The 57,671-nt window shown below is 70.9% G+C and carries 48 protein-coding genes and 5 tRNA genes (1 of these 53 running past the window's edge); 30 read left to right on the forward strand and 23 right to left on the reverse strand.

All coding sequences use genetic code 11. The features are described from left to right. Positions 1-258: 258 nt before the first annotated feature. Genes J3486_RS32020 through J3486_RS45040 form a run of 3 tightly spaced genes read left to right on the forward strand, consistent with a single transcriptional unit; the run spans position 259 to position 3,418 of the window. A complete protein-coding gene (locus J3486_RS32020) occupies positions 259-993 on the forward strand; it encodes an ABC transporter ATP-binding protein (protein ID WP_207826670.1) in 735 nt (244 codons plus the stop codon). Further along, positions 990-2,327 carry an ABC transporter permease gene (locus tag J3486_RS45035; protein WP_307805019.1) on the forward strand — a complete coding sequence of 446 codons (1,338 nt, stop codon included), beginning with the start codon at positions 990-992 and terminating at the stop codon, positions 2,325-2,327. Before J3486_RS32020 ends, J3486_RS45035 begins: the two co-directional genes overlap by 4 nt. An 8-nt stretch (positions 2,328-2,335) precedes the next feature. Next, positions 2,336-3,418 (forward strand): ABC transporter permease, encoded by a 1,083-nt coding sequence (locus J3486_RS45040; RefSeq protein WP_307805020.1) that lies wholly within the window; start codon positions 2,336-2,338, stop codon positions 3,416-3,418. 86 nt (positions 3,419-3,504) lie between these two features. On the opposite strand, the gene J3486_RS32030 is transcribed toward J3486_RS45040, so the two are convergent. Then, a complete protein-coding gene (locus J3486_RS32030; protein ID WP_207826672.1) occupies positions 3,505-4,119 on the reverse strand; it encodes a YceI family protein in 615 nt (204 codons plus the stop codon). Between the two features lie 175 nt (positions 4,120-4,294). Here J3486_RS32030 and J3486_RS32035 point away from each other — a divergent pair, with 175 nt between their 5' ends. Then, entirely contained in the window at positions 4,295-5,494 is a 1,200-nt protein-coding gene (locus tag J3486_RS32035; RefSeq protein WP_307805021.1) for a glycosyltransferase family 39 protein, read from the forward strand. Between the two features lie 15 nt (positions 5,495-5,509). On the opposite strand, the gene J3486_RS32040 is transcribed toward J3486_RS32035, so the two are convergent. After that, positions 5,510-5,932 (reverse strand): MarR family winged helix-turn-helix transcriptional regulator, encoded by a 423-nt coding sequence (locus J3486_RS32040; RefSeq protein ID WP_207826674.1) that lies wholly within the window; start codon positions 5,930-5,932, stop codon positions 5,510-5,512. Positions 5,933-6,163: 231 nt separating this feature from the next. Here J3486_RS32040 and eno point away from each other — a divergent pair, with 231 nt between their 5' ends. The 4 genes from eno to J3486_RS32060 all read left to right on the forward strand — a co-directional run bounded on the left by eno (position 6,164) and on the right by J3486_RS32060 (position 13,580). Next, positions 6,164-7,441, forward strand: coding sequence for a phosphopyruvate hydratase (gene eno, locus J3486_RS32045; protein WP_207826676.1), 1,278 nt, complete (start codon positions 6,164-6,166; stop codon positions 7,439-7,441). Between the two features lie 319 nt (positions 7,442-7,760). Beyond that, positions 7,761-11,582, forward strand: coding sequence for an endo-alpha-N-acetylgalactosaminidase family protein (locus J3486_RS32050; RefSeq protein ID WP_207826678.1), 3,822 nt, complete (start codon positions 7,761-7,763; stop codon positions 11,580-11,582). 180 nt (positions 11,583-11,762) lie between these two features. Next, positions 11,763-13,358, forward strand: a complete 1,596-nt coding sequence (locus J3486_RS32055; protein ID WP_207826680.1) for an acyl-CoA carboxylase subunit beta — start codon at positions 11,763-11,765, stop codon at positions 13,356-13,358. Between the two features lie 27 nt (positions 13,359-13,385). Beyond that, on the forward strand, positions 13,386-13,580 hold the full coding sequence (locus tag J3486_RS32060; protein WP_207826682.1) for an acyl-CoA carboxylase subunit epsilon: 195 nt from the start codon (positions 13,386-13,388) through the stop codon (positions 13,578-13,580). A gap of 97 nt (positions 13,581-13,677) precedes the next feature. Here J3486_RS32060 and J3486_RS32065 read toward each other — a convergent pair whose 3' ends face one another. The 3 genes from J3486_RS32065 to J3486_RS32075 are packed head-to-tail and all read right to left on the reverse strand — an operon-like array spanning position 13,678 to position 15,019. Then, a complete protein-coding gene (locus tag J3486_RS32065; RefSeq protein WP_207826685.1) occupies positions 13,678-13,911 on the reverse strand; it encodes a DUF397 domain-containing protein in 234 nt (77 codons plus the stop codon). A gap of 20 nt (positions 13,912-13,931) precedes the next feature. Further along, positions 13,932-14,162, reverse strand: a complete 231-nt coding sequence (locus J3486_RS32070; protein WP_207826687.1) for a DUF397 domain-containing protein — start codon at positions 14,160-14,162, stop codon at positions 13,932-13,934. Continuing rightward, positions 14,162-15,019: a helix-turn-helix transcriptional regulator gene (locus J3486_RS32075; protein ID WP_207826689.1), complete on the reverse strand. Its 858-nt coding sequence runs from the start codon at positions 15,017-15,019 to the stop codon at positions 14,162-14,164. The genes J3486_RS32070 and J3486_RS32075 overlap by 1 nt, the downstream gene beginning before the upstream one ends. 173 nt (positions 15,020-15,192) lie before the next feature. On the opposite strand from J3486_RS32075, the gene J3486_RS32080 reads away from it, so the two are divergent. Next, positions 15,193-15,639 (forward strand): ATP-binding protein, encoded by a 447-nt coding sequence (locus J3486_RS32080; RefSeq protein WP_207826692.1) that lies wholly within the window; start codon positions 15,193-15,195, stop codon positions 15,637-15,639. Between the two features lie 987 nt (positions 15,640-16,626). Here J3486_RS32080 and J3486_RS32085 read toward each other — a convergent pair. The 8 genes from J3486_RS32085 to J3486_RS32120 form a co-directional block, all read right to left on the reverse strand. Beyond that, on the reverse strand, positions 16,627-17,217 hold the full coding sequence (locus J3486_RS32085; RefSeq protein WP_207826694.1) for an ATP/GTP-binding protein: 591 nt from the start codon (positions 17,215-17,217) through the stop codon (positions 16,627-16,629). Then, a complete protein-coding gene (locus J3486_RS32090; protein ID WP_207826695.1) occupies positions 17,198-17,779 on the reverse strand; it encodes a DUF742 domain-containing protein in 582 nt (193 codons plus the stop codon). Before J3486_RS32090 ends, J3486_RS32085 begins: the two co-directional genes overlap by 20 nt. Positions 17,780-17,873: 94 nt before the next feature. Further along, entirely contained in the window at positions 17,874-18,287 is a 414-nt protein-coding gene (locus J3486_RS32095; RefSeq protein ID WP_026057603.1) for a roadblock/LC7 domain-containing protein, read from the reverse strand. Positions 18,288-18,297: 10 nt separating this feature from the next. Further along, positions 18,298-21,582, reverse strand: coding sequence for a nitrate- and nitrite sensing domain-containing protein (locus tag J3486_RS32100; RefSeq protein ID WP_207826697.1), 3,285 nt, complete (start codon positions 21,580-21,582; stop codon positions 18,298-18,300). A gap of 371 nt (positions 21,583-21,953) precedes the next feature. Continuing rightward, a complete protein-coding gene (locus J3486_RS32105) occupies positions 21,954-22,544 on the reverse strand; it encodes an ATP/GTP-binding protein (protein WP_207826698.1) in 591 nt (196 codons plus the stop codon). Beyond that, the gene (locus tag J3486_RS32110) at positions 22,525-22,935 is read right to left on the reverse strand and encodes a DUF742 domain-containing protein (protein WP_207826700.1); all 411 of its coding nucleotides are present in this window, start codon (positions 22,933-22,935) and stop codon (positions 22,525-22,527) included. Before J3486_RS32110 ends, J3486_RS32105 begins: the two co-directional genes overlap by 20 nt. A gap of 203 nt (positions 22,936-23,138) precedes the next feature. Further along, positions 23,139-23,552 carry a roadblock/LC7 domain-containing protein gene (locus J3486_RS32115; protein WP_207827120.1) on the reverse strand — a complete coding sequence of 138 codons (414 nt, stop codon included), beginning with the start codon at positions 23,550-23,552 and terminating at the stop codon, positions 23,139-23,141. A 9-nt stretch (positions 23,553-23,561) separates the two neighbouring features. After that, positions 23,562-27,518, reverse strand: a complete 3,957-nt coding sequence (locus J3486_RS32120) for a nitrate- and nitrite sensing domain-containing protein (RefSeq protein WP_207826703.1) — start codon at positions 27,516-27,518, stop codon at positions 23,562-23,564. A 560-nt stretch (positions 27,519-28,078) separates the two neighbouring features. Here J3486_RS32120 and J3486_RS32125 point away from each other — a divergent pair. The 10 genes from J3486_RS32125 to J3486_RS32170 all read left to right on the forward strand — a co-directional run bounded on the left by J3486_RS32125 (position 28,079) and on the right by J3486_RS32170 (position 32,917). Continuing rightward, entirely contained in the window at positions 28,079-28,267 is a 189-nt protein-coding gene (locus tag J3486_RS32125; protein ID WP_207826706.1) for a hypothetical protein, read from the forward strand. A gap of 138 nt (positions 28,268-28,405) precedes the next feature. Beyond that, a complete protein-coding gene (locus J3486_RS32130; protein WP_207826708.1) occupies positions 28,406-29,203 on the forward strand; it encodes a fumarylacetoacetate hydrolase family protein in 798 nt (265 codons plus the stop codon). Next, positions 29,196-30,680, forward strand: a complete 1,485-nt coding sequence (gltX, locus tag J3486_RS32135) for a glutamate--tRNA ligase (RefSeq protein WP_207826710.1) — start codon at positions 29,196-29,198, stop codon at positions 30,678-30,680. The genes J3486_RS32130 and gltX overlap by 8 nt, the downstream gene beginning before the upstream one ends. A 110-nt stretch (positions 30,681-30,790) precedes the next feature. Further along, positions 30,791-31,459, forward strand: coding sequence for a DUF4241 domain-containing protein (locus J3486_RS32140; protein ID WP_207826712.1), 669 nt, complete (start codon positions 30,791-30,793; stop codon positions 31,457-31,459). Positions 31,460-31,581: 122 nt separating this feature from the next. Next, positions 31,582-32,301 (forward strand): HAD family hydrolase, encoded by a 720-nt coding sequence (locus tag J3486_RS32145; protein ID WP_207826714.1) that lies wholly within the window; start codon positions 31,582-31,584, stop codon positions 32,299-32,301. A gap of 90 nt (positions 32,302-32,391) precedes the next feature. Next, a tRNA-Gln gene (locus J3486_RS32150) sits at positions 32,392-32,463 on the forward strand. A 42-nt stretch (positions 32,464-32,505) separates the two neighbouring features. Beyond that, positions 32,506-32,578, forward strand: a tRNA-Glu gene (locus J3486_RS32155). Positions 32,579-32,640: 62 nt separating this feature from the next. Then, positions 32,641-32,713 (forward strand) — tRNA-Glu (locus tag J3486_RS32160). Positions 32,714-32,750: 37 nt separating this feature from the next. Further along, positions 32,751-32,822: transfer RNA gene (locus J3486_RS32165), tRNA-Gln, on the forward strand. A gap of 22 nt (positions 32,823-32,844) precedes the next feature. Next, a tRNA-Glu gene (locus tag J3486_RS32170) sits at positions 32,845-32,917 on the forward strand. A gap of 155 nt (positions 32,918-33,072) precedes the next feature. Here J3486_RS32170 and ndgR read toward each other — a convergent pair. Next, a complete protein-coding gene (gene ndgR / locus J3486_RS32175) occupies positions 33,073-33,789 on the reverse strand; it encodes an IclR family transcriptional regulator NdgR (RefSeq protein ID WP_010984119.1) in 717 nt (238 codons plus the stop codon). A gap of 192 nt (positions 33,790-33,981) precedes the next feature. Here ndgR and leuC point away from each other — a divergent pair, with 192 nt between their 5' ends. The 4 genes from leuC (at position 33,982) to J3486_RS32195 (ending at position 37,442) form a co-directional block, all read left to right on the forward strand. Next, a complete protein-coding gene (leuC, locus tag J3486_RS32180; protein ID WP_207826716.1) occupies positions 33,982-35,418 on the forward strand; it encodes a 3-isopropylmalate dehydratase large subunit in 1,437 nt (478 codons plus the stop codon). Between the two features lie 6 nt (positions 35,419-35,424). Then, positions 35,425-36,018 carry a 3-isopropylmalate dehydratase small subunit gene (gene leuD, locus J3486_RS32185; protein ID WP_207826718.1) on the forward strand — a complete coding sequence of 198 codons (594 nt, stop codon included), beginning with the start codon at positions 35,425-35,427 and terminating at the stop codon, positions 36,016-36,018. Between the two features lie 365 nt (positions 36,019-36,383). Further along, positions 36,384-36,623 (forward strand): hypothetical protein, encoded by a 240-nt coding sequence (locus J3486_RS32190; protein WP_207826727.1) that lies wholly within the window; start codon positions 36,384-36,386, stop codon positions 36,621-36,623. Positions 36,624-36,755: 132 nt separating this feature from the next. Beyond that, positions 36,756-37,442, forward strand: a complete 687-nt coding sequence (locus J3486_RS32195; protein WP_207826729.1) for an HU family DNA-binding protein — start codon at positions 36,756-36,758, stop codon at positions 37,440-37,442. A gap of 183 nt (positions 37,443-37,625) precedes the next feature. Here the strand turns inward: J3486_RS32195 and J3486_RS32200 are convergent, their stop codons facing one another. After that, positions 37,626-37,829: a hypothetical protein gene (locus J3486_RS32200; RefSeq protein ID WP_207826731.1), complete on the reverse strand. Its 204-nt coding sequence runs from the start codon at positions 37,827-37,829 to the stop codon at positions 37,626-37,628. A 98-nt stretch (positions 37,830-37,927) separates the two neighbouring features. After that, entirely contained in the window at positions 37,928-38,575 is a 648-nt protein-coding gene (gene cofC / locus J3486_RS32205; RefSeq protein WP_207826733.1) for a 2-phospho-L-lactate guanylyltransferase, read from the reverse strand. 135 nt (positions 38,576-38,710) lie between these two features. Here cofC and J3486_RS32210 point away from each other — a divergent pair, with 135 nt between their 5' ends. The 3 genes from J3486_RS32210 (at position 38,711) to J3486_RS32220 (ending at position 41,858) form a co-directional block, all read left to right on the forward strand. Continuing rightward, positions 38,711-39,589, forward strand: coding sequence for a 1-acyl-sn-glycerol-3-phosphate acyltransferase (locus tag J3486_RS32210; protein WP_207826735.1), 879 nt, complete (start codon positions 38,711-38,713; stop codon positions 39,587-39,589). Continuing rightward, the gene (locus J3486_RS32215; protein ID WP_207826737.1) at positions 39,586-40,599 is read left to right on the forward strand and encodes an NAD(P)H-dependent glycerol-3-phosphate dehydrogenase; all 1,014 of its coding nucleotides are present in this window, start codon (positions 39,586-39,588) and stop codon (positions 40,597-40,599) included. Before J3486_RS32210 ends, J3486_RS32215 begins: the two co-directional genes overlap by 4 nt. Before the next feature lie 92 nt (positions 40,600-40,691). Then, positions 40,692-41,858: a D-alanine--D-alanine ligase family protein gene (locus J3486_RS32220; RefSeq protein ID WP_207826739.1), complete on the forward strand. Its 1,167-nt coding sequence runs from the start codon at positions 40,692-40,694 to the stop codon at positions 41,856-41,858. A 115-nt stretch (positions 41,859-41,973) separates the two neighbouring features. On the opposite strand, the gene J3486_RS32225 is transcribed toward J3486_RS32220, so the two are convergent. Beyond that, on the reverse strand, positions 41,974-42,471 hold the full coding sequence (locus tag J3486_RS32225) for a DUF3515 domain-containing protein (protein WP_207826741.1): 498 nt from the start codon (positions 42,469-42,471) through the stop codon (positions 41,974-41,976). 20 nt (positions 42,472-42,491) lie between these two features. Next, positions 42,492-42,725 carry an Lrp/AsnC ligand binding domain-containing protein gene (locus J3486_RS32230; protein ID WP_207826743.1) on the reverse strand — a complete coding sequence of 78 codons (234 nt, stop codon included), beginning with the start codon at positions 42,723-42,725 and terminating at the stop codon, positions 42,492-42,494. Positions 42,726-43,393: 668 nt separating this feature from the next. Between J3486_RS32230 and J3486_RS32235 the strand changes: the two genes are divergently transcribed. Both J3486_RS32235 and thiD read left to right on the forward strand, forming a co-directional pair. Next, positions 43,394-44,377 (forward strand): thiamine-phosphate kinase, encoded by a 984-nt coding sequence (locus J3486_RS32235; protein WP_207826745.1) that lies wholly within the window; start codon positions 43,394-43,396, stop codon positions 44,375-44,377. Then, entirely contained in the window at positions 44,374-45,399 is a 1,026-nt protein-coding gene (gene thiD, locus J3486_RS32240) for a bifunctional hydroxymethylpyrimidine kinase/phosphomethylpyrimidine kinase (protein ID WP_307805023.1), read from the forward strand. The genes J3486_RS32235 and thiD overlap by 4 nt, the downstream gene beginning before the upstream one ends. Here the strand turns inward: thiD and J3486_RS32245 are convergent. From J3486_RS32245 to rpmB, 3 genes are all read right to left on the reverse strand, one after another. Then, positions 45,345-46,661, reverse strand: a complete 1,317-nt coding sequence (locus J3486_RS32245; protein WP_229378955.1) for an FAD-dependent monooxygenase — start codon at positions 46,659-46,661, stop codon at positions 45,345-45,347. The genes thiD and J3486_RS32245 overlap by 55 nt on opposite strands. Positions 46,662-46,846: 185 nt before the next feature. Continuing rightward, on the reverse strand, positions 46,847-49,861 hold the full coding sequence (locus J3486_RS32250; RefSeq protein WP_207826747.1) for a BTAD domain-containing putative transcriptional regulator: 3,015 nt from the start codon (positions 49,859-49,861) through the stop codon (positions 46,847-46,849). 210 nt (positions 49,862-50,071) lie between these two features. After that, a complete protein-coding gene (gene rpmB / locus J3486_RS32255) occupies positions 50,072-50,257 on the reverse strand; it encodes a 50S ribosomal protein L28 (protein ID WP_003957616.1) in 186 nt (61 codons plus the stop codon). A 263-nt stretch (positions 50,258-50,520) separates the two neighbouring features. Between rpmB and J3486_RS32260 the strand changes: the two genes are divergently transcribed. Continuing rightward, the gene (locus tag J3486_RS32260) at positions 50,521-52,218 is read left to right on the forward strand and encodes a DAK2 domain-containing protein (RefSeq protein WP_207826749.1); all 1,698 of its coding nucleotides are present in this window, start codon (positions 50,521-50,523) and stop codon (positions 52,216-52,218) included. A 186-nt stretch (positions 52,219-52,404) separates the two neighbouring features. On the opposite strand, the gene J3486_RS32265 is transcribed toward J3486_RS32260, so the two are convergent. Both J3486_RS32265 and J3486_RS32270 read right to left on the reverse strand, forming a co-directional pair. Beyond that, on the reverse strand, positions 52,405-55,119 hold the full coding sequence (locus J3486_RS32265) for a tetratricopeptide repeat protein (RefSeq protein ID WP_207826751.1): 2,715 nt from the start codon (positions 55,117-55,119) through the stop codon (positions 52,405-52,407). Next, positions 55,116-56,954: an HSP90 family protein gene (locus tag J3486_RS32270; RefSeq protein WP_207826753.1), complete on the reverse strand. Its 1,839-nt coding sequence runs from the start codon at positions 56,952-56,954 to the stop codon at positions 55,116-55,118. The genes J3486_RS32265 and J3486_RS32270 overlap by 4 nt, the downstream gene beginning before the upstream one ends. Positions 56,955-57,117: 163 nt before the next feature. Between J3486_RS32270 and recG the strand changes: the two genes are divergently transcribed. Then, on the forward strand, positions 57,118-57,671 hold the beginning of the coding sequence (recG, locus tag J3486_RS32275) for an ATP-dependent DNA helicase RecG (protein ID WP_207826755.1). It continues 1,651 nt past the right edge of the window; 554 of the gene's 2,205 nt are visible here — the first part of the coding sequence; the start codon lies at positions 57,118-57,120; the stop codon falls past the right edge of the window.

Here is a 57,671-nt window from a genome sequence, read left to right on the forward strand (position 1 = left end):
CCCCGACCACCAGCGCCCCCCCCCGCCTCACCTCCCCCCCCGCCGTCGGCCCATACGGCCCGCCCGCCCGCCCCCGCGTAATCCGCCCGGAGGCCGGATCTTCCACCCCGGCCTCCCTCCCACGACTACACCCCAGGGATGACCCCGCCGGCCTCATCCCAACGCGGTACCGCCGATGCCCCGGCCGACCGACGCGCCCCCCCCCGCCCCCTCCCTACGGTTCCCGAGGCACACGCCGCAGAGCCCGAGGAGGCCCCCATGACCAGCCCGGCACACACCAGCCCGGCACAGACCAGCCCTGTCATCGAACTCCACGAAGTGAGCCGCACCTACGACGGCGGCCCGCCCGCCCTCGACAACGTCTCCCTCACCGTCCACGCGGGCGAGTCCGTCGCCGTCCTCGGCCCCTCCGGCAGCGGCAAGTCGACCCTCCTGAACCTGATCGCCGGCCTCGACCGCCCCGACACCGGGACGGTCACCGTGGACGGCGTCCGCGTCGACCGCCTCGGCGAGGCCGGCGCCGCCCGCTACCGCAGGGCGAAGGTCGGCATGGTGTTCCAGTTCTTCCACCTGCTCGACGACCTGAGCGTCGCCGACAACATCGCCCTGCCCGCCCAACTCTCCGGCACCGCCCGCACGGAGGCCCACCACCGCGCGGCCCGGCTGATGGCGAGTCTCGGCATCGACCGGCACGCCCGCGCCCACCCCACCCGCCTCTCCGGCGGCGAACGCCAGCGCGTCGCCGTGGCCCGCGCCCTGATGAACCGGCCCGCCCTGCTGCTCGCCGACGAGCCGACCGGCGCCCTCGACTCGGCCTCCGGCGAGGACGTCCAGGCACTGCTGCGCGCCCTGAACGCCGACGGCCAGACCCTCCTCGTCGTCACCCACGACGTGGCCCTGGCCCGCGCCTGCACCCGGCGCACCCTCCGGCTCGTCGACGGCCGCATCGCCGCCGACACCACCCACCCCGCCGTGCCGGAGGCCGTCCGATGAGCGCCCTCGGCAAGATCGTCCGCTCGGGCGTCGCCCGGCGCCGCGTACCGGCCGTCGTCATCTGTCTGACCGCGCTGATGGCGGTCGCCGCGTCCGTGCTTGCCGGCACCCTGCTCGTGGCGTCGCACGCCCCCTTCACCACCGCCTTCGGCAAGCAGCACGGCGCCCACCTCTCCGTGCGGTACGACGCACGCAGGGCCGACGCGGCGCAGATCAGGGAGGGCGCGCGGGCCACCGGCGTCACGGCCGCCTCCGGCCCGTTCCGCACGGTGAACGCCAGCCCCACCTTCACCGACCCGGCCGGCAACCGCCGCCCGGCGCCCCGCCCGCTCTTCGTCGTCGGCCGTGCCCGCTCGGGCGGCACCGTCGACCGGCTCAGTCTCACCGAGGGCCACTGGCCCACCCGCGCCGGACAGATCGTGCTCTCCGCCGACCTCGGCCTGCCCCTCGCCCTCGGCGACAAGCTGACCTTCGAAGCGCTGCCCGGCGCACCGACCCTGACTGTCGTCGGCCTGGCCCGCTCGGTCAGCCGCACCGGCGACGCCTGGGTGCTGCCCGGACAGATCGGCGCGCTCACCCCGGCGCGCGGCGACAGCGGCTACGAGATGCTGTACCGCCTCGCCTCCCACGACACCCAGGACCAAGTGGCCGCCACCCGGAAGGAGTTGACGGCCGCGGCGCCCACCGGTTCGGTGACCGGATCGCTGTCCTGGCTCACGCTCAAGGCGGCGAGCGAGCGGGAGACGGCGGTGTACATCCCGTTCCTGCTGGCGTTCGGCGGACTCGGCCTCGCCATGTCCGTACTGATCGTCGGCAACGTGGTCGCGGGTACCGTCGGCGCGGGCCTGCGCCGCATCGGCATCCTCAAGGCCGTCGGCTTCACCCCGCACCAGGTCGTCCGCGCCCACCTCGCCCAGGCCCTGATCCCGGCCGCCGTCGGCGCCGCGCTCGGGCTCGGCGTCGGCCACCTGGCCTCCGTACCGCTGCTGGCCGAGGCCGAGAACGCCTACCGTTCGACGCCGCTGACCATCGCGCCCTGGGTGGACGCGGCCGTCGTCGCCGTCGTCCTCGGCACCGTCGCCCTCACCGCCTGGCTGAGCGCCTGGCGGGCCGGGCGGCTGCGGGCCGTCGACGCGATCGCCGTGGGGCGCGCGGCCCGGCCGGGGCGCGGCCGGTGGGCGGCCAAACTCGCCGCGCGGCTGCCGCTGCCGCGGCCCGTGTGCCTGGGCCTGGCCCGCCCGTTCGGCCGCCCGGCGCGGGCGCTCGCGACGGTCGCGCCGTCGGCTTCGGAGCGGTCGCCGTCACCTTCACCCTCGGCCTCAGCACGTCACTGAACACGATCATGGACGCCCGCGACCACGACAACTCCGATGTCAGCGTCGTCTCCGTGCCCACCGCGCCCGCGGGCGGCGCCCTGCCCCAGGGCGCGGAGGGCGGCCGGGCGACCGAGATCAGCGACCCGTCCGCCGTCGCCGCGGCGATCGCGGCGCAGCCGGGAACCCGCGCGTACTACGGCAGGGCCGACACACAGGCGAGCGCCGTCGGACTCGGTGAGGACGTCGAGGTCACCGCGTTCACGGGCGACGCAGGGTGGGCCAACTACCGTATGACGTCGGGGCGTTGGTTCAAGGGGGCGGGCGAGGCGGTCGCCCCCTCCGGGCTGCTCAAGGAGCTCGGGGCGAAGGTCGGCGACACCGTCACGTTCACCGCGGCCGTCGAGAACGGCAAGCCGTTCACCGTACGGATCGTCGGAGAGGTCTTCGACACCTCGAACTTCGGCATGCTGCTCTACACCGACCTGGCCACCCTCAGGACGGCGGCGCCGAAGCTGAAGCCGGGGTCGTACCAGGTCGAGCTCAAGTCCGGTACGAACGCGAAGAGTTACGCCACCACGCTCGGCACGGCGCTGGGAAAGATCAAGAGCGGCGTCGACCCCGCCGGGGTCGGCCAGAAGGTGGAGGCGCGCGTCGGCCCGCTGGACGACGGGGGCGGCAGCGACATCGTCGACTCGCTCAACGCGCTCGCCGCGATGCTCACCCTGGTGATCGTCGCCGTCGCCGCGCTCGGCGTGCTCAACGGCGTCGTCCTCGACACCCGCGAACGCGTCCAGGAACTCGGCGTCCACAAGGCCCTCGGCATGACCCCGCGGCAGACCGCCGTCATGGTCGTCACGTCGGTCGTGCTGACCGGTCTCGCGGGCGGCGCGGTGGGCGTGCTGCTCGGCCGGGCCCTGCACGGCTGGATCGTGCCCGCCATGGGGGAGGGCGCGGGCGTGGCGATGCCGGGCTTCGTCCTGGCCGTCTACTCCGCGCCGGAACTGGCCCTGCTGGTCCTCGGCGGTGTCCTCATCGCGGTCCTCGGGGCGCTGCTGCCCGCGAGCTGGGCGGCCCGGATCAGGACGGCGACGGCGCTGCGCACCGAGTGAGGGACCCGGCGGGCGGTGCGGACATGCGAGTTGGCGGCCACGTGGTGGTGCGTGGCCGCCTCAACTCGATGTGCTCACAGGCGACTTCAGGCGTTCTTGATCGCCGAGATGTCGAAGTTCAGCTTGATCTTGTCGGAGACGAGGACGCCGCCGGTCTCCAGCGCCGCGTTCCAGGTCAGGCCCCACTCGGAGCGCAGGATGGTGGCCTTGCCCTCGAAGCCCACGCGCTCGTTGCCGAACGGGTCCTTCGCGGAGCCGTTGAACTCCAGGTCGATGGTGAGCGGCTTGGTGGTGCCGAGGATCGTCAGGTCACCGGTGATGCGGTAGTCGTCGCCGCCCAGCGACTCGGCGGACGTCGAGCGGAACGTCATCGTCGGGAACTCGTCGATCTTGAAGAAGTCGGCGCTCTTCAGGTGACCGTCACGGTCCGCGTTGCCGGTCTCGATGCTGGTCATCTGCACGTCGAACGACGCGGTGGACTTGGCCGGGTCCGAACCGTCCAGGTGCAGCTCGCCGGTGAAGTCCGTGAAGCTGCCCTTCACGTTCGTCACCATCGCGTGCCGGGCGACGAAGCCGAGCGTGGTGTGCGCCGGGTCGACCGTGTAGTCGCCGGTGAGGGCGCCGAGGTCCGGGCCGGCCGAGGTGGCGGCGGCAGCGGCGGGGGTGGCGGTCTCGTCGTTCTTACGGCCGAAGATGCCCATGACGTACTCCTTGGGGACGTGATGTTGAAGGTTTAACTACCAACGTGGACGACTGTAGCGCGATGATGTTCAACTTTCAACATCAAGCGCTGCGTGTTGCTCCAGTTACACACGGGTGGGGTAGCGATAAGAAGGTCCCGTTACGGCCATTTTGCGATGAAAGGCGGGGGCGCGCGTGCTGCGGACGGCCGAGGCGGAACTCCAGGGCAGGCCGGCGGTGTCCGCTCGGTGGCGGGGCGGCGGTCCGCCGGGCGTGCTGCGGGCCCTCACCGCCTTCGCCGCGGCCCGTGCCGCCGGGGTCGTCCTGGTGGTCCTCGCCGACCTGCACCAGGGGCGCCCCGCGACCCGGACACTGGCCCATGCGTGGGACGCGGTCTGGTACCTGCACATCGCCGAGCACGGATACGGCACCCGGGAGTACGTCTCGACGTTTGGGACCGTACAGACCGACTGGGCGTTCTTCCCGCTCTATCCGCTGCTCACCCGGGGTGTCGGCGCCGTCCTGCCGGGCGGCGCCGGAGCGGCCGCGCTGCTCGTCGCCTGGGCGGCCGCCCTCGCCGCCGCCTGGGGGGTCTACGCCGTCGGCCACCGCCTGTACGGCACCCTGACCGCCACCCTGCTCGTCATCCTGTGGGCGCTGCTCCCGCAGGCCGCCGTCCTCGCCATCGCCTACAGCGAGTCCCTGTTCGCCGCGCTCGCCGCCTGGGCGCTGTACGCCCTGCTGCGCCGGAACTGGCTGCTCGCCGGGGCGCTCGCCGCCCTCGCGGGGCTGACCCGGCCCACGGGAGTCGCCGTCGCGGCCGCCGTCATGATCACCGCCGGGTACGCGCTCGTACGCGGCCGTGGGCGTGCCCGCGCGCCCTGGCTCGCGGTGCTGCTGGCGCCCGCGGGGTGGGCCGGATATGTGCTCTGGGTCGGGAACCGCACCGGCGACCTGCTGCACGGCTACTTCACGGTGCAGGACGCCTGGGGGTCGGGCCTGGACTTCGGCGTGGACTCCGTGCGCTTCCTGCGGGTGCTGTTCCTGTACGGCGGCAAGGTCGTCTACCCGATGTCCCTGTTGCTCGTGCTCGCCGCCGTGGTGCTGTTCGTCCTGCTCTGTCTGGAGCGCCGGCCCCGCACGCCGCTGCCGCTGCTCGTCTTCAGCGGGGTGCTGGTGGTGATGGTGCTGCTGCTCGGCGGGCCCTTCGCGTCCAAGCCGCGCTTCCTGCTGCCCGCCTTCCCGCTGCTGATCCCGGTCGCCCGGACGATGGCGCGCGGCTGGGGTCAGGGGCGGGCCGGGCGGGCGCGGGTGCTGGTGGTCGCGGGCGCGCTGGCCTGCGTGACGCTGCCGTACGGGGCGTACGTCCTGGCGATGGTGAAGACGCCGCTGTGAGGGCCCGTGGACGGGTCAGCGACCGGCGAGCCGCTCCATCAGCGTGGCGCTGCCGGCCAGCAACTCCCGCTCCTCGTCGGTGAGTTCGGCCGCGATCGCCCGGGCCAGCCAGCTTTCCCTGCGCCCGCGCTCGGCGTCCAGGGCGGCGTGTCCCGCCTCGGTCAGCTCCACCAGTGACTTGCGGCCGTCGGTGGGGTGCGCCCGGCGCGTCACCAGGCCCTGCTCCGTCAGCAGCCCGACGGCGCGGGCCATCGACTGCGGGCGGACGCGCTGATCGGCGGCGAGATCGCTGGTGGTCATGGCGCCGTCGCGGTCCAGCACGCCGAGCACGGCGACCTGGCCGTGCGGAATCGAGTCCTCGTGCTTCACGCGGCGCATGAGACGTCCCATCGCGGTACGCAGATCGGCGGCGACGGCGGCGGATTCCGGGGCAGGCATACGGCACTTTAACCCGCGGTGTCCGGCGGCCCGGCATGCCTGACCTGCGCAGCGCCCGCGCGCGACAACGCCGCACGACAGCACCGCACCGCCCGCACACTGCACAGCAAGGCTGAACAGCAGAGCTGTACAGCCAAACTGAACAGCAAGGCTGTATAGTTTCGTCTGTCGCGGCACGCGCCAGCGTTGTCGCAGCAGGGTCGCGACAGGCAGCAACGTGAAGGAACACCCATGCCCGCACCGGCAGTTGGATCCACCGTCATCACGTCCGTCACCGCCCGCTCCGTGCTGGACAGCCGCGGCAACCCCACCGTCGAGGCCGACGTCACGCTCGCCGACGGCTCCTTCGGCACCGCCGCCGTGCCCTCCGGCGCCTCCACCGGCGCCCGCGAGGCCGTCGAACTGCGCGACGGCGACCCGCGCCGCTGGCACGGCAAGGGCGTCGACCAGGCCGTCGCCCACGTCAAGGGGGAGATCGCGGCCGAGGTCGTGGGCCGCGACGCCGACGACCAGGCCGGGCTCGACGCCGCCCTGGTCGCCCTCGACGGCACCCCCACCAAGTCCCGGCTCGGCGCGAACGCCCTGCTCGGCGTCTCGCTCGCGGCGGCCAAGGCGGCGGCGGCCGCGCACCGCCTGCCTCTCTACCGGCACATCGGCGGGGCGGACGCCCGCCGCCTCCCGCTGCCGATGATGAACATCGTCAACGGCGGCGCGCACGCCGACAATCCGCTGGACTTCCAGGAGTTCATGATCGCGCCGGTCGGCGCGGCCACCTTCGCGGAGGCCGTCCGGATGGGCTCGGAGGTCTTCCACACCCTGCGCCGCGACCTGCTGGCCGCGGGCCACTCCACCGGGGTCGGCGACGAGGGCGGGTTCGCGCCCGCGCTGCGCACCGCCGAGGAGGCGCTCGACTTCGTCACGGCGGCGATCGAGCGGACCGGGTACAAGCCCGGCGCGGACATCGCCCTGATCATGGACCCGGCGTCGTCGGAGTTCTTCCGGGACGGTGTGTACGCGTACCAGGGCGAGGGCGTCGACCGCACCCCGTCCCAGCAGGTCGACTATCTGACGGCCCTGATCGACGCGTACCCGATCACCTCCATCGAGGACCCGATGGCCGAGGACGACCTCGACGGCTGGCGCGAGCTGACCGCGCGCGTGGGTGACCGTTGCCAGCTCACCGGTGACGACGTGTTCTGCACGAACCCGGCGCTGTTGCGGGAGGGGATCCGGACGGGGGTCGGTAACGCGGTGCTGGTCAAGGTCAATCAGATCGGTACGTTGACGGAGGCGCTGGAGACGGTGAGCACGGCGCACCGGGCGGGCTGGAAGGCCGTGATGTCGCACCGTTCCGGCGAGACCGAGGACACGACGATCGCCGACCTGGCGGTGGCCACGGGGTGCGGTCAGATCAAAACGGGTTCCCTCTCCCGCTCGGACCGCACGGCCAAGTACAACCGCCTGATCCGCATCGAAGAACAACTGGGATCGTCGGCCCTCTTCCAGTAGCCGGTGGTGCCCCGCCAGGGGCGCGGGGCTGTATCGATCTGCGGCTCCGCCGCGCGGGCGCGCCCCGCCCCCGCCGGGCCCGCGCCCGGCGATGGCGGGGCGGGAGCGGGCCGGAGGCCGCCGGGAGCGCTCGCCCCGCGTCGGGGTGCCGCCTTGCCCACCCTGCCGCCCATGGCGGCAGATTGCCCAAGGCGGCGGGGGCCGGCGGGGCCGGGGTCCACCCGGGCTTGGACTTCTGGGGGCGGGGTGTTGGACTCACAAGTCGCCAACAGCCCAACCCCGTTGACCCCACGCGCCGCTCGCGGATACCCAAAGGGCCATGCCCCACAGACCCCGAGCCCCCTATGCCCTGCTCGCCGCGGCAGCACTCGGCGCCGCGCTCCTCCCGGCGGGCCACGCGGCGGCAGCCGATGCCGCCCCACTGGTCCTCACCTCGGGACCGCTCTCGGTGACCGTCGCCGACGACTTCCCCCGCGTGCTCGCCTACGAGAACCGGGCGGACGGCGCCCGGATCCTCGGCAGCACCCGCCCCGTCACCGAGATCACCCTCAACGGCAAGCCCTACGCCACCCGCCTCAAGGCCGCGCCTGAGCTCACCGGGTCCACGGCCGCGTACACGCTCACCTTCCCCGACCTGCCCGGCGTGGAGATCGACGCGACGCTCGGTGTCGCCGGGCGGACCACGACCTTCAAGGTCACCGCCGTCCGCGACACGGAGGCCTTCCGGGTCGGGACCCTCGACATCCCCGGCCACGACCTCGTCTCGGTCGGCAGCGAGGACGGCGGCGCCGAGACCGCCTTCACCAAACTCGACCCGGACTCCACCCGCACCGCCGACGTCTTCGGCAAGGTCACCACCGACACCCCGGCGGAGACGTCCGCGACCGGCGCCTCCTACGCCATCGTCAACACGGGCCGGCTGGCCGCGGCCGTCGAGTCCAACTCCATGTACGACAAGCCGAGCGGGGCGACCAACGGCGACGACGCCCGGTTCTGGCACCAGGCCCGCAAGGACGCCGACGGCGGCACCCGCGTCGGGGTCTGGTCCGGGCAGTGGACCTACCGCGGCGCCGGATCGCCGACGCACGCGACCGGAAACGACCTGCCCTGGGCCAAGGTCGTCGTCACGCCCGACGCCAACGCCGACGGCACCGTCGACTGGCAGGACGGCGCCGTCGCCTTCCGGTCCATCGCCGTCAAGGCGAAGGGCAGCGACGCGACCCCCGACCGGGTCATCACCCACATCCCGTTCAACTTCGCGAGCCAGGCCACCCACCCGTTCCTGCGCACCCTCGACGACGTCAAACGGATCGGCCTCGCCACCGACGACCTGGGCCAGTTCGCGCTGCTCAAGGGCTACCAGTCCGAGGGCCACGACTCGGCCCACCCCGACTACGGCGGCAACTACAACACCCGCGCCGGCGGCCTCAAGGACCTCAACAAGCTGCTCGCGGCCGGCAAGAAGTACGGTGCCGAGTTCGGCGTCCACGTCAACGCCACCGAGGCGTACCCCGTCGCCCGGCACTTCAGCGACGACCTGATCGACCCCACGTCACCCGGCTGGAACTGGCTCGACCAGAGCTACTACATCGACCAGCGCCGCGACATCGCCAGCGGCGACCTCGCCGCCCGCTTCAAGCAGCTGCGCGACGAGACGGGCAAGAACCTCACCACGGTCTACGTCGACGTCTACTACACGCACGGCTGGATCGCCGAGCAGACCGCCAAGGCCATCAACGGCCAGGGCTGGAACCTGGCCACCGAGTGGGCCGACAAGTTCGAGCGGCAGTCCCTGTGGTCCCACTGGGCCAACGACCTCGACTACGGCGGCGCCACGAACAAGGGCCTCAACTCGAAGATCATCCGGTTCATCCGCAACAGCGAGAAGGACGTCTGGAACGCCGACCCCGTCCTCGGCCAGTCGGCCCTCGTCGACTTCGAGGGCTGGACCGGCGAGAACGACTGGAACGCCTTCTACACCAACATCTGGCAGCGCGACCTGCCCGCCAAGTACCTCCAGCACCAGAAGATCACCCGCTGGAACGGCAACGACATCACCTTCACCGGCGGCCTGCGCGTCACCGTCGAGGACGGCAGGCGCACCTTCTACGACCACGGCCGCAAGGTCCTCGACGGGGACAGCTATCTGCTGCCCTGGGACCAGGGCAAGAAGCTCTACCACTACAACAAGGCCGGTGGGACGACGAGTTGGGCCGTGCCCGCGGGCGCGTACACGGTCTACAGGCTCACCGACAACGGCCGCGTGAAGACCGGCACCGCCCGCACCGACGCCGCCGGCAAGCTGACCCTGAAGGCCGAGGCCGGACAGCCGTACGTCCTCTACCCGGCCGGCGACACCCCGCGCGCCACCGACCCGCAGTGGGGCGAGGGCACCGGCGTGCACGACCCCGGCTTCAACGACGCCCGCCTGACCGCCTGGGACAAGACCGGCACCGTCGCTCGCGACACCGACGGCAACGGCCGCAACGCCGCCCGCCTCACGGGGAGCAGCGAGGCGTCGATCGCGCAGCGCCTCACGGGGCTCGACCCCGGCAAGCGGTACACCGCGTCCGCCTGGGTGGAGGTCGAGCCGGGGAAGTCCCGTCGTACGCGTCTCAGCGCGGCGGGCGCCACCACCACCCTCGACCGGTCCACGCTCCCCGACACCGTCGCGGCCAGCGACTGGCACGACACCCACATGCAGCGCGTCAAGGTGAACTTCACCGCGCCGGCCGACGGCGCCACGACCCTGCGCGTCGCCACCGCCGCCGACCCCGACGGCGCGAAGGTCCGCGTCGACGACGTACGTGTCGTGCGCAACGCGCCGACCACCAAGCCCGGCACGGTCGTCCACGAGGACTTCGAGGACGTCGACCAGGGCTGGGGCCCGTTCGACAAGGGCGACGCGGGCGGCGTCACCGACCCGCGCACCCACATCGCGCAGAAGAACGCCCCGTACACCCAGGCGGGCTGGAACGGAAAGCTGATCGACGACGCCATCGGCGACGGCGCGCAGTCCCTGAAGTCGCACGAGGAGAACGACGGCGTCGTCTACCGCACCTCCACCGCGAACGTCCCGCTGACGAACGGCCACACCTACAAGGTCGACTTCGCCTACCAGTCCAGCCACGCGGGCGCCTACCAGTGGATCAGCGGCTACGACAGCGGTGACGACGCCGTGGAGACCGCCGCCGTACCCATCGGACAGCAGCGGACCACCGGCCGCTTCACCACCACCGTCACGGCGGGCTGCGGCGACACCTGGACCGGCCTGCGCAAGCTGCCCGGCGCCCCGGACGGCGCCGACTTCGTCCTCGACGACTTCACGGTGACCGACCTCGGCCCCGCGAAGGAACAGGCCGCCTGCGGCACGCTCGCCCTGAAGGCGGCAGAGACCCTGGAGCCCGGCAAGCCCAACAAGGTCGAGGCCACCTTCACCAACCACGAGCAGGACCCGGTGCAGGACGCCGCCGTCACCCTCGGTCTCCCGGACGGCTGGAAGGCGGACCCGGCGGGCCCCGTCACCCTCGACACCGTCGCCCCCGGCGCGAAGGCCACCGCCACCTTCCGGGTGACCCCGCCCGTGGACGCCAAGTACCAGCCCTACCAGCTGACTTCGAAGGCGACGTACACCGTCGGCGGCACGTCCCGCAGCCTCACCGCGGGCACCACCGTCCGCACCCTCCCGCCGCCGCCCACCACGGACACGTACGCCAGCGACATGGACTGGGTCTTTGCCGAGAACGGCTGGGGCCCCGTCGAGAAGGACATGTCCAACGGCGACCAGGCCCAGGGCGACGGCGCCACCCTCACCCTCGGCGGCGTCACCTACGCCAAGGGCCTGGGCAGCCACGCGCCCGCCACCATCCGCTACTACCTCGGCGGGCAGTGCACGTCCTTCACGGCCGAGGTCGGCGTGGACGACGAACAGCCCACCCGCGGAAGTGTGCAATTCTCGGTGGCGGCCGACGGCACCGAGAAGGTGAAGTCCCCGGTCCTCAAGGCCACCGATCCGGCCTGGTCGCTGACGGCCGACGTGAGCGGCGCCACGTACGTCGACCTGATCGTCGGGGACGGCGGCGACGGCAACGGGAACGACCACGCCGACTGGGGAGGTGCCCGCTTCCACTGCGGCGCATGACCCGGTGTGACGGGTCCCTCACCCGCCGCCTTTGTGTGACCCCCACAATCCGATGGGGCCCTGAGCAGTGACTTCAGCTGCATGCCGGTGAGGTTCTGTTCAGGGCTACCAGGAAAACGGGCCGGAGACTGTACGGAGTCGACGGCCCGTTTTCCTTGGTCGGCTTCGTAAGGTCACTACATGACCGTTTTGGACGACACCGCCTCGAACCCCGGGGACGAGCCCACCGACGCCCGTGGACGCACGGCCGAGCTGCACGCGATCCGTGCGCAGGCGCTGGCCGGCCCCAGCGACAAGGCGACCGAGGCCCAGCACAAGAAGGGCAAGCTGACGGCGCGCGAGCGCATCGAGCTGCTCCTCGACGAGGGGTCGTTCAACGAGGTCGAGCAGTTGCGCCGGCACCGCGCGGTCGGCTTCGGCCTGGAGGCCAAGAAGCCGTACACCGACGGTGTCATCACCGGCTGGGGCACGGTCGAGGGCCGCACGGTCTTCGTCTACGCGCACGACTTCCGGATCTTCGGCGGCGCGCTGGGCGAGGCCCACGCCACGAAGATCCACAAGATCATGGACATGGCCATCGCGGCCGGTGCCCCGCTGGTCTCCCTGAACGACGGCGCGGGCGCCCGTATCCAGGAGGGCGTCTCGGCGCTCGCCGGGTACGGCGGCATCTTCCAGCGGAACACGAAGGCCTCGGGTGTCATCCCGCAGATCTCCGTGATGCTCGGCCCGTGCGCGGGCGGCGCGGCCTACTCGCCGGCCCTGACGGACTTCGTCTTCATGGTCCGCGAGACGTCGCAGATGTTCATCACGGGCCCGGACGTGGTCAAGGCGGTCACCGGCGAGGAGATCACCCAGAACGGTCTGGGCGGCGCCGACGTCCACGCCGAGACGAGCGGTGTCTGCCACTTCGCCTACGACGACGAAGAGACCTGCATCGCCGAGGTCCGCTACCTGATCTCGCTGCTCCCGCAGAACAACCGGGAGAACCCGCCCACGGTCGAGTCGGACGACCCGGCGGACCGCCGCAGCGACGTCCTCCTGGACCTGGTCCCGGCCGACGGCAACCGCCCCTACGACATGACGAAGGTCATCGAGGAGCTCGTCGACGACGGCGACTACCTGGAGGTCCACGAGCGCTGGGCGCGCAACATCATCTGCGCCCTGGCCCGTCTCGACGGCCAGGTCGTCGGCATCGTGGCCAACCAGCCGCAGTCCCTCGCGGGTGTCCTGGACATCGAGGCATCCGAAAAAGCTGCCCGCTTCGTCCAGATGTGCGACGCTTTCAATATCCCCATCGTGACCCTTCTCGACGTCCCGGGCTTCCTCCCCGGCGTCGACCAGGAGCACGGCGGGATCATCCGACACGGCGCCAAGCTGCTGTACGCGTACTGCAACGCCACCGTGCCGCGGATCTCGCTCATCCTGCGCAAGGCGTACGGAGGTGCCTACATCGTCATGGACTCCCAGTCCATCGGTGCGGACCTCACCTACGCCTGGCCGACCAACGAGATCGCGGTCATGGGCGCGGAGGGCGCGGCCAACGTGATCTTCCGCCGGCAGATCGCCGAGGCCGAGGACCCGGAGGCCACGCGCCAGAAGATGGTCAAGGAGTACAAGGCCGAGCTGATGCACCCCTACTACGCGGCCGAGCGCGGCCTCGTCGACGACGTGATCGACCCGTCCGGGACCCGCGAGGTGCTCATCCGTTCCCTGGCGATGCTGCGCACCAAGCACGCCGACCTGCCGTCCCGCAAGCACGGCAACCCGCCGCAGTAGCGGCACCTACTCGTAGGAGACCTGCCCATGCCTTCCCTGCCTGACATCCGAGTCGAGAAGGGCAACGCCGAGCCGGAAGAGGTCGCGGCGATCACCGCCCTCCTGATGGCCCGCGCCGCGGCCCAGCCCGCCGTGGCCCCGTCCGCCCCGCAGTCCCGCGCGGGCTGGCGCCGCCTGGAGCGCCAGTACGGGTTCCGCGCCCCGCACTCCTGGCAGGGCTAGGCCCCGCCGCACACATCACGGATATGGGTGAGCCCCGACCGGACCGGTCGGGGCTCACCCCTGTATGCGATGACCCGGGTGCGTGCCGGGGCACGGCTCAGTCGAACTCGCCGTGCCGCGCCCCGAGCTTGAACGACTCCCATTCATGGGCGGTGAAGCGCAGGACGAGCCCTCGCGGGTCCTGCGGGTTGCGGATGGCCACGGCCCCGTCGCCCAGCGCGGCGACCTCCACGCGGCCGTGTGCGGGGCCGCCCGGGGCGCTCAGCCATTGGACCTCGGAGAGGTCGAGTGCGTAGAGCCGCTGTTTCTCGCGCTTGAATCCGGCTGACATGCTGTCGATGGACGGCGCGTTCATAGCGGCAGAACTCCAGAGTTGACGCCTGAAACAAATGCCAGCCAAGCCGGGGATTCGAAGACGAGTGCCCCGTTCTCTCTGTATTCCGTGTCACGGATCGCTCGTCGGCTCGCGGAAAGCTCGGCGTGTTCGATACATCCGTTGGACGCACCGCTGAAGGAACTCTTGTGCCAGGCCGCAGACCTGATTTCCAGGGGTGTGGCGGTGGTCGCGGTAGTGGGGGGCATTACGACCCGCTTTCTTGCTTGATTCGTTCACTGATGTACCGGCGGGACTGGGCCGGCGAGAGCGCCGCGGCCGTCAGTTCGTCCCAGGCCTGTGCGTAGATCTCCACGTCGGGACGCTGCTCAAGGATCGTTCCGCCGGTCATGTGCTCCAGCCAGGCCACCTGTGCCGTGGGTTCGCCGCGCAAGGTGAACAGCGTGTAGGGAGCGTACTGCGCGAGCGGCAGGGTGATGTCCAGGGGCAGGACCTGAATGGTGACATTGGGCAACTCACCTGTTTCCATCAGATGTTCAAACTGCTGACGGATCAAGGCCCGCGGTCCGGGTATCCGGTGCAACGCGGGGGCGTCTATGACCACTCTCAGACGGAATTCAGCCGTTCCGCTGAGCAGATCCTTGCGCCTCATTCGAGTGTTCACAAGAGGCTCGACGCGATCCGCTTCAGCCCCTGTCATGAATATCTCGCGCATGTATGCCTCGGTCTGTAGCAGCCCCGGCAGTACCGACGGTTCGAATGCCCGGACCAGCGAGGAATCGGCCTCCAGCGTGAGGTAGTCGCGCAAGTCGCCGCTGAGCAGGGGGCCTTGGCCCGACCACCAGTCCACCTTGTGGATGTCCCGCGCCAACCGCTTGAGGTTCGTGCGCTGTTGGTCGTCCGTGACCCCGTACAGGTTCAGCAGCGTCGTCAGATCGAGCTGACGGATGCCCCTCTTTCCCGTCTCGATCTGACTGATCTTGGGTTGCCCGCATTCGAGCGCCAACGCCGCGTCGTTCACCTTGAGTCCGGCATCGGTACGCAGTCGCCGCAGCTCCGCACCGAGGCGTCGGCTACGTATCGTCGGCATCTCGCTCTGAGGCATGGCCACATGATGTCCCGCCCCTTCAGGCCACACAACTGTCATCGGACATCCCTCCCCGGGTGGCCGGTATCCGAACGTAATACTTGCCTATGGAATAGTTTCGCCGCCATGATGCTTGAGCAACGCCTCTTGTCCATAAGCGAGTTGACCGCAATAGGACCCCCGGAGGGGTAATGCCGGACCAGCCGACGGACGAGGCCGAGGGGATCGATGTTCTCGATCGGCCGTGTGAGATCCGTATGGAGTACAGCCCGCACCGCCTGGAGCAGATCCGCAGGATCGTGGGCGCCCGCCTGCGGTGTTGGGGACTGCACAAGCTGGTGTACGACACCTCGTTCGTGGCGACCGAGCTGTGCAGCAATGTGCGGCACTGCGCGGACAGCACCTTCGAGTTCGTCATCCGCCGCACGCTCGACGGTGTCCGTCTGGAGGTCGCGGACACCTCCCATGAGCTCGTGCCCATTCCCACCGAGCCGCCGGACCTGTTCCAGCCCGGTGGGCGCGGCCTCTTCCTGGTCGCGGCCCAGGCCAGTGCGGTCGGCATGACGCCGACCGCCACCGGCAAGGTGGTGTGGGCCGAAATCGCGCTCGGCGACGTCGACGCGGAGTCCGCGGGCTGAAGAGCCCGCTGAACCGCGGAGCCCGCGAGGACAGGGCGTCGTTGTGGTCATCGCTCCTGGGGGCGGTGACCACAACGGCGTCCTTGTTCTGTTTCCGACCGTGTTCATCTGCATCCTCTGCGTGGTCGTACCGGGGCGTGCCGGAGCCGCACCGGCCGGCGGGGACGGGGCTCGCCCGTGGGGCCGGTCCGGTGTCGTCCGGGAACGCGTAGGTGGACGCGGCCCGCCCATGCCACCTGCGGTCGTCCGTGGTGCGGGACCGGGTGTGCGAGGGGCGCGTCCGCGCCGGGGACCTGGGCGCAGTTTCCGCGCGTGGCGCGGAAAGGAGGAGGGGTCCCGTGCGCCGGATGGGCTGCCGGGGGCTCCTGGGGAACGCCGCGACGTCGCGGGATGAGGGCGGCGTCGGGCAGGCGGGTGCGCGGGCGGGATCCTGGCCCGTCCGCGCGCGGTGCCGCCTAGCTGTGGGCGGGTTCGGTCACGGGGCGGAGGGGGCGGCCCATGCGCCGAGCCTCGGCCCTGTGGGGCTCCTGGAGGGCCGTGGGGATGCGTGCGTCCGGTCCGGATCTCAGGGCGTCGGTGCCCGAGTGGGACAAGCTCATCGGGATGGCTCCGCTTCCTGCTCGTCCCGTCCGGGGTTGGGCGGGACAGCATATGGTCCCGCTCCGTGACAGGTGAGCGCGAGGGGCAGCGAAAACATCACAGCGGCAGGTATGGGGATTCGGTCAGCGGATATCTGGGGCATCTCGCCCGAACCGAATCGATAGCCAAGGATGTTACTGCGCGTATTCGCTGCTGTGGCGGGGTGGCGGACCGGTGCGGGCAGATGTCATATGCCGACCGGTAGCGCGCAGCTTGGCCGAGAGATGTGCCCGACTTGTGAAGACGCTTGACGTCCACGAAACGGAAACGCCCCGCTGGTACACACCAGCGGGGCGAAAATACCGGGAGAACGGCGATCCGGCCAGGGTCCGGGACGGAGGAGATTGCCTAGCGCAGCCGCGCCATCAACGCATGCTCCACCAGGGTGATCAGCGTCGACTTCGCGTCCGCGCGGTGTCGGGCGTCCGTGGTGATGATCGGGGTGTCGGGGCCGATCTGCAGCGCCTCGCGGACCTCGTCCGGGTTGTACGGCTGGTTGCCGTCGAAGCCGTTGAGGGCGATGACGAACGGCAGGCCGGAGTTCTCGAAGTAGTCGACCGCGGGGAAGCAGTCGGCCAGCCGGCGGGTGTCGACGAGGACGACGGCGCCGATGGCGCCGCGGACCAGGTCGTCCCACATGAACCAGAAGCGGTCCTGGCCCGGGGTGCCGAACAGGTACAGGATCAGGTCCTGGTCGAGCGTGATGCGGCCGAAGTCCATGGCGACCGTGGTGGTCGTCTTGTCCCCGGTGTGGGTCAGGTCGTCGATGCCCGCGCTCGCCGACGTCATGACGGCCTCGGTGCGCAGCGGATTGATCTCCGACACGGCGCCCACGAAGGTCGTCTTGCCGACACCGAAACCGCCCGCCACCACGATCTTCGCGGACGTGGTGGAACGACTTGGAGTTGCCGGCCCTCCGCTAGAGCTTGCGAAGTCCACTGAGCACCCTTTCGAGCAAAGTCACGTCTGGCTGGCCGCCGGCGCTCTCGTCGCCGCCGGGCTGATGGATGGCGACCAGGCCCGCCTCCGCGAGGTCGGCGACGAGAATCCTGGCCACACCGAGAGGGATCGAGAGGAGAGCCGAGATCTCGGCCACCGACTTGATCTCCCGGCACAGGTTGCAGATCCGCTGGTGCTCGGGCAGTTGGCCCTGCAACTGGTGCGGCTGCGCGGTGGTGTGCACCAGCGCCTCGATGGCGAGCTGGTAGCGGGGCCTGGTACGGCCGCCCGTCATGGCGTACGGACGCACCAGGGGGTTGTTCTTCGCAGCAGGCGCGGGATTCGCGTCGGGGCGCGGCTGGGGCTGCACAGGCTGGATGCGCGGCGCGGGCGGCTGGTCGTAAGGACCGGGCTGCCGCGCGTGGCTCGCCGACGAAGGGGCAGAGGGGAAGTTGTACCGGTTCTGCGAACCGTCTGCGCCCGTGCCGGCCTGGCCCTGGGCAGGGCCGTAGGGCGGCCAGTGGGCTGACGAACCGCTCGGGGGTGTTGCTGAACCAGACACGTACTTCCTCCTCCGACTGCGCTGGGCACCATCACTGTGGAGCCGCGTCCCGAAACCTTACGGCCACGAGGCGCGAAAACGCACCGCCTGTCTGCTAGTTGAGAAGGCTCCCCTGGAGCTCCGCGCGCAGGTCGGGCGTGAGAACCGTGCCCGCGCGGTCGACAAGAAGGGCCATTTCGTACCCGACGAGGCCGATGTCCGCCTCCGGGTGTGCAAGGACGGCGAGCGAAGAACCATCGGAAATGGACATGATGAAGAGGAATCCCCGCTCCATCTCCACAACTGTCTGGTTCACCGCGCCACCCTCGAAGATGCGGGACGCGCCCGCCGTCAACGAGGTCAGACCCGAAGCGACGGCCGCCAACTGATCGGCGCGGTCGCGGGGGAACCCTTCGGACATCGCCAGAAGGAGTCCGTCGGCGGAGACCACCACCGTGTGGGACACCCCGGGGGTGTTGTCCACGAAGTTGGTGATCAACCAGTTCAGGTTCTGTGCCGCCTGGCTCATCGGGCTCACACTAACGCTCCTGGTTGTAGGTGCTGTCAGGACCACTCTGCTGATTCCAAGTGGCCTGGCCGTTCGTATCACTGTTGCCTTCACTGCGACCCCGCTGCACACCGCGGCGCAGGTTGCTCAGCCTGCCCCGCACGTCCTCGGGGGCGCGGGAGACCTGGGGACCGCCCTGCGGCGTCGCCTCCGCCGTGCCCTCGACCAGGTTGGCCCTGGGCACCCGGCGCGGAAGACCGGAGGAGGTGACCCCGCCCGCCTTGGGACGCTTCAGCGCCTCGGCGCGCTCCCAGCGCTCGTCGTTCGACGAACGCCAGGTGTCACTGTCGTCGCCACCGGTGGCCGGTGCCGGGGTTTCCTCGCGCTGGGAGGCGCTGGATCCGCGGCGCGGAAGACCGGCGTCGGTCATTTCGTGTGCGACAGAGGGGGAGGGGCCGGCCGAGGGCGCCGGAGTGTGCGGGTCGAAGCCTACGCTCTCCGGCTCCGCCGCGGCAGGGTTCTCCGTGGACTGCGCGGATTCCGCTTCAGGGGCGTACGAGACCTGGAAATCGTCCCGATAGGACTCCTGGGCCTGCCAGTCCGCCTGTCGCTGCGGCTCCTGGAAGGCGTTGAACGTCTCCGCGGGCGCCTCCGCATAGCCGTTCTGCGGCGCGTACCCCGCCTCGTAGCCACCCGGCCCGCCGTCGCCGTACGCGGGCTGCGCGGGGGCGTAGCCGTCGTAGCCGGACTGCTGCTGATCGTCGTACGCGACCTGCTGCGGGTCGTCGTAACCGGCCTGCTGCTGATCGTCGTACGCGACCTGCTGCTGCTGGTCGTAGCCGAACTGCTGTCCCTCGTAGGTGGGCTGCTCCGGGTAGACGGGCCGCTGCTGGTCCTGCTGCTGGGGCGGGACCGGCGCCTGGGGCGCGCCCTGCTGCTGCGGCGCCACCTCGTCGCGGAAGAGCGGGCGGTCGTCCTGCGCCTGGGCCTGGGCCTCCAGGGCCGCACGGCGCTCCTCACGCATGAGGGAGCGGCCGACCGGGTCCAACTCGCGGGCGTCGTCCGGGACTTCGTAACGGCTGTCGTCGAAGCCGAGCTCGGCGGCCGTGCGCAGCGGGGCCTTCTCGAAGGCCTGCTGCGTCGGGATCATCGTCGAGACGGTGAACTCGGAGAGTTCGGCGTCGGCGGTCTGCTGGTGCTCGCCACCGCCACCGTGCGTGATCACGTCCGGGAGCATGACCAGCGAGGTCGTGCCCGCCTGCTCGCCCGAGGGGCGCAGCTGGACGCGGATGCCGTGCCGGTCGGAGAGGCGGCCGACCACGAACAGGCCCATGCGCTGGGAGATCGCGGCGTCCACGGTCGGCGGGTTGGCCAGCTTGTGGTTGATGTCCGCGAAGTCCTCGGCGGTGAGGCCGATGCCCTTGTCGTGGATCTCGATCATGACGCGGCCGTCGGGGAGACGGGTCGCGGTGACGCGGACCTTGGTCTGCGGCGAGGAGAACGTGGTCGCGTTCTCCAGGAGCTCGGCGAGCAGGTGCACGAGGTCGGTGACCGCGCGGCCGTGGATCTCGGCCTCGGGGACGCCGGCCAGCTCGATGCGCTCGTACTGCTCCACCTCGGAGGTGGCGGCCCGCAACACGTCGACCAGCGGGACCGGCTGGTCCCAGCGGCGGCCCGGCTCCTCGCCGGCGAGGACCAGGAGGTTCTCGCCGTTGCGGCGCATACGGGTCGCGAGGTGGTCCAGGCGGAAGAGGTTCTCCAGCTGGTCCGGGTCGGCCTCGTTGTTCTCCAGGTCGGTGATGAGGGTCAGCTGGCCCTCGATCAGCGACTGGTTACGGCGCGACAGGTTGGTGAAGATCGCGTTGATGTTGCCCCGCAGGAGCGCCTGCTCGGCGGCGAGCCGTACCGCTTCCCGGTGCACCTGGTCGAACGCGCGGGCGACCTCGCCGATCTCGTCGGTCGTGGTGATCGGGATCGGCTGGACGCGGGTGTCCACCCGGCCCGGCTCGGTGCGCGAGAGCTGGTCGACCAGCATCGGCAGCCGCTGCTCGGCCACGTCGAAGGCGGCGGAGCGCAGCCGGCGCATCGAGCGGGACATCTGGCGGGCCATCATCCCCGCGATGATGAACGCGGCGAGGACGGCGATGACCGTGGCGGCACCGGTGACGTAGGCGTCGCGCTGGGCGTTGTCGGCGGTGTCGGAGGCCTCGTTCACGGCCCGGTCGATCAGACCGTTCTCGACCTCGGTGTAGCCCTCGAACTTGCTCGTGGTGACCGCGCTCCAGGTGAGCGGGGTGACACCGCTCTTGGCGAGCTCCTGCGGGCTCTGCCCGGCGGAGATCTGCTCGACCATGCCCTGGTAGACGTCGCCGTCCTTGGACGGCAGCTTCAGCGGCAGCCTGACGCCCTTCGCGGCCTGCTTCTTGACCAGCGCGGCGTAGTCCTTGGTGCCCTGGTCGGCCCGGCCCTTGAGGACCTTCTTCAGGTTGGCCACGTCCGCGGGATCGGCGCCGGAGACGAACTCCTGGTTGGCGATGCCCTCCAGGTACGCGTACGAGTTGAAGGAGACGATCTGGCTCTGGAGCGTCTCACCGGCGCTCGGGCGCACCAGCAGGTGCATGCCGATGGAACGGTTGAGCGACTCGGCGGCCTTGGAGAGCTGGAGCGCGTAGACGGTGCGGCCGTACGCGGTGACGTCGCTGTTGCCCAGGTTCAGCTCGTTGGAGATCTCCATGAGGTAGTGCTGGACGCCGACGTAACCCTCTTCGGTCTGCACCGGGTCCATGTCGCGGCTGTACGCCTTCTTGCGCAGCGCGGTCAGCTTGGGCTCGGCGGCCTCGATGAGCTTGAGGCGGCGCTGGAGCCCGGCGGTGTCGGGCGCGCCCTTGACCGTCTCGTGGAAATCGGCCTTGGCCCGGTCGGTCGCGGCGTACAGCTTCTGTACGGTCGCGGAGCTCCGGTCGCCCTCCAGGATCGGCTGCGCGGACAGGTCGCGCTCGTTGAGCAGCGCGAGGCTGTACGCGGCCGCGGACCGCACGATGAGTGCCGTCTTCTCCGCGTCCTTGGCCTCGTTCAGGGTGTCGATCGAGCTCTTCACCTGGAAGCCGCCCATGACGAGGGCGACGAGCACGGGTATGAGCAGGATCGCGTTCAGCTTGGTGGGCACGCGCCAGTTGCGCGGCGACATCCGTCCACCGGACGGGGCCGGCGCCACGGTCTCGGCCACGGGTGCGGCCTGCGCCGCTGTGCGCGGCGGCGGGGTGAAGTTGCCCCGTGCCGCCGACGCGGGCTCGGGACCGTTCTTGCTTCGCCTCACTCGACCAACAACCTCTCGGCGTCGGCACCTACGTTGTGCCGCTGATGTCTCCAGGCCCGTTCTTACTGGGCAGTTCAGCGCATTCCAGCACGTCAGGAGGCGCACTTCCAAACAGTCGGAAGCGGAAGCTCCACGTGATCCATGCCCTAGATAAAACGGTCATAAAGAGCGAGCCCCGCCAAAAGGCGGGGCTCTTGTGAGCACAGTGGAACCGGGTGTGCGCGACCTGTGTCGGGCTCCCCGGAATTCTCTGTCGAAACGTTATGAACACAGTGGCCCCGCGTGTCAAAGGCCACAGGGACCGCTGAGGGACCTACGACAACTGCCGTATGGTTCCAGCCACTTGATGAGCGGCTTCCGGCCGCTTCTGTCTACTTCAGACGGGCCATCAACGCGTGTTCGACCAGCGTGATCAGGGCACTCTTTGCATCCGCACGGTGTCGGGCGTCCGTGGTGATGATCGGGGTGTCGGGGCCGATCTGCAGCGCCTCGCGGACCTCGTCGGGCGTGTAGGGCTGGTGCCCGTCGAAGCCGTTGAGGGCGATGACGAACGGCAGGCCCGAGTTCTCGAAGTAGTCCACGGCCGGGAAGCAGTCGGCCAGCCGGCGGGTGTCGACGAGGACGACCGCGCCGATGGCGCCGCGGACCAGGTCGTCCCACATGAACCAGAAGCGGTCCTGGCCCGGGGTGCCGAACAGGTACAGGATCAGGTCCTGGTCGAGCGTGATGCGGCCGAAGTCCATGGCGACCGTGGTGGTCGTCTTGCCGCCGGTGTGCGTCAGGTCGTCGATCCCGGCGCTCGCCGACGTCATGACGGCCTCGGTGCGCAGCGGGTTGATCTCGGAGACCGACCCCACGAACGTCGTCTTGCCGACGCCGAAGCCGCCCGCCACCACGATCTTCGCCGAGGTGGTGGGGCGGGGGTCGGCGCCGAGCGCGCCGTCAGAGCTTGCGAAGTCCACTGAGCACCCTTTCGAGCAGAGTCACGTCCGGCGCGCCGCCGTTGGCCTCGTCGCCGCCCGGCTGGTGGATGGCGACGAGCCCGGCCTCCGCGAGGTCCGCGACGAGGATCCGGGCGACACCGAGCGGCATCGAAAGGAGAGCCGACACCTCGGCCACCGACTTGACCTCACGGCACAGGTGGCAGATGCGCTGGTGCTCGGGGAGCAGGGTCATCAGCTGCGACGGGTCGGCGGTCGTGGAGACGAGCGCCTCGATGGCGAGCTGGTAGCGCGGCCTGGTCCGGCCGCCGGTCATCGCGTAGGGGCGGACCAGCGGCTGGTCGCCCTCATGACCGTAGTCGGCATGTGCGGCACTGCCGTACGGATCGTGAGGAGCGGTGGGCGGGGTCATGGATCCTCCGGGCGGGACGGCGGGGTCGGGGCCTGCCGTCTGAGGGTGGGCCGGTGGGGGAGTTGTGACGGCCGGACGGTGATGGGAAGCAGATGGGGCGGGGATTGTGTGACTGCTGTGGTTCCAGGGGCTGTTGGTGCGTAAGACTGTGGGGGTGGCCGGGGTTACCGGCCGTCACATGGTCCGCGCTCCGCGAACTCCCGTCAGTGGAGCAGGCTGCCCTGCAGCTCTGCGCGGAGGTCCGGGGTGAGCACGGCGCCGGCACGGTCGACGAGCAGCGCCATCTCGTACCCGACGAGGCCGATGTCGCACTCGGGGTGCGCGAGCACGGCGAGCGAAGAGCCGTCCGAGACGGACATCAGGAAGAGAAAGCCGCGCTCCATCTCCACGACCGTCTGATTCACCGGCCCGCCCTCGAAGATTCTCGACGCGCCGGCCGTCAGCGACGTCAGCCCCGAGGCCACCGCCGCCAGTTGGTCCGCGCGGTCGCGCGGGAACCCTTCCGACATCGCGAGCAGCAGGCCGTCCGCGGACACCACGACCGTGTGGGAGACCCCCGGTGTGTTGTCCACGAAGTTGGTGATCAACCAGTTCAGGTTCTGTGCCGCCTGGCTCATCTGGCTCAACTAACGCTCCTGCTGGTGAGTGGGGCGGGGGTAGCTGCCGGTGTTTCCGGTACCACCGGCCTGCCGACCCTGCTGAATGCCCCGACGGAGATTGGTCAGCCGCCCGCGCACGTCGTCCGGCGCGCGCGAGACCTGGGGACCGGCCTGGTGCTGCTGTTCCTGGGCCGTGCCGGCCACGAGGTTCGCCCGCGGCACCCGGCGCGGCAGACCCGAGACGGTGACGCCGCCCGCGGCGGGCTTGCGCACCCGCTCGGCCTGACGCATCAGCTCGTCGTTGGGGGACTGACGCCAGTTCGCCGGGTCCTGGCTCGCGGTGGGCGCGGCCGGGGCGGCTTCCTGGGCCCGCGCCCGGGGGCGCTGCGGCATGGCGGGGGCCTGCGGCTGGGCCGGCGCGGCGGGCTGCTGGGCGCCGCGCTGCGGGAGCTGCTGCCCCTGCGACTGCGGCGCCTGCGGCTGCTGCGGCTCCTGGCTCTGCTGCTGCCGGTCCTGCTGCTGACCGTGGAACCAGTTCGTCTCCAGGGTGTCGTACAGCGGCGTACGACCGTCGCCCGGCTGGTCGGCCGGCGGCAGGTAACCCTGCTGTGCGGGCTGCGCCGGAATGCCCTGATCGAACTGGTTGCCCTGACCGAACTGGTTGGGCCGGCCGTTCTGGCCCTGACCGCCCGGAAGCGGCGCACCGAAGTCCTGGGTGCCGAAGTCGCCGCGCTGACGCGGGGCGGCCGGACGCTCGAACTGGCCGGTGGTCGCCGGGTCCTGCGGGCGCTCGAACTGACCCGTGGACGTGACCGGGTTCTGCGGGCGCTCGAACTGGCCGGTCGACGAGGACTGGTCCTGGCGGGCCGGAAGACCCGGCAGACCGTTGTCACGGAAGCCGCCGAAGTCCTGGCCGCCCGCGCTGAAGTCCTGGCCCTGGCCGCCGCCGAACGAGGCGCCGTTGGCCCCCGGCGCTCCGCCGTTCTGCGGTACACCGTGCGGTACGCCACCGTTCGGTACGCCGGCGTTCGGCAGGCCACCGTTGGGCGCACCACCGTTGGGCCCGCCACTGCTGGGCGCGCCGCCGAACACGTCCGAGCGGACGAACTGACCGGTGCCCTGGTCCTGATCCTGCGGCCGGCCCTGACCGAAGCCCTGGGCCTGGCCCTGACCGAAGCCCTGGGCCTGGCCCTGACCGAAGCCCTGGCCGGGCCGCTGCTGCTCGTCCCGGATCTGCGGGAACTGCGCCGTCGACTCGACGGAGTCCGTCTCCTCGTGACCGCGCGGGGCGTCGAGGTTCGGCTGCGCGTTCTCGTCGCTCCAGCTCGGCACGCGGGGCTGCGGGTTGCCACCCGGCAGCTCGGCGCGCGGGCCGCCGCGCGGCGGCAGCACCGGGCGTCCGCCCTGGCCCTGGATCTGGCGCTGGTCGCCGGGGGCGCTGTGGGTGCGCTGCTGCGGCGGGACCGGGCCCGGGGCGTTGAAGAGGCCGGTGGACTGCTGCGGGTCGTTCTGCTGGGCGCGCGCGGGCTGCGGGGCCTGCGGACGCTGCGGAGCGCCCATCGGGGGCTGGGCCTGGGGGCCGCCGTCCCGCGCGGGCAGCGCCGCACGCGGGCCGCTCTGACCGGCGCCGACCTGCGGCCGCGTCGCACCGGGCCCGGCACCGAGCCGGCCCGCGCCGCCACCGCCGCCGCCCGGACCACCCGGGCCGCCCTGGCCGCCCTGGCCGCCCGCGCCGACACCGCGACGCGCGGCGGCGACACCGGCCGCGGCCTGCGCGGCGGCGGGACCGCCGGAGCCGCCCGGAGCACCGGGCTTGCCGGGAAGCTTCTTCCCCTGGGCGACGTCCACGGGCAGCATGACGAGCGCCGTCGTACCGCCGGAGTCGGACGGACGCAGCTGGATGCGGATGCCGTGTCGCTGCGACAGGCGGCCGACCACGAACAGACCCATGCGCCGGGACACCGAGACGTCCACGGTGGGCGGCGAGGCGAGCCGCTCGTTGATCGCCGCGAGGTCCTCGGGGGAGAGGCCGATGCCGGTGTCGTGGATCTCGATCAGCACCCGCCCGTCGGGCAGCGCGTGACCGGTGACCTTGACCTTGGTCTGCGGGGAGGAGAACGACGTCGCGTTCTCCAGCAGCTCGGCGAGCAGGTGCACGAGGTCGTTGACGACACGACCGGCGACGTCCGTGGCGGGCACGGCCGCCAGCTCGATGCGCTCGTACTGCTCCACCTCGGACGCGGCGGCACGCAGCACGTCGACGAGCGGCACGGGCCGCGTCCAGCGACGGCCGGGCTCTTCACCGGCGAGGACGAGCAGGTTCTCACCGTTACGGCGCATGCGCGTCGCGAGGTGGTCGAGCTTGAACAGCGACGACAGCTGGTCCGGGTCGGCCTCGCGCGACTCCAGCTCGGAGATGAGCGACAGCTGACGCTGGATCAGACCCTGGGAGCGGCGCGAGAGGTTGGTGAACATCGCGTTGACGTTGCCCCGCAGCAGGGCCTGCTCGGCGGCGAGGCGGACCGCCTCGCGGTGCACGTCGTCGAAGGCCGCGGCCACCTGGCCGATCTCGTCGCGCGAGTGCACACCGACGGACTCCACGGACGTGTCGACGTCCTGCGGGTCCGACTCGGAGAGCTCCTTGACCAGCTCGGGCAGCCGTTCCTGGGCGACCTTGGTCGCGGTGTCCTGCAGCCGGCGCAGCGAGCGGATCATGGACCGGGCCACGACGAAGGCGCCGACGAGCGAGACGCCGAGCACGAGCAGGATCAGCGCACCGTTGATGATGGCCTGCCGCTCGGAGGCGCTGCGCAGCTCACGGGCCTGCTGCTCCATCTCGTTGAGCAGCGTGGTCTCGATCGTGGTCATCTGCGTGATGCGCTGGGTGTCCGCGTCGTACCAGTCCTTGTACGAGCGCTTGTCCTGCGTGCGGATGCCGTCGGTGCGCTTGAAGACGCGGTCCGCGTAGTTGTCCGCCGCCTTGATGGTGGCGTTGTTGTCCGTGAGCGGCTTGAGCAGCTCCTCCGCGGGCACGGTGCCGTACACGTTGCGGAAGGAGTCGAGGGCGTTGTCCTGGTCCTCGAAGGCGGCCTCGCCGTACAGCCGGTCGGTGTCCGTGAGGGAGCCGAACGTCTTGCTGTTCTCCGGCAGCGCGGCCGCGATGATGGCGCGCTGCTGCGAGGCGTACTCCTTGGCCGAGGAGAACGCGGCCAGCGAACGCGTGCGGTCGATCATCTCGGGGCTGCTGGTCGCCTGCGCCATGTCGGTGGAGAGCGAGAGCAGGTTCTCGATGATGCGGCTGTAGGCCTCGACGGTCTGCGACGTCGGCGCGCCCTTGGCGTACGCGTCGGAGCGGATGTCCTTGAGGTCGATGAGCTGCCGGGCGATCTGCACGACGTGCTCGCGTACGCCCTTGAGGCTGGACTCGTCGTCGCCCTCGACGCTGTACGTCGCGTCCAGGAACGCGGTGCGGGCGCGGTCGGTCTCCTTGCGCGCCGTCTTCACGTCGTAGTTGGTCGACGCGGCCTTCGGGTCGTTGGCCAGCGGACCGGCCGACTGGTCGCGCTCGGTCTGCAGCGCCGAGGCCAGTTCGGTCGCCTGCTTGGTCATCTCGGTCAGCAGCTTCATGTTGTCGAGCTGCTGGATGTCGTCGAGCGACTCGGCGATACGCAGCGCACCCAGCGAGGTGGCCGCGACCACCGGCAGCGCGAGCAGCGACACCAGACGGGTCGAGATGCGCCAGTTGCGCAGGGCTATTCGGGAGCCGGGTCCCGACGGGCTCTTCGCCTTGGTCTGCGGCTGCGCAGGCGTCGGCGCCCCGCCCTGAGTGGCGGAACGCGTCTCACGCTCACCGAGATCGACGGACGCCGTGCGTCCGGGGTTCTGGGCGTGCGAGGGCTGGGAACCGCCGGCTATCGGGCCGGTCCCGCCGCGCGGCTCCGGCTCCGCCGCAGCGCTGCCATCCCTGTTCTTACGTCCCTGCACTAGCGTCGCAACCTCTGGACCAGGCGCCCCACCCGCGCAAGCGGACAAGACGGTGTCGGCGTAGTTCGAGGGGCGACCTGAACGCCCCCCTGTGGTCGTCGGTGACCGGCGCTGGCTCCCCCTCACCGCCGCTGCTCGGCGCTCTCTCGCGCCCCTGTGCGCCGGTTCGATCCTGCGACGGTCCCGGGAATTCCAGCACAGTGCCGGATCTCCAACAAGGCCCGAGATGCAGGGGACACCGGCCGTGACCCCACGTGCAGGAAGGGTCACAAGACGTAGAAGATGATCTAGTTAAAACCGGGCATTCATGAACTTTTCACCTACGGCCGGGGGGTGTCCCAGTCGACATGATCGGGAGCGGAATGGTGGCTTCAGGTACGCAATGTCCGTTTCCTGTACGGGACTTGGCGGCCCGAAGTGCCCCTTTTGCACTTGCTCTCGTGAGCAAACTCACATGCGGTGGATCACAACTTCCCGGCTTTCGGCGGGAATCAGATGTTTAGCCTGGCGCTTTACAGGGATGGCCCAGCAGACAACCGAGAAGGTTCCAGAGCACAGTCATGAAGACGACGATGATCTCCCTCAACCTTGCCAACCCGCGCCGCACCACGCTGGCGCACCTCAAGGACGCCGACGAGATCCAGGCCGCACCGGCCCTCCCGGAGCACTCGGCCACACTGCCCGCGAACACGGCCAACCCGAAGCGCACGATCCTGATGGTCGCCCCGGAGATCACCCCGGCCGCCTGAGCGCCTGTGTCTGAGCAGCGCCCCGCAAGAGGCGTGGCACCGCACAACGGAACACGCCCCCACGCCCCGCGTTAGCCTGGTCGGGACCGACCCCTGACCCGGGCCCACCGCAAGACAGAAAAAGGGGCGCAGCCACCCGTGCGCATCGCCAGATTCTCCATCGACGGGAACGTCGCCTTCGGCGCGGTCGAAGGCGACGGTCCTCCCGGTGAGCACTCCGAGCTCGTGCTCGACATCATCAAGGGCATCCCGTTCGCCGACTTCGAACTGAGCGGCACCAAGGTCCCGCTCAGCAAGGTGCGGCTGCTGCCCCCCGTGCTCCCGAACAAGGTCATCGCCTTCGGCCGCAACTACGCGGAGCACGCCAAGGAGCTGGGCAACGAGGTCCCCGAGGCCCCCTTCGCCTTCTTCAAGCCGTCCACGTCCGTGATCGGCCCCGGCGACGAGATCCAGTACCCGTCCTTCTCGCAGGAGCTGCACCACGAGGCCGAGCTGGCCGTGGTCATCGGCCGCATGTGCCGCGAGGTCCCGCGCGAGCGCGTCCAGGACGTCATCCTCGGCTACACGGCGGCGAACGACGTGACGGCCCGCGACGTCCAGAAGCGCGAGAAGCAGTGGGCCCGCGCCAAGGGCTTCGACACGTCCTGTCCGCTGGGCCCCTGGATCGAGACCGACCTCTCCCTCGACCGGGCCTCCGACCTCACGGTCCAGTGCACGGTCAACGGCGCGCAGCGCCAGCTCGGCCGGACGTCGGACATGATCACGTCCATCGCGGACCTGATCGTCAACATCTCCGAGGCCATGACGCTCCTCCCGGGTGACGTCATCCTCACGGGCACCCCGGAAGGGGTCGGTCCCCTGAACGTCGGCGACGAGGTCGCCGTCACCATCGAAGGCATCGGCACTCTCACCAACAAGGTTGTCAAGCGTGGCTAGCGCATCCGCCCCAGCAGTCCGTGTCCGTTTCTGTCCCTCGCCTACCGGTAACCCCCACGTGGGCCTGGTCCGCACCGCCCTGTTCAACTGGGCCTTCGCGCGCCACAACCAGGGCACCCTCGTCTTCCGCATCGAGGACACCGACGCGGCCCGCGACAGCGAGGAGTCGTACCACCAGCTCCTCGACGCGATGCGCTGGCTCGGCTTCGACTGGGACGAGGGCCCCGAGGTCGGCGGTCCGCACGCCCCGTACCGCCAGTCCCAGCGGATGGACCTCTACAAGGACGTCGCGGACAAGCTGATCGCGGCCGGCAAGGCGTACCCCTGCTACTGCTCCACGGAGGAGCTCGACGAGCGCCGCGACGCCGCTCGCGCGGCGGGCAAGCCGTCCGGCTACGACGGCCACTGCCGCGACCTCACGGCCGAGCAGAAGGCGGCGTACGAGGCCGAGGGCCGCAAGCCGATCATCCGCTTCCGGATGCCCGACCGGACGATCACGTTCACGGACCTGGTCCGCGGCGAGATCACCTACGAGCCGGAGAACGTGCCGGACTACGGCATTGTCCGGGCCAACGGCGCCCCGCTGTACACCCTGGTCAACCCGGTCGACGACGCGCTGATGGAGATCACCCACGTCCTGCGCGGCGAGGACCTGCTCTCCTCGACCCCCCGCCAGATCGCCCTGTACGAGGCACTCACCGAGCTGGGCCTGGCGAAGTCCACCCCGCTCTTCGGCCACCTGCCGTACGTGATGGGCGAGGGCAACAAGAAGCTCTCCAAGCGTGACCCGCAGTCGTCGCTGAACCTCTACCGCGAGCGCGGCTTCCTGCCCGAGGGCCTGCTGAACTACCTGTCCCTCCTCGGCTGGTCCCTCTCGGCGGACCGCGACATCTTCTCGATCGAGGAGATGGTGGCGGCCTTCGACGTCAAGGACGTCCAGCCGAACCCGGCCCGCTTCGACCTCAAGAAGTGCGAGTCGATCAACGGCGACCACATCCGCCTGCTCGACCCCAAGGACTTCGCGTCCCGCTGCGAGCCGTGGCTGCGGGCCCCGTTCGCGCCGTGGGCCCCGGAGGACTTCGACGAGGCGAAGTGGGCGGCGATCGCGCCGCACGCCCAGACCCGTCTCAAGGTCCTCTCGGAGATCACGGACAACGTCGACTTCCTCTTCCTGGCCGAGCCGGTCGAGGACGAGGCGAGCTGGACGAAGGCCATGAAGGAGGGCTCCGACGCCCTGCTGACGACGGCCCGCGAGAAGCTGGACGCGGCCGACTGGAACTCGGCGGAGTCCCTCAAGGAGGCCGTCCTGGCCGCCGGCGAGGCCCACGGCCTCAAGCTCGGCAAGGCCCAGGCCCCGGTCCGCGTCGCCGTCACCGGCCGCACGATCGGCCTGCCCCTCTTCGAGTCGCTCGAGATCCTGGGCAAGGAGAAGACGCTGGCCCGCATCGACGCGGCGCTGGCGAAGCTCTCCGCGTAAGCGGTCACCCGCCCGAGGGGCGGCACCCGGTGGATCCGGGTGCCGCCCCTCGGGCGTTGTCGGTGCCGGGCACTACGGTGCTGACATCACCTTCCCTGAGAGGCGCCACCATGCCGATGCCCGCCCGCGACTACGCGCGCTACTTCACCCCGGGACACACCTTCACGCTCGAAACGGGCCAGGTGGGCACGGTCGACGTCCGGGTGGCCGGCGAGCTGTGGCTGCCGTCGGGGCACGTCGTCGCCGGTGACCCCTTCATCGCGCTCGGCTCCGGCGAGTGCGAGCCGTTCTCGGTCGCGGTGGAGCCCGGCCGCTACCGGGTCGACGCGGCCGTCGCGACGCTGGTCACCCCCGGCGAACCCCCGGCCGACCGGCCGCACGAGCGCGTGGCCGCGGCCCGCCTCGTCATACGCGACGAACCCGTCGCCACCTGGGAGCACGCCCTCCAGACCGGACAGGAGGCGACCGACCTCGCCGACGACGAGTACTTCGGCTACGGCGTCGACGCGGGCACCGGCTGCTTCTACGACGCCGAGTCCGACGCCGCCTTCCCCGAGTGCGAGGGCGACGAGGGCCCCCTGTGGGACGTCTTCGAGAAGCACGACCACGCCCCCGGGCCCTACCTGGTCACGTCCCCGTCCACGGGCCACACGGTGGCCGCGTTCGGCTCCGGCTGGGGGGACGGGGCGTACCCCACCTGGATCGGCCGCACCGCGGCCGGCGAGGTGGCCTGCTTCGTCACGGACTTCTTCGTGATCGAGGACCCGGCCACGGTCTGACCGCCGTACGGTCACCCACGCCGATCCGCGCTCGCCATCGTCTGGGACATCGACACTGCGTTTTTCGGGGGACGACCCCCGAACCCCCCAGCCGGGAGCGGCGCTGCGGTTACGGTCGCCTCATGCCGATCCGCGCCATCGTCTGGGACATCGACGACACCATTTTCGACTACGCCGGGGCCGACACCGCCGGTATGCGGGCCCATCTCGCCGCGGAGGGCCTGCTCGGCGGTTACGGGAGCGCCGCCGAGGCCCTCGCGCTCTGGAAGGCCAGGACCCGCGAGCACTGGGCGCGCTTCGAGTCGGGCGAGCTGGGCTGGGAGGAGCAGCGCAGGGAGCGGGTGCGCAGCTTCGTGGGGCGGGGGCTGGAGGACGACGAGGCGGACGCCTGGTTCTTCCGCTACCTGGCGCACTACGAGGCGGCCTGGGCCCTCTTCCCCGACACCCTGCCCGTCTTGGACGCCCTCGCGGCCAGCCACCGGCACGCGGTGCTCTCCAACTCCTCGCTGCACAACCAGGACCGCAAGCTGCGCGTTCTCGGCGTGCGGGACCGCTTCGAGGCCGTCCTGTGCGCCGCGGAACTGGGCGTGGCCAAGCCGGAGGCCGCCGCCTTCCACGCGGTCTGCGAGGAGCTGGCCCTGGAACCGCATGAGGTCGCCTACGTCGGTGACCAGCCGGACACGGACGCGCGCGGGGCCGTCGAGGCGGGTCTCGCCGGTATCTGGCTCGACCGCGCCGAGCTGGGCGGACGCCCCGAGCTGACCCGCATCACGCGGCTTGATCAGCTGCCCTCGCTGCTGGCCGGGGATACCCGTTTTGGAGCGCCGGACACCTTCAGGTAATGTTCTTCCTGTCGCCGCGGGGGACGGGCCGAAAGGCCAGAACCCCCAAAGCGCAAACCGAACAAAGTCCCTCAGGGGATTGCGTCACGGTGGCCTATGGTGTAATTGGCAGCACGACGGTTTCTGGTTCCGTTAGTCTAGGTTCGAGTCCTGGTAGGCCAGCTCGCAGAGCTTATCTGCAACCGTGGATCCCAGGTCCACAAAGCCCCCGTTGTGTAGCGGCCTAGCACGCTGCCCTCTCAAGGCAGTAGCGCCGGTTCGAATCCGGTCGGGGGTACAGATCCTTCCCGCGAGGACGGTACGGGTAGCTCCCGCCGACCACGATGCAGGATCGCTAAGGCCCCCGTTGTGTAGCGGCCTAGCACGCCGCCCTCTCAAGGCGGTAGCGCCGGTTCGAATCCGGTCGGGGGTACGACTGAGTTCGCAGGTCGCAAGGTCTTGAACTTCAGTGGTCTATGGTGTAATTGGCAACACTACGGTTTCTGGTACCGTCATTCTAGGTTCGAGTCCTGGTAGACCAGCTTGATCACGCAAGTGATCAGCGCCCCCGTTGTGTAGCGGCCTAGCACGCCGCCCTCTCAAGGCGGTAGCGCCGGTTCGAATCCGGTCGGGGGTACGCGAACGATCTGTGGCCCCTCCCGATGCGTCGGGAGGGGCCCTTTTCGTGTGCGCGGTGCAGGAGTTGAGCGGTGTCCGGCACAAGTCCGGCCGGTCGCTGCGGCGTTGGAGCGACCGGCCGGGAAGTGGTGGAGGGGCAGGGCGAGTTGGGGATCAGCCCGTGCGGCGCAGTGCCTCGGAGAGGCGGCCCGCGGCGTCGATGACGGCCTGGGCGTGCATGCGGCCCGGGTGGCGGGTCAGGCGCTCGATCGGACCGGAGACCGAGACGGCGGCCACGACCCGGTTGGAGGGCCCGCGTACGGGCGCCGAGACGGACGCGACACCCGGCTCGCGCTCACCGATCGACTGGGCCCAGCCGCGACGTCGTACGCCCGACAGGGCCGTCGCCGTGAAGCGGGCGCCCTGGAGGCCGCGGTGCAGGCGCTCCGGCTCCTCCCAGGCCATCAGGATCTGCGCGGAGGAGCCCGCCTTCATCGTGAGCGTCGAGCCGACCGGAACCGTGTCCCGCAGTCCGGACAGCCGCTCCGCCGCGGCGACGCAGATGCGCATGTCGCCCTGGCGGCGGTAGAGCTGGGCGCTCTCGCCCGTGACGTCCCGCAGGTGCGTGAGCACCGGTCCCGCCGTCGCGAGCAGCCGGTCCTCGCCGGCCGCCGCCGCGAGCTCCGCGAGGCGCGGGCCGAGAATGAAACGGCCTTGCATGTCACGGGCCACCATGCGGTGGTGCTCCAGGGCCACCGCGAGGCGGTGAGCTGTGGGTCTTGCCAATCCGGTGGCCGCGACAAGGCCAGCTAGGGTCGCGGGTCCGGACTCCAGGGCGCTCAGAACAAGGGCTGCCTTGTCCAGAACGCCGACGCCGCTACTGTTGTCCATGCGTCGATACTCCCGTCTCACTCTGTGAAACGCAAGTTCAATTTCCTGAGGAACTTGCCACTCTGGATGTCACACCGGCCCGTGAAACAGAACGGGCCCGGCCGCTGACGTCCGGTACGAGGGGTACGGATGTCGGCGATCCCGAAATCTCTAGTTGGGCCGGCGCACCTCAAGCCGGCCGGAGGGAAAGCGATGGGTAGGACACTCGCGGAGAAGGTCTGGGACGACCACGTCGTCCGGCGCGCCGAGGGCGAGCCCGACCTCCTCTTCATCGATCTGCACCTGCTGCACGAGGTGACCAGCCCGCAGGCCTTCGACGGTCTCCGGAAGAGCGGTCGCCAGGTGCGGCGTCTCGACCTCACCATCGCCACCGAGGATCACAACACCCCGACCCTCGACATCGACAAGCCGATCGCCGACCCGGTCTCGCGCGTGCAGCTGGAGACGCTGCGCAAGAACGCCGCCGAGTTCGGTGTCCGCCTGCACTCGCTGGGCGACGTCGAGCAGGGCGTCGTGCACGTCGTGGGCCCGCAGCTGGGCCTGACGCAGCCGGGCATGACGGTCGTCTGCGGCGACTCGCACACCTCGACGCACGGCGCCTTCGGCGGTCTGGCGTTCGGCATCGGCACCTCGCAGGTCGAGCACGTGCTGGCCACGCAGACGCTGCCGCTGGCCCGCCCGAAGACGATGGCCATCACCGTCGACGGCGACCTGCCCGAGGGCGTCACCGCCAAGGACCTGATCCTCGCCATCATCGCGAAGATCGGCACGGGCGGCGGCCAGGGCTACGTCCTGGAGTACCGCGGCTCCGCCATCGAGAAGCTGTCGATGGAAGCCCGCATGACCATCTGCAACATGTCGATCGAGGCCGGTGCCCGCGCGGGCATGATCGCCCCGGACGAGACCACGTTCGCGTACCTGGAGGGCCGTGAGCACGCCCCGAAGGGCGAGGACTGGGACGCCGCCGTCGCGTACTGGAAGACGCTGAAGTCGGACGACGACGCGGTCTTCGACGCCGAGGTCTTCATCAAGGCCGAGGAGCTGTCCCCGTTCGTCACCTGGGGCACCAACCCCGGTCAGGGCGCGCCGCTTTCGGCGAGCGTCCCCGACCCGGCTTCGTACGAAGACGCTTCGGAGCGGCTCGCCGCCGAAAAGGCCCTGGAGTACATGGGGTTGGAGGCCGGTCAGGCGCTGCGCGACATCAAGGTCGACACCGTCTTCGTAGGCTCCTGCACCAATGGCCGTATGGAGGACCTGCGCGCCGTCGCCGAGATCCTCAAGGGCCGTAAAGTCGCCGACGGCGTACGGGCGCTGATCGTGCCGGGCTCCGCGCGGGTGGGCCTGCAGGCCGCCGCCGAGGGCCTGGACAAGGTCTTCAAGGAGGCCGGCGCCGAGTGGCGCTACGCGGGCTGCTCCATGTGCCTGGGCATGAACCCGGACCAACTCGCCCCCGGCGAGCGCTCCGCGTCCACGTCCAACCGCAACTTCGAGGGCCGGCAGGGCAAGGGCGGCCGCACGCACCTGGTCTCGCCCCAGGTCGCCGCCGCCACCGCCGTGCTGGGCCATCTGGCCTCGCCCGCCGACCTGTCGGAATCGACGCACGCCGCCTCTAAGCCTGCTGGAGTCTGATCAGTCATGGAAGCATTCACCAAGCACACCGGCCGGGCCGTCCCGCTGCGCCGCTCCAACGTCGACACCGACCAGATCATCCCTGCTCACTGGCTCAAGAAGGTGACGCGGGACGGGTTCGAGGACGGTCTGTTCGAGGCCTGGCGCAAGGACCCCGAGTTCGTCCTCAACAAGCCGGAGCGCGAGGGCGCCACGGTGCTGGTCGCCGGTCCCGACTTCGGTACGGGCTCTTCGCGCGAGCACGCCGTGTGGGCGCTGCAGAACTACGGCTTCAAGACCGTCATCTCCTCGCGCTTCGCGGACATCTTCCGCGGCAACTCCCTCAAGAACGGCCTGCTCACGGTGGTTCTGGAGCAGAAGGTCGTGGACGCGCTGTGGGAGCTCGTGGAGGGCGACCCGCAGGCCGAGATCACGGTCGACCTGGAGGCGCGCGAAGTGCGGGCCGAGGGCATCACGGCTTCCTTCGAACTGGATGAGAATTCCCGCTGGCGGCTGCTGAACGGGCTCGACGACATCAGCATCACGCTGCAGAACGAGTCGGACATCGCCGCTTACGAGGCGAAGCGCCCCTCTTTCAAGCCGCGGACCCTGCAGGTCTGAGCCCCGAGAGGCGTGAAGGCGACCTGATCGCGGCCCGAAAACGGTTTGGCCGCGCCCGAGCCGATTGAACCCGGTCCGAACGGTCGCCGGGCAAGGCTTATTCAGGCCACTTCCACAGGCCAGGTACCCCCAATCGTGCACCGGTTGGGGGTACTTCCGTGTCCGGCTCCGGACGCCTCCGGCTGACCTGAACGGGTGGTCTTCGGAGTGTCTCAACTCCCTTGAATACCAAGGGTGTTCCTGGGGTACGCGAGCCCCGGCGGCGCTCCGGGCGGGGGTGTCGCCGAAGGGCCCAGGAGCCCCTTGTGGGGCGGGAGTTACCCCCTGCGGAGGCGACAACTCGCCCCAGATGGCACAATCTGTGCATGGACCACGACGGCCAACTCCAGCTGTACGCGGAAGTCGCGGACCAACTCAAGGAAGCGCACTCCCGAGTGCGTGCACTGCAAGTCCCGGAGGGCGTACGGATGGCGCTGACCCGGAAGCTGCTGGCCATTACGGCCGCGGCCAAACACGATCTCGCCGCTGCGGCAAGGCGTCTGGAGCGATTCAGCGCGGACCTCGACGACTTCGACGAGGGCTCCCGTTCTGAAGAGGAACTCTGAGACTGCCCAGTTCGTTGCGGCACAAGGGTGATTAGCCCGTTTCGTGTTTGATTTGCGGTATATATCTGCCTAACGTGCGAAAAAGCCGGGCCGAAAGAGATTCGCCCCGGCAATGTCTCCGAAGGGGAAGACGTGAACAAGGCGCAGCTCGTAGAAGCGATTGCCGACAAGGTGGGTGGCCGTCAGCAGGCCGCTGACGCCGTCGATGCCGTACTCGACGCCATCGTCCGTTCCGTGGTCGCCGGCGACCGCGTCTCGGTCACCGGCTTCGGTTCGTTCGAGAAGGTCGACCGTCCGGCCCGTTACGCCCGTAACCCGCAGACGGGTGAGCGCGTCCGGGTCAAGAAGACGTCGGTCCCGCGCTTCCGTGCGGGTCAGGGCTTCAAGGACCTCGTCGCGGGCTCGAAGAAGCTCCCGAAGAACGACGTCGCGGTCAAGAAGGCGCCCAAGGGCAGCCTGACCGGCGGTGCTTCGGCGACGGTCAAGAAGGCCGCGGCCAAGAAGACGACGGCGAAGAAGGCCGCCGCCAAGAAGGCCACGCCGGCGAAGAAGACCACCGCCGCTGCGAAGAAGACCACGGCCGCCGCCGCCAAGAAGGCGACCGCGAAGAAGACCACCGCCAAGAAGGCCACCGCCACGGCGAAGAAGACCACGGCGGCCGCGAAGAAGGCGGCTCCGGCCAAGAAGGCGGCCACCGCCAAGAAGGCCACCGCGAAGAAGACGGCGCCCGCCAAGAAGGCCACGGCCAAGAAGGCTCCCGCCAAGAAGTCGACCGCGCGCAAGACCACCGCCAAGAAGACCACCGCGCGCAAGAAGTAAGACCTTCTCGAAGGTCGCTCGCGCCGGCTTCTGCTGGTCTCTGTCGCCGTTTCGGGCGTATGCCCCGAGACTGCTCACGCGCCGGGCCGGGCTCCCCTCGGGGAGCCCGGCCCGCGGTGTGTTCGCGGCGGTGTCGCGGCGGTGCTGTGACAGGGAAGTCGACGGGGGAGGCGACGGGGGAGTTCAGAAGGTCTGCAGGGTCACGAGTGTGATCTCGCGCGCATCGCCCTCGCCCGTGACCTCGATACGCACCCGCTGACCGGGGCGGAGCAGGCGCAGGCCGCCCGCGTCGAAGGCGGGGGCGCTGAACGGCACCGGGGTGCCGTCGTCCAGAAGGACGCTGCCGGAGCGGGAATCGGGGTCGTACGTGTACGCGGTGGCCTGCATGCAGGCAGCGTACTCAGTCCGTGCCGGGTCCCGGGTCGTGCCGGGTTCCAGTCCGTGCCGGGTCCCGGGTCGTGCCGGGTTCCAGCGCGTGCCGGGTCTCAGTCCGTGCTGTGGTCCAGGAGGAGGAGTCCGGCCGTGGCCCGTGCCGTGTGCGGGCCGACGCCCAGGGCGAGCGCGGCGCGCAGGTCGCCGCCGGTGTCCACGTCCTGGCGGACCGAGTCGACGCCCGCGAGGGGGAGTTCCGCGGCGCCCGAGGCCCGGTGGCGGGCGCGGGAGGCCGTACCGAATGCGGGGAGCAATTCCGCGCCGGGGGCCGCGGACAAGAGAGTGGTGCCGATTCCGGCCGCATCGGGGAGAAATGCCCGGGGAAATGCGGCGGCCGACGCGAGAACGAGGGCCAATTCCGCGGGGCGCAGGGCGGGCAGATCGGCGTTCAGGGCCGCCACGGGGGCCTGCGGACGCGTGGCCCGTACAGCGGCCTCTCCGTGCGCGAGAGCGGCGTTGAGGCCCGCCTGAGGGGCGTCGGGGACGATCCGGGCGCCGAGCGCCGCCAGTTCGCGGCCGGCGCGGCCGTCGTCCGTGACGACCACCACATCTCGTACCGCCGTACAGGCCATGGCCGCGGCCACGGTGTCCTGGGCGAAAGCCAGGGCCAGATCGGGGCGCAGGGCGTCACCGGCCGCGGGGGCGAGCCTGCTTTTTGCCCGCACCAAGGGTTTCAGCGGTATCACCAGGGTCCACTGCACGCGCCTATTGTGACCTGTGCATGAGGTGACCTCGGACGGGCGGGCGTACGGTGTTCTCGACAGACCGGTGGCCCGGGGCGACACTTGTGCGGCCCGCCAGGCCCTGCCTGCAAGGTCCTAGAGGAAGGTGTCCGAGTGTCCCGCCGCAGAATCGGCTTCTGGTACCGCTTCGCTGCGGTCCTGTGCAAACCGCCACTGGTGGTTCTGTTCAAGCGGGACTGGCGCGGAATGGAGAACATTCCTGCCGACGGCGGCTTTATCACCGCGGTCAACCACAATTCGCATCTGGACCCGTTCCTGTACGCGCACTTTCAGTACAACACCGGACGAGTCCCGCGTTTCCTCGCCAAGCACGGCCTCTTCAAGAAGGGGTTCGTGGGCGCCGCGATGCGTGGCACCGGGCAGATTCCCGTCTATCGCGAGTCCACGAACGCGCTGAGCGCCTTCCGTGCCGCCATCGACGCCGTGGAGCGCGGTGAGTGCGTCGCCTTCTATCCCGAAGGAACGCTGACCCGCGATCCCCAACTGTGGCCGATGACCGGAAAGACGGGCGTCGCCCGCGTCGCCCTGCAGACGAAGTGCCCGGTGATTCCCGTCGGGCAGTGGGGCGCCACCGACGCACTGCCGCCGTATGCGAAGAAGCCGGACTTCTTCCCGCGCAAGACGCACCATGTGCTCGCCGGTGAACCTGTCGACTTGTCGGCGTACTACGACAAGGAGATCACTCCGGAACTCCTCAAGGAGGTGACCGAGGTCATCATGACCGCGATCACGGCCGAGGTGGAGGAACTGCGCGGTGAGACGGCCCCGCGGAAGCGTTACGACCCGCGCGAGGCCCGTATCGAGCAGCGCCGCAAGCTGCGGGGCGGCAACTCCGGGACCGATTCCGGGTCCGGGTCCGACTCCGGGGCTGGGTCCGGGGCCGATTCCGCTTCCGTGCAGAGCGAGGTCAGGTCGCAGGCGGACGGCGGGAGTTCGGCGTCCGGAGGCACCACCGAGGAGAGCGCCAAGTGACGACCCGACCCGTCAAGGCCGCCGTTTTCGGAACCGGCTCCTGGGGCACGGCGTTCGGCATGGTCCTCGCGGACGCGGGGTGCGACGTCACGCTGTGGGGCCGCCGTCCGGAACTCGCCGAAGCGGTCAACTCCACGCGTACGAACCCGGATTACCTGCCCGGCGTGGAACTCCCCGCGAACGTGCGGGCCACGTCCGACGCCGCCGAGGCCGCGGCCGACGCCGACTTCACGGTGCTCGCCGTGCCGTCGCAGACGCTGCGCGCCAACCTCGCCGACTGGACGCCGCTGCTCGCCCCCGACACCGTCCTCGTCTCGCTGATGAAGGGCGTCGAGCTCGGCTCGGCGATGCGCATGAGCGAGGTGATCCAGGACGTCACGAAGGTCGGCGAGGACCGGATCGCGGTCGTCACAGGACCCAACCTCGCGCGGGAGATCGCGGCACGCCAGCCGGCCGCCGCGGTCGTCGCCTGCCGCGACGAGGATGTGGCGCGGCGCCTCCAAGTCGCCTGCCACACCCCGTACTTCAGGCCGTACACCGAGAGCGACGTGGTCGGCTGCGAGCTCGGCGGCGCCGTCAAGAACGTCATCGGGCTCGCCGTCGGCATCGCGGACGGCATGGGCCTCGGCGACAACACGAAGGGCTCGCTCATCACGCGCGGGCTCGCGGAGACGATGCGGCTCGGCCTCGCGATGGGCGCGGACCCGCTCACCTTCTCCGGCCTCGCCGGGCTCGGAGACCTGGTGGCGACCTGCTCCTCGCCGCTGTCGCGCAACCACACCTTCGGCACCAACCTCGGCAAGGGCATGACGCTGGAGGAGACCATCGCGGTCACCAAGCAGACCGCCGAGGGCGTCAAGTCCTGCGAGTCGGTGCTGGCCCTCGCGCGCCGGCACGGGGTCGACATGCCGATCACGGAGACCGTCGTCGCGATCGTGCACGAGGGCAAGCCGCCGGTCGTCGCCGTGAAGGAGCTCATGTCGCGCTCCGCCAAGCCCGAGCGACGCTGAGCGACGGCCGGACGGCGGCTGAGTGACAGTGGCGCGGATCGGGCTCCGCGGGCGCTGACTCTCGTACTACCAGCAGGTACGCTCAACGCGATATGAGCAGCGAGAACCTCCCCCAGAGCCCCGTATCCGCCTCTGCGCGCGGGCAGAAGCCGCGTGTGGCCGTCGTCTTCGGTGGTCGCAGCTCCGAGCACGGCGTCTCCGTCGTCACGGCGGGTGCCGTGCTGCGTGCCATCGACCGCTCCAAGTACGACGTGCTGCCGATCGGCATCACGCGCGAGGGGCGTTGGGCGCTGACGGCGGACGACCCCGAGCGGATGGCGATCGCCGACCGCAAGGTGCCGGACGTCGACGATCTCGCCGAGTCGCCCGAGGGCGGCGTGGTGCTCCCGGTCGACCCGTCCACCCGCGAGGTCGTCTACAACGAGCCCGGCTCCGTGCCCAAGGCCCTCGGCGACGTCGACGTCGTCTTCCCGGTCCTGCACGGCCCGTACGGCGAGGACGGCACGATCCAGGGGCTCCTGGACCTGTCCGGGACGCCGTACGTGGGCTGTGGTGTGCTCTCCTCGGCCGTCGGCCAGGACAAGGAGTACATGAAGCGGATCTTCACCTCCTTCGGCCTGAAGGTCGGTCCGTACGTGGTGGTCCGCCCGCGCGAGTGGGAGCGGGACCAGGAAGGCGCCCGGCGGCGCATCGCCGACTTCGTGGGCGAGCACGGCTGGCCGCTGTTCGTGAAGCCCGCGCGGGCCGGTTCGTCGATCGGCATCACCAAGGTCGACTCCTTCGACGGGCTCGACGAGGCGATGGAGACGGCGCGCGTCCACGACCCGAAGGTCATCGTCGAGGCGGGCATCGTCGGGCGCGAGATCGAGTGCGGCGTCCTGGAGTTCGAGGACGGGCCGCGCGCCTCGGTGCCGGCCGAGATCCCGCCGGTGCAGGCCCACGACTTCTACGACTTCGAGGCCAAGTACATCGACTCGGCGGACGGTATCGTGCCCGCCCCGCTGACCGACGAGCAGACGGCCGAGGTGCAGCGGCTCGCCGTCGCGGCCTTCGAGGCCGTGTCCTGCGAGGGCATCGTGCGCGCGGACTTCTTCCTCACCGAGGACGGCGAGTTCGTGATCAACGAGATCAACACCCTGCCCGGCTTCACGCCCATCTCGATGTACCCGCGGATGTGGCAGGAGAGCGGCGTCAGCTACCCGGAGCTGATCGACCAGCTGCTGCAGGCGGCACTGCGCCGCTCCACGGGTCTGCGGTAGGACTCCTCCCTGCCCTTCGCTTCCCCGGAGGGCAGGCCGGGCCCCCACAGGGGCCATCCCCACAGGGGGCACGCCCACAGGGGGCACGCCCACCGGGGGCACGCCCTGACAGGTTCTAGTCGGCGATCCCCTTGGGGATCGCCTTCTTGATGGGCTTGGCCAGATCGACCAGGGGGCCGGCGCCGACCTTGGCCACCAGATCCTTGGGAATCGTCACCTCGACGTAGGCGAGGCGGCTGCCCGTCGTCATCTGCTGCGCACCGCTGTCGAGTTCCTCGACGATCCACTCCACACCGTCGACGGTCGCCGGGTTGCTGTCGGCCTTGGCCGCCGCGTCGGGCCACGGCACGCCGCAGCGCAGTATGATCGCGGGGCTTCCCCATGCCGCGGTGAGCTCGGAACTCGGTTCGGGATCGTTGCGCTCAAGTCCGTCGACCTTCTGCGGCAGCACCTTGTCCAGGTTCCGGCACAGCTTCGTGACGGACGCCTTCGGTGTGGGAACCGCAGCCTTGGGAGCGTCGTCCGTTGCAGAACAACCCGCTGCCGAGGCGATCAGCACGGACAGCGCGGGCAACCCGATGACGAAACGGCGCCGGTGACGGAAAGAGTTCACCGGCACAGGGTAGACGGGGGCTACAAGTGGACGACCGGGCAGGTCAGGGTGCGCGTGATGCCGTCCACCTGCTGGACCTTGGCGACCACCATGCGACCGAGTTCGTCGACGGTGTCCGCTTGCGCGCGCACGATCACGTCGTAGGGGCCGGTGACGTCCTCGGCCTGGATGACTCCTTGAATCTTTCCGATCAGCTCGGCGACGGTCGACGCCTTGCCTACTTCGGTCTGGATCAGGATGTACGCCTGTACCACGGAACCTCCAGGGCGGCCACGAGGATCATGTGGGGAGAAGGGACGCCACGGTATCGCGTCGCCGCTCGTCGCGGGGAGACCCGGGGTGGCTGTGGCGCACTCGGCGACCACCGGCCGAGCACGCGTGCGAGCGCATGTGGGTCCACAGCGGGGCCCATGCGCAGGTCCGTCGATGGGTTCACGGGCGCACCCGTGACAAAAACCGTACCCATGACCCGGACGGCCCGCGACCGCGCGCGATCGGGGGATGCGGGCGAGGGCGACGTCGTCGCTTGTGCGGGTGCGGGTGCGGGTGCGGGTGCGGGTGCGGGTGCGGGTGTGGACGTGGGTGTGAGTGTGGGCGTGGGTGTGGATGCGGTCGACGGTGTTCCCGGGGACGACGTCGCCGGGGAGCGGGACCGGTTGTCGCAGGGGTGCCCGGAGCAGGTGCGGGCGGGTGCGGGCGGTGTGCGGACCCCTGTCGCGGGAGCGGTCGCCGCGGGGGTGGTCGGTGCGAGGACGGGTGGTGCGAAGACAGTCGGTGCGAGGACGGTCGGTGCAGGGGTGGCCGTCGCAAGGATGGGCGTTGTAGGGATACTCCGGGACGGTGAGCGGGCCGGGGCACAGCCGGACCGGGACCGGAAACCGGTCGGCCGGGAACCGGTCGGAACAGAAAGGGCAGCACGCGCATGAAGGGCACTGTCGGCGAGCTGGGGGAGTTCGGCCTCATCAGAGAGCTGACCTCCCGGCTCACCACCACTCCGGCCGTACGGATCGGCCCGGGGGACGACGCCGCCGTGGTCGCGGCGCCGGACCGCAGGGTCGTGGCCAGTACGGACGTCCTGCTGGAGAACCGGCACTTCAGGCGCGACTGGTCCACGGCGTACGACGTCGGCCGCAAGGCCGCCGCGCAGAACCTCGCCGACATCGCCGCCATGGGCGCCGTGCCCACCGCGCTGCTGCTCGGCCTCGTGGTGCCCGCGGAACTCCCCGCCTCCTGGCCCTCGGAACTGATGGACGGGCTGCGCGACGAGTGCCAGGTCGCCGGCGCCGCCGTGGTCGGCGGCGATGTGGTGCGCGGTGACACGATCACCATCGCCATCACCGCCCTCGGAGACCTACGCAACCACGAGCCGGTGACCCGCGCCGGCGCCCAGCCCGGTGACGTCGTCGCCGTCACCGGCTGGCTCGGCTGGTCCGCGGCCGGGTACGCCGTGCTCTCCCGGGGCTTCCGCTCGCCGCGCGCCTTCGTGGAGGCGCACCGCAGGCCCGAGCCGCCGTACCACGCGGGCCCCGCCGCGGCCGGGCTCGGCGCCACCGCCATGTGCGACGTGAGCGACGGGCTCATCGCCGACCTGGGCCACATCGCCGAGGCCAGCAAGGTCCGGATCGACATCAAGTCCGGCAAGGTCGACGTGCCCTCCCAGATGAACGACATCGGGCAGGCCGTCGGCGTCGACCCGCTCCAGTGGGTGCTGACCGGGGGAGAGGACCACGCGATCGTGGCCACCTTCCCGCCCGACGTGAAGCTGCCGGCCCGCTGGAAGGTGATCGGCGAGGTGCTCAATCCCTCGGCCCTGCCCCAGGTCACCGTCGACGGCGCCCCCTGGACCAGCAAGGGAGGCTGGGACCACTTCGGGGACGGCCTTTCCGACGGGGAGATCGAGGCGTGAGCGGCGCCGCCCCGGTCAGGGTGCTGACCGTCGCCGGGTCCGACTCCGGGGGCGGCGCGGGGATCCAGGCTGACCTCAAGACCATGCTGGCGCTCGGCACGCACGGCATGAGCGTCGTCACCGCCGTCACCGCGCAGAACTCCCTCGGTGTGCAAGGGGCTTGGGAGCTGCCGGTGGAAGCGGTGCGCGCCCAGTACCGCAGTGTCGTCGACGACATCGGCGTGCAGGCCGTCAAGACGGGGATGCTCTCCTCGCCCGAACTCGTGGAGTGCGTGGCCGAGTTGCTCGCCGGGACCGAGGCCCCTGTCGTGATCGACCCGGTCGGCGTGTCCAAGCACGGGGACACGCTGCTTGCCGCCTCGGCCCTGGACGCCGTCCGCACCAAGCTGCTGCCCACCGCCACGGTCGCGACCCCGAACCTCGACGAGGTGGCCCAACTCACCGGCGTCCAGGTCGAGTCGGAGGCCGACATGCGCAGGGCCGCGACGGCCGTGCTCGCCTTCGGTCCGCGATGGGTGGTCATCAAGGGCGGTCATCTGAACTCCAGCTCTGGTCGAGATGGGCAGGGCGGTCTGGGTGGGCATGACGGTTCGGGTGGTCTGGGCGGTCCGGATGGGAATGACGGCCCGGGTAGTCCTGGTGGTCCGGGTGGGCATGACGGCCCGGGTGGTCCTGGCGGTCCGGGTGGTCACGAGGGGCAGGGCGGGTATGGCTTCTCCTCCGGTTCGGCGGGCGGTTCCGTGGAGGCCGTGGATCTGCTCACGGACGGGTCCGAGGAGCACTGGCTGCGCGCCCCGCGCCACGACAACCGGCACACGCACGGCACGGGCTGCACTCTCGCCTCCGCGATCGCGGCGCAGTTGGCAAAGGGGCAGTCGGTGCCCGAGGCCGTACGGGCGGCGAAGGAGTACGTGACCGGGGCGATCGCCGCCGGGTTCGCGCTGGGTGGCGGCATCGGGCCCGTGGATCACGGCTGGCGGTTCGTGTCGGCGGAGGATGCCGCTTCCCCGGCCAGGTCGTAGTCCTTCAGCGTCAGATTGCTCGCGGCCTTCTCGGTGAGGCGCTTGAAGAAGCCCGCCAGGAAGCGTGAGCTGAGCATCCGGTACGCGCGGTCGCGGCTGCGGATCTTCTTCTCCGTCGGTGGGGCGAAGAACGGGCCCGCGTTCCCGGATATCTTCTGGCAGCCCTTCGCGTACTTCGTGATCTCCGCCTCGAAGCCCGCGAACGCGGTGCGGTGGTCACCCCGCGCCGCCACCAGCTCACCCGCCAGGACGTACGCCGACACCAGTGCCGTACCGGTGCCTATGCCGCCCATGGTGGCGCCGTATCCCGCGTCGCCGAGCAGCACCACACGGCCCTTGGAGAGCCGGTCGACGTGGATCTGGGCGATCGCGTCGAAGTACAGGTCCTCCGCGGCGTCGAGGGCGGCGGTCATCTCCTCGACGTGCGGCCAGGCCATGCCCCGCAGTTTGTCGGCCACGATCTTCTTCTGCTGGGCCAGGTCCTTGCGGTCGTACGTGAGCTGCTCCGACTCGAAGACGACGCCCGCGCCGGCCCGCTCGGGGTCGCCGTCGTAGTTGCTGATCATCGCGGTGCGGCCGGGCTCGGTGTACAGCCGGGCCGTGCGGTCCAGGCCCAGGTGGTTGGGCATGTCGAACCCGGCGACGTAGTAGCCGAAGAAGCGCAGGTACTGCGCCTCGTCGCCAAAGGCGAGCCGGCGGGTGTTCGAGTGCAGTCCGTCCGCGCCGACGACGAGGTCGAAGGTGCGGGAGGGGCCGCGGTCGAAAGTGACGTCGACGCCCGTGCCGGTCTCGGTGAGCGAGGCGATCGAGTCGCCGAAGACGTACTCGACGGTGTCCTTCGTGCGCTCGTACAGGAGCTTGGAGAGGTCGCCGCGGAACACCTCGATGTCGCCGCTCATCAGATACGCGGGCAGGTCCACGCGGTCGGTGTCGTCCACGTTCACGATCGTCTGGCGACCCATGTCGGTCTGGATCCGGTGCAGGTCCTCCCAGATGCCCATGCGGCCCAGCACCGTGCGGTGGACGTGGCCGCGGAAGTCGACGGCGAAACCGCCCTCGCGCAGGGCCGGTGCCTTCTCGACGACGGTGACGCGGGCGCCCTGGCGGGAGAGCCAGAAGGCGATCGCGGGTCCGGCGATGCTGGCGCCGGAGACCAGGACGTCGAGGTGGGCGAGCGAGTCGGCGCCAGTGGTCTCGGTGGCGGTGGCGGTGGCGGTGGCGGTGTCGGTCGCGGTGGTGTCGGTGTGCGTCTGCTTCGTCATGGCAGTGAGCTTGCGGCCGGGCGCTTACCGTTCGCTGACCACTCCCTGACCGTGGCTTACCGCCCGCTGACCGCGCCACGTTCGTGCAGGTGAGAGCAGGTGAGAGCAGGTGAGAGCAGGTGAGAGCAGGCGAGAGCGGGCGAGAACCGGGGCGGGCCGCAGAGAGCCGGGGGCCGTCGGCCGGCTCACGGACCCGTGATAGCCGCCTCGCGGAGGGTCCCGCCCAGCTCGAAGGCCTTCTTGAACACCTCGGGCGCCAGCATCCGCCGGAGCCGTTGTTCGAGCGGAGTGACGTCCGGGTCGTCCTCGATCAGCCGGCCGCGCAGTGCCGATGCCGCGCCGAGCAGGAGCGCCGCCTGCTCGAGCTCCTCGGCCCGGGACGCCAACGCCTCGGCCACCACCGCGAGTTCGAGCCCCAGCGGTGCGTCGCCCGTGGAGAGGATGCGGGCCTGCCGGAACCAGTCGTCGGCTTCCTCCGTACGCCCCTCGGCGAGCGCCGTGCGTCCCAGGCCGAGGAAGACGTGCACCGTCTGACCCACGCTGTACCAGGACCGGGCGCTCGTCTCCAGCGCCGTCTCGTAGTGCTCCCGCGCACGGGCCCGGTCGCCGGCGAGCCGGGCCGCGTCGCCCATGCCCCAGTAGGCGCCCGCCATCTTCTCGGGGGCGCCCGCGGCGCGGGCGAGTTCGCAGGCCCGGGTGAAATCGGCGGTCGCCTCCTCGTAGCGCCGGCTGCGCAGCAGCACGGTGCCGCGCCTGCACAGCAGGTCGGCGGTCTCCTCCGGCGCCGCCAGCTCCCGCACATGGCCGAGCGCCTCGTCGAGAAGTTCCAGCGCGCGCGTCCGCTCCCCGCGCCAGTCAGCGAACATGCCCAGCTGATCCAGGGAGTTGGCCATGCCCCAGCGGTCCCCGGCCTCCCGGAAACCCGCCAGAGCCTCGGTGAACAGCGCCTCCGACGCGGCGGGACGACCCGCGAACTGCTCCTGGAACCCGAGTCCGACGCTGAGCAGCGCCCGGCCCCACGGGTCGTCGCCGACCTGGGCGCGCACCCGCTCGTCCCGCGACCGCTCGGGGCCGACCGCCAACGTCCACAGCACCACGGTGAAGGGAAGGCGCAACTGTCGGTCGATCGTGGCCAGGACGAGGTCCGCGCGCGCGAGCCGGGCCTCGTCCTCGTCCGCCGCCTGGGACATCACGGAGTTCAGGCCGCACAGCGCGTACTCCTCCTCCAGGCCGGGCGGCGGCGTCGGACCCACGGCGTCGAGCAGCTCGCGGGCCAGGGGCACCCGCTCGCCCGCGAGGCCGTGCAGCCGCCAGAACCACGACAGAGCGGCCATCAGGCGCAGCCCGTCCCGGGGCGCGGCCTCGATGAGGTGGCGCAGGGCCGCATCCAGATTGCCCTGCTCGGCGGAGAGCCGTGCCAGCCAGGGGAGCTGGCCATGGCTGCGCAGCTGCGGCTCGGCCTCTTCCGCGAGGCGCAGGAAGTAGGCGGCGTGCCTGTCCCGCAGCTCCGTGAGGACGTCGTCCGGCAACTGCTCCGCGCAGAAGGCGCGAATCGTCTCCAGCATCCGATAGCGACCGTCGGCCGCCTCCAGGAACGACTTCTCGGTGAGCGAGGCGAGCAGGTCCTCCGGGTACGGGATGCCGCACACCCGCTCCACCGCCTCCAGCGTCGCGGCGCCGGACACACCGCTGCCGGCGAACACCGTCATCCGGCACGCCAGGTCGCGCTCCTCGTCGTCGAGCAGCTCCCAGCTCCACTCGACGACGGCCCGCAGCGTGCGGTGCCGCGGCGCCTTCGTGCGGTCCCCGCGTGACAGGACACGGAACCGGTCGCCGAGCCGTTCCGCCAGCTCCTCGACCGTGAGCGTGCGCAGCCGTGCCGCGGCCAGCTCGATCGCGAGGGGCAGCCCGTCGAGGGCGGCGCAGATGCCGTCGATCGCCGCCACGGGCGCGTGGTCGTGCGTCTCGAAGTCCGGCCGCACGGCCGCCGCCCGGTCCCGGAACAGCTGGGCCGCCGGGCCTGCGGCGAGCGGGGGCACCGGGCACAGCACCTCGCCGGTGATGCCGAGCCCCTCCCGGCTCGTCGCCAGGATCCGCAGGCCGGGGCAGGTGGCCAGCAGGAGGCCCGCCACCTTGGCCGCGTCGTTGATCACATGCTCACAGTTGTCGAGCACCAGCAGCAGCTCACGGCTCTCCAGCGCGGCTACGAGACGCTCCGTGGCGTCCGAACCCTGGGATCCGCGCAGCCCTTCGCGCGCACCGAGCGCGGTGAGGATCGCGTACGGGATCCTGGCCCCCTCGGTGAGGGGAGCCAGCTCCACATAACAGACGTCCGAGCGGGAGCGGGCCGCCTCGACGCCGAGCCGGGTCTTGCCCGCGCCACCGGGGCCGGTCAGGGTCACCAGTCGCGCCTCGGTGAGAAGCCCGTCGATCCTGGTCAGCTCGTCGGCCCGGCCCACGAAACGGGTCAGCTGGGCGGGCACCCCGTGCTGCCGCCTGGGCTCCTGGCCCTGCAACAGCTCCAGGTGAAGCGCCGAGAGCTCCGCTGACGGATCGACTCCCAGCTCGTCGGCCAGCGTGTGCCGCGCCTCTTCGTAGACCTGCAGCGCCTCGGCGGACCGGCCGGCCGTATGCAGCGCGCGCATCAGCAGGCCGTACAGGCGCTCACTGAGGGGATGCAGCGCGAGCAGCTGCCGCACCTCCGCGATCAGGTCCGCGCCGCCGCCCAGGGCCAGGTCCGCCTCGATCCGGTCCTGCGCGGCACCGAGCCGCAGCTCGTCCAGGCGCGGCAGGTCGGCGGGGGCCGGGCCGCGCCACAGGCCGAGGCCCTCGCGCAGCAGGGCGCGGGCGCGCGCAGGGTCTCCGTCGGTCAGCGCCTGCCTGCCCTCGCGGGCCAGCCGCTCGAAGCGGTGCAGATCCACGCCGTCCGGATCCACCGCGAGGCGATATCCCGCGGGACCTGCCTCGATCTCCAGGTCCAGGCGCTTGCGCAGCCGTGAGATCTGCGACTGCAGTGCGTTCGCCGCACCGGCCGGTGGATTCTCGCCGTACAGGCCGTCGATCAGGCGCTCCGCCGAGACGGTCCGGCCCGCGTCCAGGAGCAGCAGGGTCAGCAGGGCGCGCGGCCGCGGCCCTCCGGGATCCAGAGGGCTGCCGTCATGGGCCCGTACGTCGAGAGGGCCGAGGATGCCGAACCGCATGCGCAGAGTCTGGCAGCCGCCACTGACAGTCGTGGACGGGATGGCGGATACGACGGTTACGGGTGATGTGGGGGATGAGGGCGAGACGGACGCGGTGGACGCGGCGGATCTTTCCTGGTCCGTGGGCCCGTCCCGGAAAACGAAGAAGCCGGTCCCCGAGGGGACCGGCTTCTTCAAGCAACCAGCGAGGTGGCCGCGCTACGCGTAACGTCAGCGCGAGACCTTGCCGGCCTTGATGCACGAGGTGCAGACGTTGAGCCGCTTCGGCGTCCGCCCGACCACGGCACGCACACGCTGGATGTTCGGGTTCCAGCGTCGAGACGTACGGCGGTGCGAGTGCGAAATGTTGTTGCCGAAGCCCGGCCCCTTGCCGCAGACGTCGCAGTTGGCAGCCACGGGTCACTCCAAAGACTTCAGATGCACTTACGGTTAATCCCGGCATGCCGGGATCGAGATCGAAAGGGATCTGAGTGGCGGTGCCAGGGGACGGCCCGATGGATATCGGGCAACCGGAGCAGCATACAACGGCTGCTTCGGTACAACGAAACTACCATGGTTGACCGGTCCGCTGCCCCGGGCCCCCGACCGGGCCCTCTTCCCGGGCGGCGCCGCGGCGGGGTCTACTCTGCGTGCCAGTCCCGCTGCTCAAAGGAGGCGCAGTGCCGCAGGTGCCGCAGGTGCGACACGTACTCGACGTAGCCGCGATGCGCGCCTGGTGCTCACTGGCCCTGGAAGCACTGGGCAGAGAGCGGGCGGAGATCGACGCGATCAACGTCTATCCCGTGGCCGACGGGGACACCGGCACCAACCTGTACCTGACCGTGGAGTCCGCGCACCAGGCGGTCGAGGCAGTCTTCGCCGGGCTGGAACCCGCGACGCCCGCGCTCCCAGAAGTGATGCGTGCCATGGCGCACGGCGCCCTCATCGGGGCCCGGGGGAACTCCGGAACGATCCTCGCCCAGCTGCTGCGCGGGATGTCTCAGGTGCTCGCCGACGACCGGATCCGTGACGCGGATCACGACGGTCCGGCCGACGGGGAGGCCCTGCGTCTCGCCCTGCGACGGGCCGCGGAATCCGCGCGTGAGGCCGTCGCCCACCCCGTGGAGGGCACCGTCCTCACGGTCGCGACGGCGGCCGCGGACGCCGCGACCGGCGTCGACGGCGACTGCGGGGACGTGGCACGGGCCGCCTACGAAGGCGCTTGTACGGCGCTCGCCGCGACACCGGGCCAGCTCGCGGTCCTAGGCAGCGCCGGGGTCGTGGACGCCGGCGGACGGGGGCTCGTGGCCGTGCTGGGGGCACTGAGCCAGGCCGTCTCCGGTGACGCCGTGCCCGTACGACAGCAGCAGCCGCGGCAGATGGACGGGTACGCGCGCGTGGACGCCGTCCCCGCCAACGCCCTCCTTGAATGCTCCGAGGAGCACGGCGTCGCGGGACCCGCCTTCGAAGTCATCTATCTGCTGGAAGCCGACGACCGGGCCGTGGCCCGGCTGCGGACCCGGCTCGACGCCCTGGGGGACTCCCTGGTCGTCGTCGGCGGGGACGGGCTGTGGAACGTGCACGTCCATGTGGACGACGCGGGCGCGGCCGTCGAAGCGGGCGTGGAGGCCGGGCGGCCCTATCGCATCCGCATCACCCACTTCGGGCTCGGCGACGTGCACGCCTCCCGCGGCTCCGCGCCGCCCCGTGAGCGTGCGCAGCGGGCCGTCGTCGCGGTCGTGCCCGGCGACGGGCTCGCGGGCCTGTATGCGGAGGCGGGCGCGACGACCGTTCCCGACCGTCCGGGGGAGCCGCCCGCCAGTGGCGAGCTGGTCGACGCGATCCGGCGCGCGCACGCGCGTGAGGTGGTGCTACTGCCGAACGACGCCGAGCTGCGGCACACTGCCGCCGCGGCCGCCGAGCAGGCCCGGTCCGAGGGCGTACGCGTCGCGCTCATTCCCACCCGGTCCGCCGTCCAGGGCATCGCCGCGCTCGCCGTGCACGAGCCCGATCGGCGCTTCGACGAGGACGTCGTCGCCATGACCTCGGCCGCGGGTGCGACACGCTATGCCGAGCTGGCCGTCGCCGAGCGGCAGTCGTGGACCATGGCCGGCATCTGCCAGGCCGGGGACGTTCTCGGGCTCATCGACGGGGACGTGGCCGTGATCGGGAGCGCGGTGCCGGAGACCGCCCGGACCGTGCTCGACCGGATGCTCGCCGCGGGGGGTGAGCTGGTCACGCTCGTCCTGGGGGACGAGGTGCCCGACGAGGTCGCGGACGGGCTCGAGCGGCACGTCCGCGAGGCTCATCTCGCGGTGGACACCGTGGTGTACCGGGGTGGCCGGCAGTCGGCGTTGCTGCTGATCGGGGTCGAGTAGAGCCGGAGCCGCGCCGTGGGCGGGGGCCTGCGGGAGCGCCTGCCCGGCGCCGTGGTGCCGCCTTGCCCACCCTGCCGCCCCAGGCGGCAGATTGCCCAAGGCGGCGCGGCAGCCGACCGGCGGCAGATTGCCCAAGGCGGGCCGGGCCGTGGATGGTCCGAGGCGGCGGGGTGGGGGCAGAGGTGGCTATTGGAGTGTTGCTCGGGTTTCCGTTGCCTCCCGGGCGCGGTCCTCGTCGCCGGCCTCGGTGAACGCCGCCGCGGCCCGTTCCAGTTGGGTCGAGGCGTCCGCAGTCTCGCCGCGCCGGTCCAGGAGTTCCGCGAGCTGGCGGTGTGTGTGGCCCAGTTCGGACAGAAGGGCCGGTCGGTCGGCTTCCTCCGCAGCGAGCGCCTCCTGGCAGGTGCGGATCGCCGCGCCCATCAGTTCGCGCTCGTCGTCCTCGGACGCGGAGTCCAGCCAGGCACGCGCGCGCAGGCATCGCACCACGGAGTGCACCTGTCCCATGGAGGCCCACAGCTCGCCCGCGCGCACGTAGGCGCGGTCCGCCTCCTCCGGGCGCCCCGCGCGGTCGAGAGCGTCCGCCGCCAGATGCGCGAGCACCGCGTGGTCGCGCTGCTCGGGCCAGTGCTGGGCGATCTCGGCCGCCTTCAGCCACGCCTCCGCGGACTGCAGGTGCTCGCCCAGCGTCCGGGCGCAGTCGCCGAGCCACCACCGGGCCTGCACGAGCGCGCCCTCGCCGTGGTCGTCGGCGGTCAGGTCGAGCAGCGCCGACTCCAGGACCTCCGCGGCCTCCGCCGTGCGTTCCACGCGCAGCAGATGACCGCCCAACTGGAAGCGCGCCCAGGCGCCGAACTCCCGCTCACCGGCCTCGTCGGCCCAGTGCGCGGCCTCCAGGGCGTGCTCGGACGCCTGCCCGAACCGGCCGTCCGAGGCGAGGACCTCGGCGAGCTGGAGGTGCAGCTGAGCGGCATCGACCGGCTCCCGGTAGCCGGCGCTGTGCTCCAGGGCGGCCCGCAGCGCCCGCTCGGCGCCCTCCACGTCCTCACGGTCCCGGGCGATCTCCGCAAGACGGAGATCGCAGTCCACGGCCACCCAGGGACGCTCCGCGGCGACATGCGCCGCTGACGCCTGCGCGTACAGGGCGGCGGCCTCCTCAGGGGCAGCGCGGTGCAGCGCGATGTCACCGAGCATCGCGCGCGCCGACGCCCCCATGGAGACCAGCCGCGGCAGGTCGGCGAACGGCTCGGTCAGAGCCAGCAGCTGACGTGCGCAGGTCTCCGCCTCGGCGATCTGCTCGTCCCCGGAGTGGGCCTGCAGCAGGATCTGCGCGCGGCACGCCAGCACGGCTGCGGCGGGCCTGACCGTCGCGGCGTCGAGGCCGGAGAGGATCGCGAGCACCTGCTCGTAGGGCTCCCGCACCGCGGCCAGCGCCTCGTCCGTGCGCCCCTCGCGGGCGAGCGCGTACGCACTGCGCGCGCGGGCCGCCCTGGCCTCCGCGACGTCACCGGAAGCCTCGTACAACTCGGCCGCACGAACGAAGAGTTCGGCATCGCCTTTCAAGATCATCGCCCTGTAGTCGGCGACCTCGGCGCGGTCGTGGACGGTGAGCTCCAGCCCCTCCTCCTCCGCGGCCCGCGCGGCCCTCTCCCAGGCGCGGCCCGCCTCCGGGCCGCCCACCTCGGCGGAGAGCCTGCGGGCCTCGTCGACCAGCGTCGCGGCGTCCGAGGGCTGCTCGGCGGGCGCGGGGCTCGCCGCGACGGACTTCACGGAGGCGGGCCGCACGACCCGCACGCCCAGGGGGAGACGTTCGAGCAGGGGCCGCTGGTCCATGCGCTCCCTGACCCGTCGGCCCACATGGCCGGTGCCGTTGCGCTCGTCGAAGCGGGACGCCAGGGACAGCGCCTCCGCGCGCGCGTGCATGGCGAGTTCGGCCGCCGTCCAGGTCCGGCCCGCGGGCCCGGGAACCTGCTGCTCGCCCAGGCCCAGCTCCACCAGCCGGTCCGCCGTCAGGGCCGTCACGGCCAGGAACTCCATCAGGCCGTGCGGATTGCCGCTGTCCGTGAAGTACGCCGGCCGTTCCGCGAGGAGCTCCACGGCCCTGGCCTCGTTACCGGTCAGGGCGCAGAACTCCACGTGCGAGGCGAACGCGCCGCGCATGGACTCCATCTGCCGCACCAGGCGGTAGCCACGCAGATGGTGCGCGCGGGCCTCCTCGGGACGGCCCAGGCGCAGCAGCGGGAGCAGCGAGGCGGCGAGCGTGGCGTGCGGCTCGTGGGCGCACTTGTGCTCGCCCTCCAGGACGGGCCGCCACAGGTCCAGGGCCCGCTCGTCGTCCCTCAGGTCCGACTGGCGGGCGCCCTGCCCGTTCAGTTCACAGGCGTGACAGTCCGCCATCTCGTCACGGTCGGCGGCCAGCCAGGCGTCGTACGCGCGCGTGGCCCGCTCTTCGTCACCCATGTGGTCGGCGACGTAGAACTCGCTCATACGCACGGCCCGCTCGGAGTGCCCGGCCACCCGGTAGCGGTGCTCCATCTCGCCGAGCCACTTCTCCATGGAGGCGAGCGGGATGTGCGGCTGGTTGAGCATGCCGCCCGACATCCACTTGAAGACCCAGTGCAGCGCGTGCGTCTCGTGGGCGTCGAAGTCCTCGGGGCGCTCGTCCCACATGCGCAGCAGACGCGCGAAGGGGACGAACATCTTGTCCTTCTCGGAGCTGTAGTTGTACATCTGCAGCTGGTGGCCGAGCGCCTCGATCACGGCGAGGGGCTCGCCGAGCTTCTCGGCCTCGGCGAGCAGCAGCTCCGCGCGGGCGCCGCGGGCCGGACCCTCGGGCTGCGCCGCGTTCTCCGCCATCGCGCGCCGCAGCGCGTCCAGGTCCATGATCCCGTCGGTTCCGCTCATCGGGCGTCGTCCTTTCCGGTGCCGGGGTGTGTGGCCCACTCCAGGAGGCCGATGAACGAGCGGTTGAGCAGCGCGGAGTCGGCGGGGCGCAGCGGACGCTGCGCCATCAGCAGCGCCTGCCCGTAGAGGGCCTCCGCGGCGGTGCCGATCAGCTCCGGGTCGCCCAGTGAACTCACCCTGCGGATCAGCGGGTTGAGGTGGTTGAGGACGAGACGCGCGCGGGGCGCGCTGCCGCGCAGGGAGCCCAGGATGCCCGCCCACAGGTCGTCGGCCTGGGCCTCGGCCTCCGCGCGCGCCTGCTCGTGGCGGGCCGCCCGGTCGTCCAGGTGCAGCGCGGGCACGGTCAGCGGGTGGAACGCGCGCAGGACGACGTCGCAGCCCAGCGGGTCGAGCCGGGTCCTGGCCGCAGTGAGGAACGCCGACAGGGCCAGCTCCTCGGCCGGGTCGACCGAGTCCAGGTGCGCGGTCACGGTGTCCGCGTCCAGCTCCGCCACGGGCGTGCCGGGGCGGACCGAGGGCAGCGCCTCGACCAGATCGGCGTCATACGTGTAACCGCCGTTGACCACCCCGATGCCCTGCGCCGAGGCGATCGGCGCGACCTGCCGGAACTCCTCCACGGTCCGCGTGAAGTGCACAACGGCGTGACGCTGCGCGAACTCCTCCAGGGAGAGCTGCCCGTCCGTCGTCTCGAACGGCAGCCACGGCAGCATCGTGCGCAGCATCTCCCCGTCGTGCCGCGCCAGGGACTTCACTCCCAGGTGGTGCACCGACAAGAAGGCGGCGAGCCGCTCGGGATCCCCGGCGGCGAGCGCCGTCAGCCACTCCCGGATGCGCTCGCCCAGGGCCTCCCGCACGGCGGCCAGGGTCTCGTCCTCGTACAGGGACTCGCGCGACGCCGTGGGACGCAGGCTGTCCGTGTCGAGGACACAGCGCACGAAGAAGGCCCAGTCGGGCAGCAACTGCTCGGCCCGCTCGGTCAGGAGCATGCCCTTCAGGTGCACGCGGTGGCCCGCGCGCTGCGCCGGGCTGACCGCCTGCGGCAGCACGTGCGCGACGCCCCGGATCCCCGCGAGCGGCACGTCGAGCTCGATCGAGTCCAGTGGCGTGAACCCGAACAGGTCGTGGCAGTGGCGGGCCAGCGCCACCCGGCGGGCGGCCGGGCTCGGATACGTACGGTTCCAGACGGCCGGAAGGTCGGTCACCGGCGTCTCGCCCACGCGCACGTCGTACGGCAGCAGCGAGCCGAAGTCCCGCGCCAGCGTCAGCACGCGCTCCTCGGTGAGCCACTCGGCGGCGCCCGCGCGGGCCTCCAGATGAACCGTCGTGCCCGGTTCGGCGCGGGCCGCGTCCGGGAGCGTACGGACCGTGTACGAACCGTCGTCCCGGGCCGTCCACTCGACCGGCGGCGCGTCAGGCGTCCGCGCGCTGCGGCTGACCACGCGGATCCGCTCGGCCACCACGAAGCACGCGAGCAGGCCGATGCCGAACTGGCCCAGGAAGTCGGCGCGGGCCGACTCCAGGCCGTCACCGCGCTTGGAGCTGCGGCCGATCGTGGCGAGCAGACTGTGCACGTCCGCCTCGGTCAGACCGATCCCGGAGTCCTCGACCCGCAGCGAGCCGTTCTCGGCGAACAGTCGCACGGTGGCGGGGGAGTCGGGCTGCTCGGCGCGGCGCGCGGTGATGGCGTCCACCGCGTTCTGCAGCAACTCGCGCAGGTAGACCTTCGGGCTGGAGTACAGGTGGTGGGAGAGCAGGTCGACGAGACCGCGCAGGTCGACCTGGAACGTGTGGGGCGCCGCAGCGCGCCGGGCATCGTGAGAAGTCTGGGAATCCATCGTCGCTGCGCCGGTGGGGGGACGGGCGACGGCGCGGGTCGGGCGGCCCTGCGATGAGGTGACCGCGAGAAGGGTCGGAAGGCGGTCATCCTAGGGCCCGCAAGCCGCTGCTGACCAGGAGTTTTCGGGGACCTGCGAAGGATTGTCAGTGGAGTGGTGTGCAATGGATCTCGTGCCTGCGCTCGAAGAACCGTTGAAGAAAGTGCTCGGCCCTCCCACCGCGAAGGTGATGGCCGAGCACCTGGACCTGCACACCGTCGGTGACCTGCTCCACCACTACCCGCGCAGATACGCCGAGCGCGGTGAGCTCACGCGCCTGGCGGAGCTGCCCCTGGACGAGCACGTCACGGTGGTCGCCCAGGTCGCGACCGCGCGCGTGCTGAAGTTCAACAACGGCAGGGGCCAGCGCCTGGAGGTCACCATCACCGACGGCAGCGGGCAGGTCCAGCTCGTCTTCTTCGGCAAGGGCATCCACAAGCCCCACAAGGATCTGCTGCCGGGCACGCGCGCGATGTTCGCCGGCAAGGTCTCCCTGTTCAACCGGAAGATGCAACTGGCGCATCCGGCCTATCAGTTGCTGCACGTCGACTCCACGGAGGACGCTGCCGAGGCCGTCGGCGCCTGGGCCGGGGCGTTGCTGCCGATCTACCCGGCCACGGCCAAGCTGGAGTCCTGGAAGATCTCCACCTCCGTCGACGTGGTGCTGCCCAGCGCCCA

This window comes from Streptomyces sp. VRA16 Mangrove soil (genome assembly GCF_017377775.1).
Lineage (GTDB): Bacteria > Actinomycetota > Actinomycetes > Streptomycetales > Streptomycetaceae > Streptomyces.

What these genes read in the sequence shown, in the direction of transcription:
- J3486_RS32020 (WP_207826670.1), top strand. Translation starts at nt 259, where the DNA reads ATGACCAGCCCGGCACACACCAGCCCGGCACAGACCAGCCCTGTCATC.
- J3486_RS45035 (WP_307805019.1), top strand. Translation starts at nt 990, where the DNA reads ATGAGCGCCCTCGGCAAGATCGTCCGCTCGGGCGTCGCCCGGCGCCGC.
- J3486_RS45040 (WP_307805020.1), top strand. Translation starts at nt 2,336, where the DNA reads ATGGACGCCCGCGACCACGACAACTCCGATGTCAGCGTCGTCTCCGTG.
- J3486_RS32030 (WP_207826672.1), bottom strand. Translation starts at nt 4,119, where the DNA reads ATGGGCATCTTCGGCCGTAAGAACGACGAGACCGCCACCCCCGCCGCT.
- J3486_RS32040 (WP_207826674.1), bottom strand. Translation starts at nt 5,932, where the DNA reads ATGCCTGCCCCGGAATCCGCCGCCGTCGCCGCCGATCTGCGTACCGCG.
- eno (WP_207826676.1), top strand. Translation starts at nt 6,164, where the DNA reads ATGCCCGCACCGGCAGTTGGATCCACCGTCATCACGTCCGTCACCGCC.
- J3486_RS32050 (WP_207826678.1), top strand. Translation starts at nt 7,761, where the DNA reads ATGCCCCACAGACCCCGAGCCCCCTATGCCCTGCTCGCCGCGGCAGCA.
- J3486_RS32055 (WP_207826680.1), top strand. Translation starts at nt 11,763, where the DNA reads ATGACCGTTTTGGACGACACCGCCTCGAACCCCGGGGACGAGCCCACC.
- J3486_RS32060 (WP_207826682.1), top strand. Translation starts at nt 13,386, where the DNA reads ATGCCTTCCCTGCCTGACATCCGAGTCGAGAAGGGCAACGCCGAGCCG.
- J3486_RS32065 (WP_207826685.1), bottom strand. Translation starts at nt 13,911, where the DNA reads ATGTCAGCCGGATTCAAGCGCGAGAAACAGCGGCTCTACGCACTCGAC.
- J3486_RS32070 (WP_207826687.1), bottom strand. Translation starts at nt 14,162, where the DNA reads ATGCCCCCCACTACCGCGACCACCGCCACACCCCTGGAAATCAGGTCT.
- J3486_RS32075 (WP_207826689.1), bottom strand. Translation starts at nt 15,019, where the DNA reads ATGCCTCAGAGCGAGATGCCGACGATACGTAGCCGACGCCTCGGTGCG.
- J3486_RS32080 (WP_207826692.1), top strand. Translation starts at nt 15,193, where the DNA reads ATGCCGGACCAGCCGACGGACGAGGCCGAGGGGATCGATGTTCTCGAT.
- J3486_RS32095 (WP_026057603.1), bottom strand. Translation starts at nt 18,287, where the DNA reads ATGAGCCAGGCGGCACAGAACCTGAACTGGTTGATCACCAACTTCGTG.
- J3486_RS32110 (WP_207826700.1), bottom strand. Translation starts at nt 22,935, where the DNA reads ATGACCCCGCCCACCGCTCCTCACGATCCGTACGGCAGTGCCGCACAT.
- J3486_RS32115 (WP_207827120.1), bottom strand. Translation starts at nt 23,552, where the DNA reads ATGAGCCAGGCGGCACAGAACCTGAACTGGTTGATCACCAACTTCGTG.
- J3486_RS32125 (WP_207826706.1), top strand. Translation starts at nt 28,079, where the DNA reads ATGAAGACGACGATGATCTCCCTCAACCTTGCCAACCCGCGCCGCACC.
- J3486_RS32140 (WP_207826712.1), top strand. Translation starts at nt 30,791, where the DNA reads ATGCCGATGCCCGCCCGCGACTACGCGCGCTACTTCACCCCGGGACAC.
- J3486_RS32145 (WP_207826714.1), top strand. Translation starts at nt 31,582, where the DNA reads ATGCCGATCCGCGCCATCGTCTGGGACATCGACGACACCATTTTCGAC.
- ndgR (WP_010984119.1), bottom strand. Translation starts at nt 33,789, where the DNA reads ATGGACAACAGTAGCGGCGTCGGCGTTCTGGACAAGGCAGCCCTTGTT.
- leuC (WP_207826716.1), top strand. Translation starts at nt 33,982, where the DNA reads ATGGGTAGGACACTCGCGGAGAAGGTCTGGGACGACCACGTCGTCCGG.
- leuD (WP_207826718.1), top strand. Translation starts at nt 35,425, where the DNA reads ATGGAAGCATTCACCAAGCACACCGGCCGGGCCGTCCCGCTGCGCCGC.
- J3486_RS32190 (WP_207826727.1), top strand. Translation starts at nt 36,384, where the DNA reads ATGGACCACGACGGCCAACTCCAGCTGTACGCGGAAGTCGCGGACCAA.
- J3486_RS32200 (WP_207826731.1), bottom strand. Translation starts at nt 37,829, where the DNA reads ATGCAGGCCACCGCGTACACGTACGACCCCGATTCCCGCTCCGGCAGC.
- J3486_RS32220 (WP_207826739.1), top strand. Translation starts at nt 40,692, where the DNA reads ATGAGCAGCGAGAACCTCCCCCAGAGCCCCGTATCCGCCTCTGCGCGC.
- J3486_RS32235 (WP_207826745.1), top strand. Translation starts at nt 43,394, where the DNA reads ATGAAGGGCACTGTCGGCGAGCTGGGGGAGTTCGGCCTCATCAGAGAG.
- J3486_RS32245 (WP_229378955.1), bottom strand. Translation starts at nt 46,661, where the DNA reads ATGACGAAGCAGACGCACACCGACACCACCGCGACCGACACCGCCACC.
- J3486_RS32250 (WP_207826747.1), bottom strand. Translation starts at nt 49,861, where the DNA reads ATGCGGTTCGGCATCCTCGGCCCTCTCGACGTACGGGCCCATGACGGC.
- J3486_RS32265 (WP_207826751.1), bottom strand. Translation starts at nt 55,119, where the DNA reads ATGAGCGGAACCGACGGGATCATGGACCTGGACGCGCTGCGGCGCGCG.
- J3486_RS32270 (WP_207826753.1), bottom strand. Translation starts at nt 56,954, where the DNA reads ATGGATTCCCAGACTTCTCACGATGCCCGGCGCGCTGCGGCGCCCCAC.